This window comes from Winogradskyella sp. MH6, assembly GCF_022810765.1.
Taxonomy (GTDB): Bacteria; Bacteroidota; Bacteroidia; order Flavobacteriales; family Flavobacteriaceae; genus Winogradskyella.
This window is the reverse complement of sequence record NZ_CP094494.1, coordinates 1211102-1268772: the sequence shown is the minus strand read 5'-3', so window position 1 is coordinate 1268772 and position 57671 is coordinate 1211102. Positions and strand designations below refer to the sequence as shown.

The 57671-nt window shown below is 33.1% G+C and carries 55 protein-coding genes and 1 tRNA gene (1 of these 56 cut by a window edge); 42 read left to right on the top strand and 14 right to left on the bottom strand.

Translation table 11 applies throughout. The features are described 5' to 3' along the window. Positions 1–5 precede the first annotated feature (5 nt). Positions 6–689, top strand: a complete 684-nt coding sequence (locus tag MST30_RS05705) for a LysE family translocator (RefSeq protein WP_243473421.1) — start codon at positions 6–8, stop codon at positions 687–689. Positions 690–731: 42 nt separating this feature from the next. Here the strand turns inward: MST30_RS05705 and MST30_RS05700 are convergent. The 3 genes from MST30_RS05700 to MST30_RS05690 form a co-directional block, all read right to left on the bottom strand. Further along, positions 732–802, bottom strand: a tRNA-Cys gene (locus tag MST30_RS05700). A 50-nt stretch (positions 803–852) separates the two neighbouring features. Continuing rightward, positions 853–1215 carry a dihydroneopterin aldolase gene (gene folB, locus MST30_RS05695; RefSeq protein WP_243473420.1) on the bottom strand — a complete coding sequence of 121 codons (363 nt, stop codon included), beginning with the start codon at positions 1213–1215 and terminating at the stop codon, positions 853–855. 45 nt (positions 1216–1260) lie between these two features. After that, the gene (locus MST30_RS05690) at positions 1261–1461 is read right to left on the bottom strand and encodes a zinc ribbon domain-containing protein (RefSeq protein WP_076619245.1); all 201 of its coding nucleotides are present in this window, start codon (positions 1459–1461) and stop codon (positions 1261–1263) included. 88 nt (positions 1462–1549) lie between these two features. Here MST30_RS05690 and MST30_RS05685 point away from each other — a divergent pair, with 88 nt between their 5' ends. Both MST30_RS05685 and MST30_RS05680 read left to right on the top strand, forming a co-directional pair. Then, positions 1550–3559, top strand: coding sequence for a glutamine--tRNA ligase/YqeY domain fusion protein (locus MST30_RS05685; protein ID WP_243473419.1), 2010 nt, complete (start codon positions 1550–1552; stop codon positions 3557–3559). Positions 3560–3662: 103 nt separating this feature from the next. Next, the gene (locus tag MST30_RS05680) at positions 3663–4139 is read left to right on the top strand and encodes a DUF1761 domain-containing protein (protein WP_243473418.1); all 477 of its coding nucleotides are present in this window, start codon (positions 3663–3665) and stop codon (positions 4137–4139) included. 60 nt (positions 4140–4199) lie between these two features. Here the strand turns inward: MST30_RS05680 and MST30_RS05675 are convergent, their stop codons facing one another. Beyond that, positions 4200–5135: an SPFH domain-containing protein gene (locus tag MST30_RS05675; RefSeq protein ID WP_243473417.1), complete on the bottom strand. Its 936-nt coding sequence runs from the start codon at positions 5133–5135 to the stop codon at positions 4200–4202. Between the two features lie 80 nt (positions 5136–5215). On the opposite strand from MST30_RS05675, the gene MST30_RS05670 reads away from it, so the two are divergent. Then, positions 5216–5896, top strand: a complete 681-nt coding sequence (locus MST30_RS05670; RefSeq protein WP_243473416.1) for a hypothetical protein — start codon at positions 5216–5218, stop codon at positions 5894–5896. A gap of 101 nt (positions 5897–5997) precedes the next feature. Here the strand turns inward: MST30_RS05670 and gltX are convergent, their stop codons facing one another. Together gltX and MST30_RS05660 are read right to left on the bottom strand one after the other, a co-directional pair. After that, a complete protein-coding gene (gene gltX, locus MST30_RS05665) occupies positions 5998–7515 on the bottom strand; it encodes a glutamate--tRNA ligase (protein WP_243473415.1) in 1518 nt (505 codons plus the stop codon). Positions 7516–7651: 136 nt separating this feature from the next. Then, on the bottom strand, positions 7652–8695 hold the full coding sequence (locus MST30_RS05660; protein WP_243473414.1) for an alkane 1-monooxygenase: 1044 nt from the start codon (positions 8693–8695) through the stop codon (positions 7652–7654). Positions 8696–8805: 110 nt separating this feature from the next. On the opposite strand from MST30_RS05660, the gene MST30_RS05655 reads away from it, so the two are divergent. The 7 genes from MST30_RS05655 (at position 8806) to MST30_RS05625 (ending at position 19983) form a co-directional block, all read left to right on the top strand. After that, entirely contained in the window at positions 8806–12435 is a 3630-nt protein-coding gene (locus tag MST30_RS05655; RefSeq protein WP_243473413.1) for a succinate dehydrogenase/fumarate reductase transmembrane subunit, read from the top strand. Next, on the top strand, positions 12428–12838 hold the full coding sequence (gene ybeY / locus MST30_RS05650) for an rRNA maturation RNase YbeY (RefSeq protein WP_243473412.1): 411 nt from the start codon (positions 12428–12430) through the stop codon (positions 12836–12838). The genes MST30_RS05655 and ybeY overlap by 8 nt, the downstream gene beginning before the upstream one ends. 83 nt (positions 12839–12921) lie before the next feature. Then, on the top strand, positions 12922–14793 hold the full coding sequence (gene mnmG / locus MST30_RS05645) for a tRNA uridine-5-carboxymethylaminomethyl(34) synthesis enzyme MnmG (protein WP_243473411.1): 1872 nt from the start codon (positions 12922–12924) through the stop codon (positions 14791–14793). A 102-nt stretch (positions 14794–14895) separates the two neighbouring features. Then, positions 14896–15768 (top strand): class I SAM-dependent methyltransferase, encoded by an 873-nt coding sequence (locus tag MST30_RS05640; protein ID WP_243473410.1) that lies wholly within the window; start codon positions 14896–14898, stop codon positions 15766–15768. 196 nt (positions 15769–15964) lie between these two features. Next, positions 15965–16498: an OmpH/Skp family outer membrane protein gene (locus MST30_RS05635; RefSeq protein ID WP_243473409.1), complete on the top strand. Its 534-nt coding sequence runs from the start codon at positions 15965–15967 to the stop codon at positions 16496–16498. A 259-nt stretch (positions 16499–16757) separates the two neighbouring features. Next, entirely contained in the window at positions 16758–19133 is a 2376-nt protein-coding gene (locus tag MST30_RS05630; RefSeq protein WP_243473408.1) for a TonB-dependent receptor, read from the top strand. A gap of 4 nt (positions 19134–19137) precedes the next feature. Then, positions 19138–19983 (top strand): DUF4249 domain-containing protein, encoded by an 846-nt coding sequence (locus MST30_RS05625; protein ID WP_243473407.1) that lies wholly within the window; start codon positions 19138–19140, stop codon positions 19981–19983. 16 nt (positions 19984–19999) lie between these two features. Here MST30_RS05625 and MST30_RS05620 read toward each other — a convergent pair whose 3' ends face one another. Beyond that, complete coding sequence (locus tag MST30_RS05620; RefSeq protein ID WP_243473406.1) at positions 20000–21154, bottom strand: DNA polymerase III subunit; 1155 nt, start codon at positions 21152–21154, stop codon at positions 20000–20002. Between the two features lie 86 nt (positions 21155–21240). On the opposite strand from MST30_RS05620, the gene MST30_RS05615 reads away from it, so the two are divergent. From MST30_RS05615 to MST30_RS05605, 3 genes are all read left to right on the top strand, one after another. Beyond that, positions 21241–22428: a phosphoglycerate kinase gene (locus MST30_RS05615; RefSeq protein WP_243473405.1), complete on the top strand. Its 1188-nt coding sequence runs from the start codon at positions 21241–21243 to the stop codon at positions 22426–22428. 103 nt (positions 22429–22531) lie between these two features. After that, positions 22532–24079: a LysM peptidoglycan-binding domain-containing protein gene (locus tag MST30_RS05610; protein ID WP_243473404.1), complete on the top strand. Its 1548-nt coding sequence runs from the start codon at positions 22532–22534 to the stop codon at positions 24077–24079. Positions 24080–24103: 24 nt separating this feature from the next. Continuing rightward, entirely contained in the window at positions 24104–25087 is a 984-nt protein-coding gene (locus MST30_RS05605; protein WP_243473403.1) for a DUF4837 family protein, read from the top strand. A 53-nt stretch (positions 25088–25140) separates the two neighbouring features. Here MST30_RS05605 and MST30_RS05600 read toward each other — a convergent pair whose 3' ends face one another. After that, positions 25141–25326, bottom strand: coding sequence for a Sec-independent protein translocase subunit TatA/TatB (locus tag MST30_RS05600; RefSeq protein WP_243473402.1), 186 nt, complete (start codon positions 25324–25326; stop codon positions 25141–25143). 112 nt (positions 25327–25438) lie between these two features. On the opposite strand from MST30_RS05600, the gene MST30_RS05595 reads away from it, so the two are divergent. From MST30_RS05595 to MST30_RS05500, 20 genes are all read left to right on the top strand, one after another. Further along, positions 25439–26308, top strand: a complete 870-nt coding sequence (locus tag MST30_RS05595) for a M23 family metallopeptidase (protein WP_243473401.1) — start codon at positions 25439–25441, stop codon at positions 26306–26308. After that, the gene (locus MST30_RS05590; protein ID WP_243473400.1) at positions 26308–27810 is read left to right on the top strand and encodes a GH3 auxin-responsive promoter family protein; all 1503 of its coding nucleotides are present in this window, start codon (positions 26308–26310) and stop codon (positions 27808–27810) included. Before MST30_RS05595 ends, MST30_RS05590 begins: the two co-directional genes overlap by 1 nt. 27 nt (positions 27811–27837) lie before the next feature. Further along, positions 27838–29529, top strand: a complete 1692-nt coding sequence (locus MST30_RS05585) for a DUF6909 family protein (RefSeq protein ID WP_243473399.1) — start codon at positions 27838–27840, stop codon at positions 29527–29529. Between the two features lie 5 nt (positions 29530–29534). Further along, the gene (locus tag MST30_RS05580; RefSeq protein WP_243473398.1) at positions 29535–30590 is read left to right on the top strand and encodes a hypothetical protein; all 1056 of its coding nucleotides are present in this window, start codon (positions 29535–29537) and stop codon (positions 30588–30590) included. Further along, a complete protein-coding gene (gene rfbB, locus MST30_RS05575; RefSeq protein WP_243473397.1) occupies positions 30580–31635 on the top strand; it encodes a dTDP-glucose 4,6-dehydratase in 1056 nt (351 codons plus the stop codon). Before MST30_RS05580 ends, rfbB begins: the two co-directional genes overlap by 11 nt. Continuing rightward, on the top strand, positions 31632–32501 hold the full coding sequence (gene rfbA / locus MST30_RS05570; protein WP_243473396.1) for a glucose-1-phosphate thymidylyltransferase RfbA: 870 nt from the start codon (positions 31632–31634) through the stop codon (positions 32499–32501). The genes rfbB and rfbA overlap by 4 nt, the downstream gene beginning before the upstream one ends. Beyond that, positions 32498–33043 carry a dTDP-4-dehydrorhamnose 3,5-epimerase gene (gene rfbC, locus MST30_RS05565; RefSeq protein WP_243473395.1) on the top strand — a complete coding sequence of 182 codons (546 nt, stop codon included), beginning with the start codon at positions 32498–32500 and terminating at the stop codon, positions 33041–33043. The genes rfbA and rfbC overlap by 4 nt, the downstream gene beginning before the upstream one ends. Next, positions 33040–33897, top strand: coding sequence for a dTDP-4-dehydrorhamnose reductase (gene rfbD, locus MST30_RS05560; protein WP_243473394.1), 858 nt, complete (start codon positions 33040–33042; stop codon positions 33895–33897). The genes rfbC and rfbD overlap by 4 nt, the downstream gene beginning before the upstream one ends. Then, positions 33890–34684 carry a 3'(2'),5'-bisphosphate nucleotidase CysQ gene (gene cysQ / locus MST30_RS05555; RefSeq protein WP_243473393.1) on the top strand — a complete coding sequence of 265 codons (795 nt, stop codon included), beginning with the start codon at positions 33890–33892 and terminating at the stop codon, positions 34682–34684. Before rfbD ends, cysQ begins: the two co-directional genes overlap by 8 nt. Next, positions 34685–35113, top strand: a complete 429-nt coding sequence (locus MST30_RS05550) for a DUF2061 domain-containing protein (protein ID WP_243473392.1) — start codon at positions 34685–34687, stop codon at positions 35111–35113. 1 nt (position 35114) lies between these two features. Next, entirely contained in the window at positions 35115–35714 is a 600-nt protein-coding gene (gene cysC / locus MST30_RS05545; protein ID WP_243473391.1) for an adenylyl-sulfate kinase, read from the top strand. After that, on the top strand, positions 35711–36616 hold the full coding sequence (gene cysD / locus MST30_RS05540) for a sulfate adenylyltransferase subunit CysD (protein WP_243473390.1): 906 nt from the start codon (positions 35711–35713) through the stop codon (positions 36614–36616). Before cysC ends, cysD begins: the two co-directional genes overlap by 4 nt. 63 nt (positions 36617–36679) lie before the next feature. Continuing rightward, on the top strand, positions 36680–37933 hold the full coding sequence (cysN, locus tag MST30_RS05535; protein WP_243473389.1) for a sulfate adenylyltransferase subunit CysN: 1254 nt from the start codon (positions 36680–36682) through the stop codon (positions 37931–37933). A gap of 15 nt (positions 37934–37948) precedes the next feature. Next, positions 37949–38506 (top strand): hypothetical protein, encoded by a 558-nt coding sequence (locus tag MST30_RS05530; RefSeq protein WP_243473388.1) that lies wholly within the window; start codon positions 37949–37951, stop codon positions 38504–38506. 45 nt (positions 38507–38551) lie between these two features. Then, positions 38552–39886 carry a flippase gene (locus MST30_RS05525; RefSeq protein WP_243473387.1) on the top strand — a complete coding sequence of 445 codons (1335 nt, stop codon included), beginning with the start codon at positions 38552–38554 and terminating at the stop codon, positions 39884–39886. A 3-nt stretch (positions 39887–39889) separates the two neighbouring features. Then, positions 39890–40786: a sulfotransferase gene (locus tag MST30_RS05520; protein WP_243473386.1), complete on the top strand. Its 897-nt coding sequence runs from the start codon at positions 39890–39892 to the stop codon at positions 40784–40786. Between the two features lie 49 nt (positions 40787–40835). Then, on the top strand, positions 40836–42098 hold the full coding sequence (locus MST30_RS05515) for an O-antigen ligase family protein (RefSeq protein WP_243473385.1): 1263 nt from the start codon (positions 40836–40838) through the stop codon (positions 42096–42098). Continuing rightward, complete coding sequence (locus MST30_RS05510) at positions 42095–43198, top strand: DUF1972 domain-containing protein (RefSeq protein WP_243473384.1); 1104 nt, start codon at positions 42095–42097, stop codon at positions 43196–43198. Before MST30_RS05515 ends, MST30_RS05510 begins: the two co-directional genes overlap by 4 nt. Then, positions 43182–44405, top strand: coding sequence for an O-antigen ligase family protein (locus MST30_RS05505; RefSeq protein WP_243473383.1), 1224 nt, complete (start codon positions 43182–43184; stop codon positions 44403–44405). The genes MST30_RS05510 and MST30_RS05505 overlap by 17 nt, the downstream gene beginning before the upstream one ends. Then, complete coding sequence (locus MST30_RS05500; RefSeq protein WP_243473382.1) at positions 44380–45207, top strand: sulfotransferase domain-containing protein; 828 nt, start codon at positions 44380–44382, stop codon at positions 45205–45207. The genes MST30_RS05505 and MST30_RS05500 overlap by 26 nt, the downstream gene beginning before the upstream one ends. Before the next feature lie 123 nt (positions 45208–45330). Here the strand turns inward: MST30_RS05500 and MST30_RS05495 are convergent, their stop codons facing one another. Both MST30_RS05495 and MST30_RS05490 read right to left on the bottom strand, forming a co-directional pair. Beyond that, positions 45331–46134 (bottom strand): glycosyltransferase family 2 protein, encoded by an 804-nt coding sequence (locus MST30_RS05495; RefSeq protein WP_243473381.1) that lies wholly within the window; start codon positions 46132–46134, stop codon positions 45331–45333. A 6-nt stretch (positions 46135–46140) separates the two neighbouring features. Then, positions 46141–47226, bottom strand: a complete 1086-nt coding sequence (locus tag MST30_RS05490) for a glycosyltransferase family 4 protein (protein ID WP_243473380.1) — start codon at positions 47224–47226, stop codon at positions 46141–46143. A gap of 190 nt (positions 47227–47416) precedes the next feature. On the opposite strand from MST30_RS05490, the gene MST30_RS05485 reads away from it, so the two are divergent. From MST30_RS05485 to MST30_RS05475, 3 genes are all read left to right on the top strand, one after another. Further along, positions 47417–47821 carry a hypothetical protein gene (locus tag MST30_RS05485; protein ID WP_243473379.1) on the top strand — a complete coding sequence of 135 codons (405 nt, stop codon included), beginning with the start codon at positions 47417–47419 and terminating at the stop codon, positions 47819–47821. A gap of 112 nt (positions 47822–47933) precedes the next feature. Then, positions 47934–49289 (top strand): undecaprenyl-phosphate glucose phosphotransferase, encoded by a 1356-nt coding sequence (locus tag MST30_RS05480; RefSeq protein ID WP_243473378.1) that lies wholly within the window; start codon positions 47934–47936, stop codon positions 49287–49289. A gap of 11 nt (positions 49290–49300) precedes the next feature. Beyond that, positions 49301–50074, top strand: a complete 774-nt coding sequence (locus MST30_RS05475; RefSeq protein WP_243473377.1) for a glycosyltransferase family 2 protein — start codon at positions 49301–49303, stop codon at positions 50072–50074. Here the strand turns inward: MST30_RS05475 and MST30_RS05470 are convergent. Continuing rightward, positions 50058–51371: a phenylacetate--CoA ligase family protein gene (locus MST30_RS05470; protein ID WP_243473376.1), complete on the bottom strand. Its 1314-nt coding sequence runs from the start codon at positions 51369–51371 to the stop codon at positions 50058–50060. The genes MST30_RS05475 and MST30_RS05470 overlap by 17 nt on opposite strands. A gap of 84 nt (positions 51372–51455) precedes the next feature. Here MST30_RS05470 and purD point away from each other — a divergent pair, with 84 nt between their 5' ends. Then, positions 51456–52727 (top strand): phosphoribosylamine--glycine ligase, encoded by a 1272-nt coding sequence (gene purD / locus MST30_RS05465; protein WP_243473375.1) that lies wholly within the window; start codon positions 51456–51458, stop codon positions 52725–52727. Here the strand turns inward: purD and MST30_RS05460 are convergent. Beyond that, complete coding sequence (locus MST30_RS05460) at positions 52722–52949, bottom strand: DUF6341 family protein (protein ID WP_243473374.1); 228 nt, start codon at positions 52947–52949, stop codon at positions 52722–52724. The genes purD and MST30_RS05460 overlap by 6 nt on opposite strands. A gap of 116 nt (positions 52950–53065) precedes the next feature. Here MST30_RS05460 and MST30_RS05455 point away from each other — a divergent pair, with 116 nt between their 5' ends. Then, a complete protein-coding gene (locus tag MST30_RS05455) occupies positions 53066–53983 on the top strand; it encodes a DUF6427 family protein (protein WP_243473373.1) in 918 nt (305 codons plus the stop codon). Here the strand turns inward: MST30_RS05455 and upp are convergent. Beyond that, positions 53972–54631, bottom strand: coding sequence for a uracil phosphoribosyltransferase (gene upp, locus MST30_RS05450; protein ID WP_243473372.1), 660 nt, complete (start codon positions 54629–54631; stop codon positions 53972–53974). The genes MST30_RS05455 and upp overlap by 12 nt on opposite strands. A gap of 74 nt (positions 54632–54705) precedes the next feature. Here upp and MST30_RS05445 point away from each other — a divergent pair, with 74 nt between their 5' ends. Together MST30_RS05445 and MST30_RS05440 are read left to right on the top strand one after the other, a co-directional pair. Beyond that, positions 54706–55314: a DUF4254 domain-containing protein gene (locus MST30_RS05445; protein WP_243473371.1), complete on the top strand. Its 609-nt coding sequence runs from the start codon at positions 54706–54708 to the stop codon at positions 55312–55314. A 25-nt stretch (positions 55315–55339) separates the two neighbouring features. After that, positions 55340–56392, top strand: a complete 1053-nt coding sequence (locus MST30_RS05440; RefSeq protein WP_243473370.1) for a glycosyltransferase family 9 protein — start codon at positions 55340–55342, stop codon at positions 56390–56392. Between the two features lie 32 nt (positions 56393–56424). On the opposite strand, the gene MST30_RS05435 is transcribed toward MST30_RS05440, so the two are convergent. After that, a complete protein-coding gene (locus tag MST30_RS05435; RefSeq protein WP_243473369.1) occupies positions 56425–57483 on the bottom strand; it encodes a ferredoxin--NADP reductase in 1059 nt (352 codons plus the stop codon). Between the two features lie 103 nt (positions 57484–57586). On the opposite strand from MST30_RS05435, the gene MST30_RS05430 reads away from it, so the two are divergent. Continuing rightward, positions 57587–57671: the 5' portion of a DUF5687 family protein gene (locus MST30_RS05430; RefSeq protein ID WP_243473368.1), read on the top strand. Its footprint extends 1394 nt past the window's final position; only the first 85 of its 1479 coding nucleotides appear in the window; it begins with the start codon at positions 57587–57589; its stop codon lies off the right edge, out of view.

Genomic DNA, 57671 nt, shown 5'->3' with positions numbered 1-57671 from the left:
TTTACATGTTAGACGATATCTTAACAGCCATTCCTTTTGGTGTAATTTTAGCTTTTACTATTGGTCCTGTTTTCTTTGTGTTATTAGAAACCAGCGCAACTAAGGGGTTCACTAGTGCACTTGCATTTGATATTGGTGTAATTTTAGCAGATATTGTTTTTATACTACTCATTTTTATGAGTACAGATACACTTTTAGACAAGATTAAAGACGACCCTAAATTACTAGTGTTTGGAGGTGTTTTGCTTGTAGTTTATGGATTAATCTCATTTATAAAAGTATCTAAATCCTTTCGGTCTATAGTTAGGGAACATCATAGAATTGAACTTCCAAAAAAGGACTACGGAAAACTATTTATTAAAGGATTTTTACTCAATTTTATCAATATTGGAGTGCTTTTAGGTTGGCTAGGTTTTATTGTTATTGGTACCTCAATAACAAAATCTGAAAATGGTGTGACCGTTTTTATAATCACGATGTTAGTGTCTTATTTTGTGTGCGATTTGTTTAAAATTGCAGCTGCAAAACGTTTAAAAAACAAGCTTACTCCAAGACGTATTTTTAAAACCAAGAAAATAGTTGCTTTAGTTATTTTAGGCTTTGGTATTTTATTGCTTTCCCAAGGACTATTTCCTGAACTTTATGAAAAAGGGAAAGAGCAAATAGATAAAGTAAATCCTTTGGATTAAATTATAGAAATAAAAAACCTCTGATAATTCAGAGGTTTTTTGAGGTGTCGAGCGGATTCGAACCGCTGTAGATGGTGTTGCAGACCACTGCCTAGCCACTCGGCCACGACACCTTATTGCGAGGGCAAATATATAAATTATTAATGTTTTACCCTATACTGGTTTACTTTTTTCGTTTTTCTGAAAGTTTAATCGTAACCATTTCTACGTCACCACCAATCGGAGGATTAATTTTACTCACAGAAACAGAAACTTTTGTAACAAGCCTATCTTCATACAGTATCCTATCTATGATGCGTTGAGCAACGGTTTCAAGAAGCTTTGAAGGTTTTGCCATTTCTTCGCGTACAACCTTATTTAAAAACACATAATCTACTGTATCACTTAAATCATCGGTTTGTGCAGACCTTGATAAATCTGCATTAACCACAACATCTACACGATAGTCGCTACCAATAGCGGTTTCTTCTTTTAAACAACCATGATTGGCAAAAACACGAATATTTTCAACTTTTATTATTCCCATATTGCAAAGATAAACCTTCTATCATTCTTGAGAAGGCAGGAATCTTTAATTCGTAAAAAAGTCAAAGATATTACTCATCGCACTGGTTTTTGCTTTAAAAAATTCTGTGTATGTGCATTTTTTACAAGTTACAGAAGTAAATTTTTTGTTCTGTACATCAAAGATTTTAGAGAGTGTACCACCTGTTGCTCTCATTTCTCCTAATTCATAAGTTGTATTATCACATTTCGGACATTTGTAATTCATTCTATTTAAGTTTTTTGGTTCATTCTATAAGTAGAGAATACTATTTTAATGTTACAATTTATGTAATTTTGCACTTTAATTTTTTGCAATGTCAGAAGAAACAAAATCACTCAATTTTATTGAGCATATTATAGAAGAAGATTTAGCAAACGGTTTACCAAAAGATAAGCTACGTTTTCGTTTTCCACCAGAACCAAATGGTTACTTGCATATTGGCCATACAAAAGCCATTGGCATTAGTTTTGGATTAGGTGAAAAATACAATGCACCTGTAAATCTAAGATTTGATGATACAAATCCTGCAAAAGAAGAACAGGAATATGTAGATGCCATTAAGCGCGATATAGCTTGGTTAGGATATAAATGGGAAAATGAACTCTATTCGTCAGACTATTTTGATAAACTATATAACTGGGCTGTACAACTAATTAAAGATGGTAAGGCTTATGTAGATAGCCAAACCTCTGAAGCTATGGCAGAGCAAAAAGGTACTCCAACACAACCAGGAACCAATAGTCCATACAGAGATAGAAGTGTAGAGGAAAACTTAGATTTATTCCAACGTATGAAAGCTGGAGAATTTCCTGCTGGTACACATGTGTTGCGTGCCAAAATAGACATGCAAGACCCAAACATGCTAATGCGAGATCCTATAATGTATCGTATTATGTATGCACATCATCACAGAACAGGTGATGAGTGGTGTATTTATCCAATGTACGATTGGACGCACGGAGAAAGCGATTATATAGAGCAAATATCACATTCCTTGTGTTCTTTAGAATTTAAGCCACACAGAAAGCTGTACGATTGGTTTAAAGATAACGTTTATGAGTATGCTAAGGACAAGTTACCATTACCACCAAAACAACGCGAATTTGCACGTTTAAACCTATCGTATACCATTATGAGTAAACGTAAGTTACTTAAGTTGGTAGAAGAGAAGGTGGTTTCTGGTTGGGATGATCCAAGGATGCCTACTATTTCTGGATTACGCAGAAGAGGTTACACACCAAATTCTATTAGAGAATTTATTAAAAAAGTTGGTGTTGCTAAACGTGAAAATGTGATAGACGTTTCTCTTCTTGAATTTTGTATTCGTGAGGATTTAAACAAAACAGCTAACCGCGTCATGGCGGTTTTAGATCCTGTAAAAGTAGTAATCACCAATTATCCAGAGGATAAAGAAGAATGGTTAGAGGCAGAAAATAATCAAGAAGATGATAGTGCTGGATTCAGAAAAGTGCCGTTTTCAAGAGAAATTTATATTGAAAAGGAAGACTTTAAAGAAGAAGCTAGTAGTAAGTTTTTCAGATTAAAGCTTGGAGGTGAAGTACGTTTGAAAAATGCTTATATCATTAAAGCAAATGATGTAGTAAAAGATGAAAATGGTAAGATCACCGAAATTCACTGTACATACGATATAGACACGTCTAAAAAAGTAAAAGGAACACTACATTGGGTATCTATAAAACATGCTGTAACTGCTGAGGTTAGAGAGTACGATAGATTGTTTATGGATGAAGCACCAGACAGTCATGATGGCAAAGATTTTATGGAATTTTTAAACCCAAATTCTTTAAATATTATTGAAGCTTATGTTGAACCAAGTTTAGCAGAAGCTAAAGTAGGAGAGCAGTTTCAGTTTCAACGTTTAGGGTATTTTAATGTCGATGACGATTCTACCTCAGATAAATTGGTGTTCAATAAAACGGTTGGTTTACGTGATAGTTGGGCAAAGCAAAAGCCAAAACTACAAGCAGCTACTCAAGCAAAACCACAACCACAACAGCAAAAGCGTTCCGCAATAAGCGTCATTCAGCAATTAGGTAAAAAGTACACGAATTATCCTGAAGATAAACAAGCAAAAGCTAAAGCAGAAATTATTGATTTAGCTAAGGAGGTATCTTACGACGATTTAGAGCCTTTATTTGGTACTGCTGTAAAAAAGGCTGGCACACGCATCGCTGTAATGATTGCGTTAAAAGAAATGCTTAAAAACGGCTTAGAGCGTAATGATGCAGTTAATGAGTTTATTGAAAAAGCCTTAGAAGATAAAAATGAAATTTTGGTTAAAGAAGCTTCTGAAATAAGTTAAAAATTGTAACACTGAATTTATTTCAGCATCTCATAAAAACCTCTAAAGTAAAACCTTAGAGGTTTTTTTGTACATTTAAAATACTAACTAAAACAACATCAGTATGGAATTAAATTATTTAGCTATTGTGGTTTCAGCCGTTGTACCTTTATTAATTGGTGCTATTTGGTACAACCCAAATGTATTAGGAACTGCTTGGATGAAAGCTTCAGGAATGACTGAAGAGAAAATAAAAACAGGCAATATTGCTGTAATTTTTGGAGTGACATTAGTATTGTCATTTATGTTAGCATTTAGTGTAAATGGGATGGTTATTCATCAAGTTGCGGCAACACAACTAGCATTTACAAATCCAGATGCTGAATCATTTAAAACTTTTATGGCAGAATTTGGCAATATGCATCGTAATTATGGTCATGGAGCCTTACATGGTGCAATAGGAGCCCTGTTTTTTGTATTGCCTGTTTTAGGAATTAATGCCCTTTTTGAAAGAAAAGGATGGAAGTATATCCTAATCAATGTTGGCTATTGGGTACTAACTTTAGCTATTATGGGAGCTATACTTTGTGGTTGGAAATAAAAAATTTAAACATAAAAAAACCCGAAGTGAAAACTTCGGGTTTTTGATTTATAAACACGATTATTCGTCTTTTTTCTTCTTGTTATTGCTGGCTTTCATAGCTTCTCCAATTTGGTTACTTGCTGTAAAAGATGCTACCATGTTATTTAACATATCACTACCAGCTTGTGGTGAATTTGGTAACAAGATTAAGTTACTATTGGTTTCTTCACCAATAGATTGAAGCGTATCGTAATGTTGTGTTACAACGATTAATGCAGATGCTTCTTGAGAGTTAATACCAACTCCATTCAACACTTCTACAGACTCCTCTAAACCACGAGCAATTTCGCGTCTTTGGTCTGCGATACCTTGTCCTTGTAGTCGTTTGCTTTCAGCTTCAGCTTTTGCCTTTTCAACAATTAAAATACGTTGTGCATCACCTTCAAATTGTGCAGCGATTTTTTCACGCTCAGCAGCATTAATACGGTTCATTGCAGCTTTTACTTGTGCATCAGGATCTATGTCTGTTACTAAAGTTTTAATGATGTCGTAACCATACTCAACCATAGCGTCATTTAATTCAGCTTTTACAGCAATAGCGATATCATCTTTACGCACAAAAACGTCATCTAATTTCATTTTTGGTACTTCAGCACGCACCACATCAAATACATAACTTGTAATTTGCTCATGCGGATAGTCTAGTTTATAAAAGGCTTCATATACTTTTTCTTTTATAACCATATATTGCACAGAAATCTTTAAACGAACAAATACATCATCTAAAGTTTTGGTTTCTACAATAACATCGAGCTGTTGAATTTTTAAACTCAACTTACCAGCAATACGATCTACTAACGGAATCTTAATCTGTAAACCAGAGTGTCTAATACTTTGATAACGTCCAAAACGTTCTATGACCGCTGCGGTTTGTTGCTTTACAATAAAGAATGAAGAAATTAAAATAACGAGTCCAAAAAAGATAATTGGAATCAAAAAAACAGGAAAATCCATAAATAATTATTTAAGTAATAGTTAGAAATAAATGTTCGTACTAAATTAAACTATATTTGTTTGCAATTCATCTGTAAATTATGAAAAAACTCAAATACACTCTATTAGTAGTCATTAGTATGGCTTTTGTTACACTTAGTTTTGCACAACATAAACGCTATGCCATAAAAAATGGAATAGGTATACAAGGAGGAGTGACTCAGTTTGATATCATTACAGATAATTTTGTAACCAAAAAGAACAATGGTTTTATAGGAGGATTATCGGCTTCTGTAGATATTCCGCACAAATGGTATAATGTAAGTTACAACATTCTTCTGTCTGAAAATAACATTGATATTGCTGCCTTTTCATTAACTAATCCTAATGAAGAATTTGTAGAATACAAGTTACTTACAGCGCAATTATCGTTTTTGTTTCATGCCAAATTAATAGGTAGTAATTTAACTTTAGATCTTGGACCAATGTTGCAATACAATGGAGATTTAGAGCTTAAAGACGACTCAAAAGAAGGGTTAATTATTGCTAATTACGATACACTTTTAACCGAAGATATTTCTAAAATATCAAACTTTAATGTAAATGGTGCAGTAGGTTTGTCGGCTGGTTTTGGTGCGTTTAGACTGCGAGCGCAATACATTTATGGATTTACCAACATGCTGAACAAACTAAATGATGAAGACCTTAACGTTGGTACAAATGATAACAAATTTAAAGGCAACCAGTCTATGATTGCCTTTACTGCTATTATTACGTTTTAGTAATTGTTTGTCATTGCGAATCACACCAAAAGCGTGATGTGGCAATCTCAAAATAAAAAGATTACCACGTCATTCGTACCTCATTCCTCGTAATGACAGAACTAAATCATCTTTACCAAAGCGGCAATACGCTTAACCGTTTCGGCTTTACCAATCATATACATAATATCGAACACATCTGGTCCTTGTAAAGCACCTACTAGAGCCAAACGTAATGGCATCATCACTTTTCCGAAGCCAATCTCGTTATCAGTTATCCAGCCTTTTATATTGTTTTGAAGGTTTTCTACCGTATAATCTTCGGTTGAATTCACCAATTCAATAACTTTATTTAAAATCTCATCAGTACCCTCTTTTAAAGCCTTTTTAGATGCTTTCTCGTCATAATCAGTAGGCGACACAAAGAAGAAGTGGCTCAATTCCCAAAAATCGCTTACAAACGTTGCGCGTTCTTTAATTAAGCCCACAACCAAAGCAATGTAATTCACATCAATATCTTTCAACAAGATATTTTTTGATTGAAATTCTGTTGCCAGTTCCAAGTCTAATTGCTGTTGCATATAATGATGGTTAAACCATTTGGTTTTATCAGGATCAAAACGTGCACCAGCTTTGTTAACTCTTGCTAAATCAAAATCATTCACCAATTGTTCTAAACTGAAAATCTCTTGCTCTGTACCAGGATTCCAACCTAAAAAGGCTAAGAAATTCACAACAGCTTCAGGGAAATACCCATCCTCTTTATAACCTCTGGAAACTTCGTTGGTTTTTGCGTCTGTCCAAGCTAATGGAAATACAGGAAACCCTAATTTATCACCATCACGTTTGCTTAATTTTCCTTTTCCTGTTGGTTTTAAGATTAAAGGTAAATGTGCAAATTCTGGTGCTTCCCAACCGAAAGCATCATATAATAATTTGTGTAATGCTAAAGAAGGTAACCATTCTTCACCACGAATAACGTGAGTAATTTCCATCAAATGATCATCTACAATATTAGCAAGATGATAGGTTGGCATTCCGTCACTTTTAAACAAAATCTTATCATCAAGTATGTTGGTATCTATAGAAATATCGCCACGAATAATATCCTTTAGTTGCAAAGTTTCATCTTGTGGCGATTTAAAACGTACTACATAATCATCGCCAGCATCAATCTTTGCTAGGGTTTCTTCTTCAGAAAGTACTAAAGAATTTACCAAACGTCCTTTCTCACGATTGTGCCAGTTGTAGATAAAGGTTTTACCTTCAGCTTCATGTTGTTTTCTATGAGCATCAAGCTCTTCAGAAGTATCAAAAGCATAGTAAGCTTTACCTTCAGCAATCAATTGATCAGCATATTGCTTATACAAATGCTTACGCTCACTTTGTCTGTAAGGACCAAATTTTTCGTTTTTACCTGGACCTTCATCAAACGGAATACCACACCAGTTTAAAGATTTTACAATGTAATCTTCCGCACCTTCTACATAACGGTTTTGGTCTGTATCTTCGATACGCAACACAAAATCACCATTGTGTTTTTTGGCAAATAAATAATTGAATAAAGCAGTTCTTACACCACCAATATGTAAAGGTCCTGTTGGACTAGGCGCAAAGCGCACACGTACTTTTTTTGACATAGTTGATAAACGCTCAATAGTTTGTCATCCTGAACTTGTTTCAGGATCTCGCGCAAAGATAGTTTGATAACTTTCAAGATACAAGATTAGAGAACCAAGAATCAAGACTTAGTTTTATAACATCTTGTTCTCGAGTCTAAGAAACAACCATCTCTCTCGGCACACGCTTATTCATAATCTTAAACCAAAGTGGTGGTACCATTGCCAATACCATTGAAGTTGGATAGCCAAATGGCATTTGCGGACTATCATCGTGGCAATCTAAGATTTGATATTTTTTTGAAGACTTAAAATGATGGTCGCTATGTCGTGTTAATTCATATAACACAATGCGACCGATAACGTGATTAGAGTTCCACGAGTGTATTTCTTTTACACGCTCGTAACGACCAGACTTAGTTTTTAAACGCAGTAATCCATAATGTTCAATATAGTTGACAGTTTCTAGAAGAATGAAGCCAACTACACCTGTGCAAACAGCAAATAATAAGGCTGTAGTTCCTAAAAGTAGTATAACTGAAGCCAAATACAACAGTTGAAAAACAGTGTACCACAACATATCATTTTTGAAAGAAAAGAAAGATTGTTTATTGTTCTTCAATAGTTTTTTTTGAATGTTCCACGCATTAAAATATTGTCTAATCGTAGACGTCAACCAAAACGAATACACACTTTGATTGTATTTTGCGGTTGCAGGATCTTCTGGTGTTGCAGCGTGAAGATGATGTCCAAAATTATGTTCAATATAAAAATGCATATAAAAAGAGGGTAGAAGCAAGGCCTTACCCAAAAAGCGTTCGTTGGTTTGTTGTCTGTGGCCTAACTCGTGACCAACATTAATGCCGTTAACGCCTAAAACAATACCAACAGAAAAAATGAGTCCAACAAACTCATAAATTTCCAAAGGTTGATGAGCAACTAAAATCAAAGCATAAACCACAATACCATAAACAATGGGTAAGTTGAGGTAAAGTAACCAATCGAAAATCTTACGTTTTAGTCTGCTATCTACATCTTCAGATTGAAGATTAGTAGTATCTACGGGAAAAATAAGCTCTAAAACGGGAATACAAACAAAAGCAAAAACAGGTGTAGCCCAAACCCAATAGCCTTGGAAACTAAGTCCCAAAACAGCCATAATTGGTATTGAAAATGCCGCTAAATATTTAAGGTCTTTCATTTATAGGCTGATTATTAACAGTTAATCCCTCTAAATTAACACAATCTTACCAAATTTAGGAAATCATCAATTAAAATAAAATTGTAGTTTAGTAAGTTAGAATAGTATTGATGAGCAATTTTGAAACCATAAAAAACAAACTACAGCAATTCATTAAAAAATATTACACTAATGAACTGCTAAAAGGCGCAATTTTATTTTTCGCCATTGGTTTGTTATACCTCATTATTACGCTGTTTGTAGAATATGTGTTTTGGCTCAACCCAACAGCAAGAACCATTTTGTTTTGGGTGTTTGTAGCCGTTGAGGTCGCGTTGTTTGTAAAGTTTATTGCCATTCCGTTATCCCATTTATTTAATCTAAGGCAAGGTATTGATTATGAAACCGCTTCAAAATTAATAGGCAATCATTTTCCTGAAGTCAATGATAAACTATTGAATGTACTTCAGCTCAACCAAAGTCCACAGCAATCCGATTTATTATTGGCAAGCATAGAGCAGAAGTCTCAAGAGTTGCAACCCATTCCGTTTAAATCGGCAATCAATTTTAAGACCAACACCAAGTATTTAAAGTATGCGGCTATTCCTGTAGTCATTATTTTGTTGTCTTATATCACAGGAAAGATCGATTGGTTTAGTGATAGTTACGAGCGTGTAGTCAATTACAAAACAGCTTATGAGCCACCAGCACCTTTTCAATTTTTTGTTCTGAATGAAAACTTACAAGCTATTGAAGGTAAGGACTTTAAGTTAAAAGTAAAAACCGCAGGAGATGTCATTCCAGAGAATGCGCAGATTCAATTCAACGGTCAATCGTATTATTTGCAACAGGTTACGCCAGGTGAATTTCAATACACGTTCAATCTTCCGAAAAACAATATAGAATTTAGTTTATCAGCTAACGACGTCAATTCAAAATCGTATGAGTTACAGGTTGTAAACACACCAAACTTGGTCAATTTTGAAATGCTGTTAGACTATCCATCGTACACACAAAAACAAGATGAGGTATTAAAAAGCACAGGTTCTGCGGTTGTTCCAGAAGGGACAAAAGTCACTTGGAAAGCAATGACTAAAGCCACAAATGCGGTTCATATTTATGCCGAAGATACCTTAGCGTTTTTAAAAAATGACAATAACAATTTTGAAGCCACTAAGCGATTATTCAGAAATTATAATTATAGCATTTCAACCAGTAACGAGAATTTAAAGGATTACGAAAATCTGGCTTATAATATTTCTGTGGTTAAGGATTTGCATCCTGAGCTCAACATTAAAATGCAAATCGATTCCTTAGACCAACAAAGTATGTATTTCTATGGTCAGGCGAGTGATGATTTTGGCTTGTCAAAACTGAATTTGGTGTATTATCCAACAGAGGATGAAACTCAGAAAGAGGTAGAGCCGATTAGCGTTTCCAAATCTAATTTTAGTGAGTTTGTGAGTGCGTTTCCAAATCAATTCAATTTAGAAGAAGGAGTCAGCTACCAATTGTATTTTGAGGTTTATGATAACGATGCTATTCACAATTACAAACGCACAAAAAGTAGTGTGTTTAGCTACCGAAAATTAACTAAGGACGAAGAAGAGCAGAAGCAGTTACAAGAGCAGAATGAAACGATAAAGGATATTGGCAAAACGTTTGAAAAATTAGAAGAGCAAGACAAAAAGCTTGAAGAATTTTCTAAAACCCAAAAGGAAAAGCAAGAACTTAATTTCAACGATAAAAAGAAATTTGAAGATTTCTTAAAACGTCAAAAACAGCAAGAGCAGTTGATGAAGAATTTCAACAAAAAGCTACAGGATAATTTAGAAGAATTTCAGGAAGAAAAGAAAGAAGATCAATTTAAAGAAGATTTAAAAGAGCGTCTTAAAGAGAACGAAGAAAAGCTAAAGCAAGATGAAAAGTTGCTTGAAGAATTAGAAAAGCTGAAGGATAAAATCAACAAAGAAGAGTTTACCCAAAAGCTTGAAGAATTAGCCAAACAAAACAAAAACAAAAAACGCAGTATGAAACAACTCTTAGAGTTGACCAAGCGTTTTTATGTAATGAAAAAGGCTGAAAAAATTGCCAATCAGTTAGACGATTTAGCGAAGAAGCAGGAAGCACTTTCCAACAAAGACAAAGAGAACACCAAAGAAAAGCAAGACGAATTAAATAAAGAATTCGAAAAGCTTCAAAAAGATATAGAAGATTTAAAACAAGAGGACAGACGTTTGCAAAAACCGATGAATGTTCCTGTAGATGAGTTTTTAGAAGATGGTGTAAAGTTTGACCAAAAGGAAGCTAAAGAAGCGCTTGAGAAGAAGGAAGAGAAAGAAAGCGAGGGTAAACCTAGCGAAGCACAAGAACAGCAGCAAAACGCTCAGGAAAAGCAGAAAAAAGCTGCTAAAAAGATGAAGCAGATGAGTGAGCAGATGATGCAAATGATGTCAGGTGGTGGCGGAGGTGGAGGCGACCAAGCTTCTGAAGATGCTGATGCTTTGCGTCAAATTCTTGAGAATCTTTTATTGTTTTCTTTCGATCAAGAAGAACTGATGAATACTTTTGAGAGTATTGATATCAACAACAACAAATACGGTAAATACATCATCAGCCAAAGTAATTTAAGAGAGCACTTTGAGCATATTGATGATAGTTTGTTTGCCTTGTCATTACGTCAGCCAAAGATTTCTGAGAAGGTAAATGAGCAAATCACAGAAGTGTATTTCAATATAGATAAAGCACTCGGTCAATTGACTGAAAACCGTTTATATCAAGGAGTGTCTTCTCAGCAATATGTCGTTACAGCGAGTAATGAATTGGCGAGCTTTCTGAGTGATGTTTTAGATAATATGGAGATGCAAATGAATTCCGCTATGGGTTCTGGAGGTGGAGGAGGCCAACAACTTCCAGATATTATTATGAGTCAAGAAGAGCTCAATAAGCAAATGGAAGAAGGAGTAAAAAAGAACGAGCAAGGAAAACAGGGTGAAGAAGGGCAAAAAGGCGAAGGTGAAAAGCCAGGACAAGAAGGTAGCGAAGGCAAAGAAGGAGAGGGAAAACAACAAGGAGAACAAGGCCAACAAGGTGAGCAAGGACAGAGTGGTAATCAAGGTCAAAGTGGGCAAAGTGGTGAGAATGGACAGTCTGGAGAACAACAAGGCAAAGGTGGAGAGAACGGCAAGAATGGCCAACAGAATGGAGAGGGTAATAAAGAAGGTGGTGAAGGTCAAAAAGGAAAATACGGCAAAGGTGAAAATGGAAAGGGTGGAAAAAACGGAAATGGTTCTAATGGTGATGGTAATGGTGAAGAACAAAATGATGGTTATGGTGAAGGTGGAAGAGAAGAACAAAATGAAGAATTATTTAAAATATATCAGCAACAACAACAATTACGTCAGGCACTAGAAGACCGTTTATCTAAAGAGGGAAAGATTGAATCTGCTGGAGAGTTGATAAAGCAAATGGAAGATATAGAGTTGGATTTATTGAACTACGGTTTCACAAATCAAACGCTTCAAAAGATGATGGACGTACAACATCAATTATTAAAATTAGAAAATGCCACCTTTATGCAAGGTCAGGATACGAAGCGTGAATCTGAAACCAATAAGAAGGATTTCAATAATAATAATCCCAGTCAAATCCCAACCGCAAAACAATACTTTAACACTACTGAAATATTAAACAGACAAGCACTACCTTTGCAGAATCATTTTAAGAAAAAGATTCAAGAATATTTCAAAAGCAATGATTAGTTTTAATTACGAAACCGATTTTAAATTAGAGAATGAAACCAAGATTTCCGAGTGGATTTCTAAAGCCATCAATTCAGAAAATTGTAAAGAAGGAGAATTGAGTTACATCTTTTGTTCTGATGATTATTTGCATAAAATCAATGTCGATTTTTTAAATCACGACACGTTAACAGACATTATCAGCTTTGATTATTCAGTAGGAAAAGAACTACACGGGGATATTTACATTTCTGTAGAACGCGTAGAAGATAATGCTAAAGATTTTGATGTTTCTTTTGAAGATGAATTAGCTCGCGTTATGATTCACGGCATTCTACATTACTGTGGATATAAAGACAAGAGTGATGAAGATGCTAAGTTGATGCGTACTAAAGAAGACTACTATTTGAGTACGCGTTCTTAGTCTTGTGTTTTCGATGTATCTTTGCACGTTTAATTTTAATGAAATTCTAATTGTTCCACGTGGAACATTAAAAATATTCAACAATGTTTAATGAAGTTTACGATGTGATTGTAGTTGGTGCAGGTCACGCAGGAAGTGAAGCTGCTGCTGCTGCTGCCAATATGGGAAGTAAGACGTTGTTAATTACAATGAATCTTCAAAATATAGCACAGATGTCTTGTAATCCTGCTATGGGTGGAATTGCAAAAGGACAAATTGTGCGAGAAATTGATGCGCTTGGTGGTTATAGTGGAATTGTATCCGATACCTCTGCAATTCAATTCAAGATGCTTAACAAGTCTAAAGGGCCTGCAATGTGGAGTCCTAGAGTGCAATCCGACAGAATGCGTTTTGCTGAAGATTGGAGGTTGTTGTTAGAGCAAACACCAAATCTCGATTTTTATCAAGAAATGGTGTCTGGTTTAATTATAGAAAACCACAAAATAGTTGGTGTAAAAACTTCTCTAGGAATTGAAGTAAAAGCCAAAACTGTTGTGCTTACAAATGGTACTTTTTTAAATGGTTTAATTCATATCGGAGATAAAAACTTTGGTGGAGGTAGAGCAGGAGAAAGAGCTGCTACAGGAATCACAGAAGACCTTATTAAACTTGGTTTCGATTCCGGTAGAATGAAAACAGGAACACCACCAAGGGTAGATGGCAGGTCATTAGATTATTCTAAAATGATTGAACAACCTGGTGATGAAAATCCAGAGAAGTTTTCATATTTAGATGTTACAAAACCTTTGGCTGAACAACGCTCTTGTCATATGACCTACACAAGTCCTGAAGTGCACGATTTACTTCGTGAAGGGTTTGATAGGTCACCAATGTTTAATGGTAGAATTAAAAGTGTTGGACCTCGTTATTGTCCATCAATAGAAGATAAGATTAATCGATTTGCAGATAAGGACAGACATCAATTGTTTGTCGAGCCAGAAGGATGGAATACAGTTGAAGTTTATGTGAATGGCTTCTCAACATCCTTACCAGAAGATGTTCAGTTTAATGCTTTGCGTTCCGTAGCTGGTTTTGAAAATGTGAAGTTTTTTAGGCCTGGTTATGCTATAGAATACGATTATTTTCCACCTACACAGTTAAAGCATACTCTGGAAACAAAGTTGGTTGACGGATTATTCTTTGCTGGTCAGATTAACGGAACAACAGGTTATGAAGAAGCAGCATCTCAAGGATTAATGGCAGGTATAAATGCGAGCTTAAAAGTACAAGAACGCGATCCATTTACCTTGAAAAGAGACGAAGCTTATATCGGTGTTTTAATAGACGATTTAATTACAAAAGGTACAGAAGAGCCATACAGAATGTTTACGTCTCGAGCAGAATATAGAACGCTTTTAAGACAAGATAATGCAGATTTTAGATTAACACCAAAAGGTTACGAACTTGGTTTAGCTTCCGAAAAGCGATTAAAACGAATGGAAGAGAAGCAATCTAAAGCTTCAAATTTTGTTCAGTTTTTTAAAGATACTAGTGTAACACCAGATGAAATAAATCCGATTTTGGAATCAAAAGATTCTGCAAAAGTGAAGCAACAAGACAAGATGTTTAAGTTGTATGCGCGACCAAATATAACTATTGAAGATATGCGAAAAGTAGCTTCTGTAGATGCTTATATTTCTGAGAACAATTTGGATTCTGAGATTATAGAGCAAACCGAAATCCAAGTAAAGTATGCTGGTTATATAGAAAAGGAAAAGAATAATGCTGATAAGCTAAACCGTCTTGAAAACGTAAAAATCCCATCGAACTTCGATTACTCAAAACTGAAATCTATGAGTATGGAAGCAAGGCAAAAGTTAACCGAAATTCAGCCAGTAACCATTTCACAAGCGTCACGAATTAGCGGAGTATCACCTAATGATATTTCAGTTTTATTGGTGTATTTAGGCAGGTAAAATTCCTGCTAAAAAAGTAGTCTCAAAAATTAAAAATATATATGTTCCACGTGGAACGTTATTAATAATTTGTCATTCTGGACTTGTTTCAGAATCTATTTAATGAATATCAAACCAACATATCTAACCGTAAAAGACCATTCCGTTTCAGGAGAAGAATTTCAATTATTGCATAATGAAGCATTGGATATGTTAGAAACATTTCCGCAACCTCAAGACGAAAAACTTTCAGAATATTACAAAAGCGAAGACTACATTTCACACACAGATGCCAAGCGAAATCTGTTTGAAAAAGTATATCATTTAGTCAGAACGATCTCTTTAAAGCGAAAATTGAAGTTGATTAATTCTTTTCAATCTGAAGAAAAAACACTTTTAGATATTGGATGTGGTACAGGAGATTTTTTAGAAACCGCAAAAAAAAATAAATGGAATGTTGTTGGAGTAGAGCCTGATGAAAAGGCTAGAAAAATTGCAAATTCTAAAACCAATGATTCAGTTTTCGATATTCAACATTTAGAAACTTTACAAGAAAATAGTTTCGATGTGATTACGCTTTGGCATGTTTTAGAACATTTACCAAATTTAGAAATGCATATTAAACTTTTTAAACATTTATTAAAACCGAACGGAACATTGGTAATAGCAGTGCCAAACTTTAAAAGTTACGATGCGCAACATTATAAAAACTTTTGGGCTGCTTTTGATGTACCGAGACACCTTTGGCATTTTTCAAAAACGGCAATTGAAAAATTGTTTCACGAGGAACAATTAAAATTGGTAAAAATCTTACCAATGAAATTTGATGCTTATTATGTGAGCTTACTTTCAGAAAAATACAAATCTGGTTTTATGAATCCCATTAAAGCATTTTGGATTGGATGGCGCTCAAATCTCAAAGGAAAGCGCACTAAGGAGTATTCTTCTCATATTTATGTCTTAAAAAGTAGTATTTCTTTAAATAAAAACCCTTAATAAGGTTTTGTGCCGCTAAACACTAAATGACAAGCAAGAAAATAAAAAGTCTCTTAGAGCGCTTTATTTAGGCTTGTTTTCAATAGGTTTTGATAATCCTAATTAAAATAAATTATAGAATTTATCAATATTAAAAAATTAAAGAAAATCACACACTAACTTTTATACATTTGCAAAAAATAAAATAGAAATTATAATGAAGAAAATAATAGTTGCCCTAACGACATTATTTGCGTTTTCATCTTGTCAAGAACAAGACAAAATAGCTTTTGTAGATAATGCCAAGGTTGTAAAAGAATTTAACAAGAAAAAAGATTTTGAGGCCAAGTTTCAAACTAAAATAGATGCTTTTAATAAGAAAGCAGACAGTTTAGATAAAGCTATTCAAATTGAAGCTCAAGATTTTCAAGCTAGGGCTCAAAAAATGAATCAATCTAAAGCAGAGCAAGAGTATCAGGCTTTACGTCAGAAAAAGCAAATGCAAGACTACCAATTAGGGAATGAAGAAAAAATGCTTCAAGTTGAAGGACAAAAAGAAATAGATACTTTAGTTAAACAAGTAAAAGCTTTTGTAAAGGATTACGGTAAAAAGAATGGATACACATTTATTCTTGGTGCTAACGAAGCGGGTAGTGTAATGTATGGTTCAGAAGATAATGACATAACTGATGCTGTGATTAAGGCTCTTAATGGAGACACAAAAACAGAAGAAAGTAAAGCAAAAGAATAATTCTTTGCAATACCAATGAAATTTAAAGCCAGATGTCTACTGTATCATCTGGCTTTTTTTGTAATACACTGTTTGTTAGGTCATTAAAGTAATAAAATTTCATTAAAAAGATGTAACAATTCACACCACATAAGCGTCTCCATAGCGTAATTCGCAAATATTTGGAATTTATTAGCGTTAACAAAGACATAAAGTAAAAGTCAATTTTTATACCATTTCAAACCTTAATTTTATCAATCAAAAAAAAGAACAATCACTAATGAAACATTTATGTTTAGTCATTTTCCTATTTACGGGCTTTTTGTGTCAGGCACAAGAACAATACAGTATAAGCGGAACCATTAAAGACCTTAATAATGGTGAAACGCTTTTGGGCGCAACCGTTTACTTAAAAGACACCAATTATGGCGCAACTACAAACGAATACGGTTTTTTCTCTCTAACAGCTCCAGAAGGTACTTATACTTTGGTTATTTCTTACGTGGGTTTTACTTCTATAAAACAAGAAATAACCTTAAACAAAGATCAAAAACTAAATTTTGAACTCGAAGAATCCACAACATCACTTGATGAAATTGTCATCGTCGCAGAAGAATCTGAAGTTGTAAGCATCAGAAAACCGCAGATGAGTGTTTCTAAGCTCAATTCGCAAACAATAAAAGAAATACCTGCGGTTTTAGGCGAGGTAGATGTTGTTAAATCCATTCAGTTACTACCTGGAGTTACTAACAATGGCGAAGGTTCTGCTGGTTTTCATGTTAGAGGAGGAGCTGCAGACCAAAACTTGGTGCTTTTGGATGAAGCTATAATTTATAACACATCACATTTCTTTGGGTTTTTCTCAGTATTCAATGCAGATGCTATTAAAAACATTAAGTTGTATAAAGGAGATATTCCGGCAAAATATGGAGGTAGAGTGTCTTCTGTGCTCGATGTTAGACAAAAAGATGGTAACAGTAAGCAATTTGGATTGACTGGTGGTGTTGGTTTAATTTCAAGTAGATTGACTGCAGAATCACCAATTTTTAATGATAAGGGTTCTTTTTTAATAGCTGGTAGAGCCTCTTATGCACATTTGTTTATGCCGCTTATTGAAGATGTTAAAGACGATAAAATTTCTTTTTACGATCTTAACCTGAAGACCAATTACGAAATCAATAAAAATAACCGTTTGTATTTGTCAGGTTATTTTGGTCGAGATATTTTCAACCTATCTAAAATAATAGAAAACAACTACGGAAATGCGACAGGAAACTTACGCTGGAACCATGTGTTTAACGACAAGTTATTTTCCAATCTATCTTTCATCTACAGCAAATACGATTATCGAATTTTACTAGATTTTATTGAATTAGATTGGAATGCAGACATTACCAATTTCAATGTAAAATATGATTTAGGCTACTACGTAAACAATGATCTTACGCTAGATTTTGGAATTAGCGGTTTAACTTATAACCTTAATCCTGGTGAAGTAAGACCATCTTCTGAAACATCTGCAATTAACTATTTAAAGTTAGACGAAAAGCGGGCTTTTGAAGGAGCAGCTTACATAAGTGCAGAGCATCAAATTTCTGAAAAACTAGCTTTCAATTATGGTTTGCGTTACAGTGCATTTTCAAGATTGGGTGGGCAAAGCATGACGACATATGTCAACAACCAACCTGTAATTTATAATAGCGATTTAGGCATTTACGAGCGTGGAGAAGCAGAAAGCGAAACCTATTACAACAAAAGCGAAAGCATCAAAACCTTTGGAAATTTTGAACCAAGATTAGGCGTTTCTTATCAGCTTAATGAAGCCTCTTCAATAAAGGCTAGTTATACCAAATCCACACAATATTTGCATCTTTTGTCTAATACATCTTCGGTAACACCTTTAGATGTTTGGACACCAAGTGGACAGTATATAAAGCCTCAAATATCCAATCAATTTGCTTTAGGATATTACAGAAATCTTAAGGACAATGAATATACTTTAGAGCTCGAAACCTATTATAAAACAGTCGATAATCGTATAGATTACATTGATGGTTCAGATTTAATAGGAAATAACAATATTGAAACCGAAATATTAAACGGAGAAGCTAGAGCTTATGGTTTAGAGGTTTTATTTCGAAAAAACAAAGGTAATTTTACAGGTTGGTTAGCATATACCTTATCAAAGTCCGAGCAACGTGCTTTAGGAGGAAATGCTGGCGGACCAGGAATCAATAATGGCGATTGGTACAATACACCTTACGACCGCACACACGATATTTCCTTAACAGGATCTTACAAACTCAATGATAAGTGGAGGTTTGGTTCAAATTTTGTGTTCCAAACGGGTCGTCCTGTAACGTATCCTAACGGACAATATACTTACGAAGGCTTGTCTATTGCAACATATTCTAACCGAAACGAAGACCGATTGCCAGCATATCACAGATTAGATGTTTCGGCAACGTATTCGCCAAACAAAGACAATGACAAACGATGGAAAGGCGAGTGGGTTTTTGGTATTTATAACTTGTATAATCGAAGAAATGCTGCTTCGATAAGTTTCAACCAAAACAATCAAACAGGATTAAACGAAGCCACTCGAATTTCAATTTTCGGAATCATTCCTTCGGTAACCTATAACTTTAAATTTTAGCATCATGAAAAACTATATAAAAAGCTTACTAGTAATTGCATTAATTGTTTTCTCATCATGCGAAGATGTCATCGATGTTGATGTAAATAATGCCGAACCACGTTTGGTGATAGAAGCATCTTTAGATTGGGAAAAAGGAACAGCTGGCAATGCACAAACCATAAAATTGAGCATGTCATCTCCATATTTTAGTACAGAGGAAGACACTAGCGTTAGCGGAGCAACGGTTACAGTTACTAATACAAATACTGGTGCCATATTCAATTTTGTGGATGAAAATGATGGTAATTATACTATAGATAATTTTGTTCCAGTTATTGGAGACACCTACCGTTTAGACGTTAGCTATAATGGTGAAAATTATGAAGCTACCGAAACGTTAATGTCAGTTTCAGATATCAATAGTATTACGCAAAGTATTGAAGGAGGTTTTGATGATGAATTACTAGAAGTGAATGTCTATTTTGATGATCCTGTAGATGAAGAAAACTACTACCTTATTCGTTATTACGAAGACGGAGATTTGTTCCCCTATTTTGAAGATATTTCAGACGAATTTGTGAATGGCAATGAAATTCATGACTTTTTTGAAAAGGATGATGATGAAGATAATGGTGAAGCTGCGTTTCAACCTGGAGATGTGGTAGATATTGAACTTTATGGTATTTCTGAACAGTACTACAACTACATGAGGTTGTTGATAGAACAGTATTACAGTGGTGGTGATCCGTTTTCATCTAATTCTGCTTTAATTAGAGGAAATTGTATTAATCCTACCAACCCAGAACAATATGCTTTTGGCTATTTTAGGTTAACGCAAGTCAATGTAACGTCCTATACTTTTGAATAAAAAATAAAGCCAGCAATTAGCTGGCTTTTTTATGTAGTAAACGTGTAAGTTTTATACTTAAATCGGTTAGGATAATCTTAGAATTCCCATTCCTTTCAATATGATAAATAGCATCTTGAAGTTCATCACTAATTTCCAAAATGTTATTGCCATGCACAAAAGGAGCAAAATTTTCAAGCTTAAAACCTTCGGATTTTGGTTCTAAATACACCAAAGAATCAGCTTTGTAATTCATAAGCATGGCTTGTCTAAAATAATTGAGACAAAATGCTAAAAACTTCTTTTGTGTTTCTCTTCCAGTTTTTGCAATTTCTTCGCTCCAAGAAATTAAATCGTGAATAGCCGCTTTGTTTCCTCTGGCTTTAAAAGCCGAACGTACCCAAAGAATAAACCATTTTTCAAACTGAATATCTTCACTATCTTGATAAATAAGATCGCAAGCCTTGTTGTAATTGCCATTAGCTTGATGCGCAATTTTAGTGGCAACCGCATTTTCAATATGATAGTTTCTCACTAAAGCTTCAGTAATTGCTTCTTCAGCTAGAGGAGGAAATGTTAGTATTTGACAACGCGAACGAATGGTATTTATAATTTGCTCTTCGTCTTCTGCAATGAGAATGAAAATGGTTTTTTCAGGTGGTTCCTCAATAAGTTTTAAAAGCTTATTGGCAGCAGCAGTATTCATTTTTTCTGCCATCCAAATTAGCATCACTTTGTAACCGCCTTCATAAGATTTTAGTGAAAGGGACTTTACAATTTCAAAAGCTTCATCAACACCAATTTGCCCTTGCTTGTTGTCCACACCCAATAATTTGTACCAATCAAAAAGGTTGCCGTAAGGTTGCTGGTCTAACAGTTGTCTCCATTCTTCGAGATAAAAATTAGAAACAGGTTTACTTTTTACTTTATCACTTGTGGTAACAGGAAAGGCGAAGTGCAAATCGGGATGCGATACGTTCTTGAATTTTAGATTACAAGATTCATTTCCACCAGTGTTTTCACCACCAGTGTTGCTACACAAAATGTATTGTGCATAAGCTATGGCCATAGGTAAAGTACCAGAACCTTCTGGTCCAACAAAAAGTTGCGCGTGTGCAATTCTACCTTGATCAACACTTGTTGTAAGGTGATTTTTAATGTGTTCTTGCCCTAAAACTTCAGAAAATAACATAAAGCAAAACTATGTAATTTTTTTATGCTTTCTAATCTTTATATTTGTTATTCAAAACAGAGAAAGATATTCCTTATTTAAAACAGATGAAGACACTAAACGATTTTAATTTCAAAGATAAAAAAGCATTAATCCGCGTAGATTTTAATGTGCCTCTAAATGATAAATTTGAAGTGACTGACGACACTAGAATTATTTCTGCAAAACCAACGATTATAAAAATCTTAGAAGATGGAGGAAGCTGTGTTTTAATGTCGCATTTAGGACGACCAAAGGGAGTACAAGAAGAGTTTTCTTTAAAGCATATTATTCCAAAAATTGAAGATATTTTAGGGGTTGAAGTAAAATTTGCAAGCAACTGTGTTGGTGAAGAAGCAGAAGAAAAGGCAAATGCTTTACAACCAGGCGAAATTTTATTGCTCGAAAACTTGCGTTTTCATGACGAGGAAACAAAAGGTGATAAAGACTTTGCAAAACAACTATCTAAGCTAGGAGATATTTATGTAAATGATGCTTTTGGTACAGCACATAGAGCTCATGCTTCTACAACTATTGTTGCAGAATTTTTTCCTGATGCTAAATGCTTCGGAAGCTTATTGGCCAAAGAGATAGAGAGCATCAAAAAAGTATTAGAAGATGGTGAAAAGCCTGTGTTAGCAGTACTTGGTGGCGCTAAAGTATCTTCAAAAATCACGGTTATAGAAAATATTTTAGATAAAGTAGATCACCTTATTATTGGTGGAGGAATGACATTTACATTCATTAAAGCTAAAGGAGGATCTATTGGAGATTCTATCTGCGAAGATGATAAAATGGAATTAGCTTTAGATATTTTAAAACAAGCTGAGGCTAAAGGAGTACAAGTTCACTTACCTGTGGATGTTATTGCTGCAGATGCTTTTAGCAACGATGCCAATACACAACACGTAGATGTTTATCATATTCCTGATGGATGGCAAGGTTTGGATGCTGGTCCAAAATCTTTAGAGATTTTTGACGACGTAGTTAATAAATGTAACACCATTTTATGGAACGGTCCATTAGGCGTTTTTGAAATGGAAACTTTTTCTAAAGGCACTATAGCGCTTGGAAATTCTATTGCTAACGCTACTAAAAATGGAGCTTTTTCTTTAGTTGGAGGAGGAGATTCTGTAGCTGCTGTAAAAGAGTTTGGTTTTGAAGATAAAGTAAGTTACGTAAGTACAGGTGGTGGTGCTATGCTAGAAAGCTTAGAAGGGAAAACGCTTCCTGGAATTGCTGCGATTTTAGACTAATTAGTTCTTAAAAAATAGAGACTCAATTCTTTAAATTGAGTATAACTCACAAAAAATACTATTTTTAGACCTACTAACGTTACGTATAGTAGGTTTTTTATATATGCATTACAAGTTCAATACCCTAATAATAGTCTGTAGTTTGGTAACCCTTGGGTTTTCACAAACAAAAACAGACACAATTTCGTCAACTATAAAAGTTGGAGATACGCTTATTGATGGTAAAACTACCACTCTAGGAAAAGAGATTCCTGCTGAAAAGGATACTTTAAATATCAAAAACCTCAAAGATCATCCTGAAGCCGCCGAATTAGACCAAAAATGGTTAGAAGAATTATACAGTAACTCATTGTATGATACAATCTACAAATCCGTCACAGAATTAACTTATGAGCCTGTTGATTATCCTGAATTGTCTACTGATACTTTAAAAGCAAGATTAGCACGTCTTAATGCTAAAACACCTTTCAATATAGAATATAATCCTTCATTAGAAAGTGTTATAAAGCGTTACTTAAAACATAGAAGGACCTCTCTAGAGCGTTTAATGGGTTTGAGCCATTTTTATTTTCCGATGTTTGAGGCTGAATTTGATAATTACAATATTCCGCTGGAAATGAAGTATTTGTCTATTGTGGAGTCTGCATTAAAGCCAAAGGCCAGATCTAGAGTGGGAGCTACAGGTTTGTGGCAGTTTATGTTTACTACCGGAAAAGAGTACAATCTCGATGTAAGCAGTTATGTAGACGAGCGTAGTGATCCTATAAGTTCTACCTCTGCGGCTGCTAAATATTTATCAAGATTATATAAAATCTTTGGAGATTGGGACTTAGCGTTGGCTGCATATAATTCTGGTCCAGGAAACGTAAATAAAGCCATAAGACGTTCTGGAGGGTATAAAAACTATTGGAATATAAGACCAAATCTTCCACGAGAAACCGCAGGTTATGTGCCAGCATTTTTGGCAACCATGTATATTTTTGAATATGCTGAAGAACATGGTTTTAAACCAGAAAGACCACCATTTCAATTAATTCAAACCGACACAATACATGTAAAGCAAATGATTACCTTAGACCAGGTGGCTGAAACAACAGGTGTTAATATTGAAGAGCTTCAGTTTTTAAATCCATCGTACAAATTAGATATTATACCTAAAATCGAAGGAAAAACTTATGCTTTGCGTTTGCCAAGAGAAGCTGTCGGAATTTTTACATCTAATGAAGATAAAATTTATGCGTTTGCTAAAGCAGAATTTGACAAACGAGAGAAACCATTGCCAGAGCTCGTAAAAGTAGATACAAAAATAAGGTACAAAGTACGAAGTGGTGATTATTTGGGTAAAATTGCAAGACGTTACGGAGTTAGAGTAAGCCAGATAAAACGATGGAATGGACTAAGAAGTAACAATCTTAAAATAGGGCAACGCTTAACGATTTACCCAAGAAAACCAGTTACTAATTCTAAGCCGTCAACACCGAAAACAACGGTGAGTTCAAGTGGTAGAAAAACGTATAAAGTAAAATCTGGTGACTCACTTTGGAGCATCGCTCAAAAATTTTCTGGAGTTTCTGTTCAAAATCTTAAAGATTGGAACGATATTAGTGGTAATAAACTCAAAACAGGAATGACACTCATTGTGTCTGAGTAATAAACCAACAAAAAACACTAATTTATGAGAACGCTATATGCATTTTTATTCTGCTTGTTGCTCACAGCTTGTGGAGATAAAAAGGAAGGAGATAATAAACGATATCTTCCTGAATCTAATGGAAATCTTAATAGTATTTCTGTTGTAATAGACAATGATTTATGGGAAGGAAGTGTCGGAGAAAATATTAGAAAAATCTTTGCCGCTTCAATTTATGGTTTGCCTGTAGATGAACCAATGTTTAAGTTGCGCCAAATACCACCACAAGTATTTGACGGATTTGCTACGCGAAGTAGAATAATTCTTAAAATTGAAAAAGGGGACAATATAGAACCGACTACTAAAATAGCAAATGAAGCTTTTGCCAAACCGCAAACAATCGCTGTAGTTGGTGGTAAAACTAATGACGAAATAATCTACCAACTTACAGAAACCAAGGATAAAATTATTGACGCTTTTAATAAGGAAGAGGTTAAAGAAAAACAAAGACGCATTAAGTTAGATTTGTTAGATGTAAGCGCTATAGAGAAGAAAATGGGCTTTACAGTAAATATCCCTTCTGCATATAGAATTGCTAAAGCAGATGACGATTTCTTCTGGATTAGAAAAAACTTAAGCAATTCTAAGACTATTGAAGTAATGTTTTATGAGGTTCCGTTAGAAACCATTTCTCAAGGTGATAGTACTGTAGTGGATATTGTAAAAATGCGAGACCATATTACTAAAACAAAAATACCTGGAGAAGATGGTATTTATATGGCTGTAGACGATGCCTATGCACCCGGAATGTTTGATGCTATTGTAGATAATAAACCCGCTTATGAAGTAAGAGGTATATGGGAAATGAGAGGATTTACTATGGCTGGACCATTTATAACCTATGCCATTGAAGATAAAGTTAACAAACGCTATCTTATAGCAGATGGCTATGTTTATGCACCATCGTTAAGAAAAGCTGAATATGTCTTTGAGCTAGAATCGATTATAAAATCCATCAAAATCAAATAATTAAAAAAGCCAACTTTAAAGTTGGCTTTTTTAATGTTTCAAAAATAAAACGTTTATTCTTTTTCTTTCTTGTCAGAAGTCTCGTCTTTACTTGCGTCTTTAAATTCTTTGATGCCGCTTCCCAAACCTCTCATTAACTCAGGGATTTTTTTACCACCAAATAAAAGTAATATGGCCACAACAATTAATACTATTTGCCAAGGCCCAAAAGTTCCTAAAAATATACTACTAGAAATCATAACTTTAAAATTAGACTGCAAAGTTAATAATTAAACTTTAATAATAGCGTTGTTGTTTTAACTTTAGCAACTATTAACATGAGGTGTCAGTATTTTATTTAATTTTGTTTTAATGGCAAAAAAGAAAAAAAAAGAAAAAAAGTTCGCTAAAAAACTACTTCATAAGTATCGCCTTGTTATACTAAATGAAGACACTTTTGAAGAACGTTTTGCAATAAAGCTAACGCGTCTCAATGTGTTTGTACTAACATCGTTATCTGCCATTTTTTTGGTGTTTTTTACTATACTTTTAATAGCATTTACACCTTTAAGGGAATATATACCAGGTTATTCTTCGGCAAAGCTCAAAAAAGAAGCCTCTATGCTTAACTATAAAACAGATTCTTTAGTTCAAGAATTAGAATTGAATAAACGGTATTATGCTTCAATAAGAAAGGTGCTTACAGGAGATGTTTCAACATTAGACTTTAATAGAGATTCTGTAATAGAAGCTGCAAAAAATGATCCAGAAATTCTACAAACAACGACTAATAAGCAAGATTCGCTACTTAGGGAAAAAGTAGAAAAAGAAGATAAATATAACCTTTTTGAGGAGTCATCAGGGCAAAATAATTTTGTTCTTTTTCCGCCAGTAAATGGTGTAATTTCAGAAGGTTATAATATAGAAGACAAACACTATGCAGTAGATGTTGTGGTGGCAACTAATACGCCTGTAAAAGCCACAGCAGACGGAACAGTAATCTTTGCAGAATGGACAGTAGAAACGGGTTATGTAGTCATCATAGAGCATAACCAAGAACTAATATCTGTATACAAGCATAATGCAGCCATAACAAAGTCGCAAGGAGATTTGGTTAAGGCAGGAGAAGTTATAGCTATGTCTGGTAATACAGGCGAATTAAGCACAGGACCACACCTTCATTTCGAATTATGGAGTAAAGGTTATCCTGTAAATCCAACTAATTTTATTGATTTTCAGTAATGCCATCGGTTAAAGCAGCACTTTCAAAACTCTTTGCAAAACTCATAGCAAAGCGCATCAACAAATGGGCATCTCATCCAATTGAGACTCAAGATAAAGTATTTCAAAATTTAATAAAGAATGCTAAAAACACGGTTTTTGGCAAAGATCATGAATTTAGCACAATTACATCTTATAACGATTTTAAGAACAAGGTTCCGGTAAGAGATTATGAAGCTTTAAGACCTTATGTAGAACGCGTTGTAAAAGGTGAAGAAAATATACTTTGGAAAGGCAAGCCTATTTATTTTGCCAAAACCTCTGGAACAACCTCAGGTGCTAAATACATTCCAATTACCAAAGAAAGTATGCCCACACATGTTGAGGCGGCTAGAAATGCTATTTTGCTTTATATTAACGAAACTGGTAACGCAAAATTTGTAGATGGTAAAATGATTTTCCTTCAAGGAAGTCCAATTTTAGAAGAAAAAAACGGTATTAAACTAGGGCGGCTTTCAGGCATTGTTGCACACTATGTGCCAAAATATCTTCAAAAAAATAGAATGCCTAGCCTAAAAACCAATTGTATCGAAGATTGGGAAACAAAAGTTAATGCCATTGTAGACGAAACTATCAATGAAGATATGACTGTTATTTCTGGAATACCATCTTGGGTTCAGATGTATTTTGAAAAGTTGATAGAAACGAAAGGACAGAAAGTAGGTGAAATATTTAAAAACTTTAATCTGTTTATTTTTGGAGGAGTTAATTACGAACCATACAGAGCGAAATTTGAAAATTTAATAGGTCGTAAGGTTGATAGTATAGAGCTGTATCCTGCAAGCGAAGGTTTTTTTGCATTTCAAGACAAGCAAAACGAAAAAGGAATGCTATTACAGCTTAACTCAGGTATATTTTACGAATTTATAGAAGCAGAGTACTTTTTTGAAGAAAATCCAGAGCGTATTACCATTAAAGATGTTAAACTAGGCGTTAATTATGTGATGATAATTTCTACAACCGCAGGTCTTTGGGCTTACAATATTGGAGATACGGTAGAGTTCACATCCTTGTCTCCTTATAGAGTCATTGTAAGCGGAAGAATAAAGCATTTTATTTCTGCCTTTGGAGAACATGTTATTGGTAAGGAAGTAGAACAGGCGCTTAAAGAAGCAACAGCAAATACAGATATAACAGTAAACGAGTTTACGGTAGCGCCTCAAATTAACCCTTCAGAAGGTTTGCCTTATCACGAGTGGTTTATAGAGTTTGAAAACGAACCAAACGATGAGTTAAAGCTTGTTCAAAATTTAGAAGCATCACTTCAACAACAAAACAGTTATTATTTTGATTTAATTGACGGAAAAGTTTTAAGATCCTTGGTAATTACTAGAGTTAAAAAAGGTGGTTTTCAGACCTATATGAAGTCCATAGGAAAACTCGGCGGACAGAATAAAATACCAAGACTTTCTAACGATAGAACAATAGTAGATAGGCTAAATGAACTCAAATTAACTAAATAAAACTATATTTGCAGGCCAAATAAAGGTATGAGTACAACAAACCAAAAACACGAAAGAACGAGAGCTCAAGAGAGTTCTAGCGCTATAGAGCGCATGTATATTACAATGCGCCATCTATTTAATCGTGGATTTTACAAGCCAATGGGTGTTTCTGGAGAAACCTTAAGAGAAGCATTACTTCTTTTGAGACCAGAGATTTATGGTTCAATTGGTGAAGAAAAAGCAGAAATCGATGGTCTACTTTATGTAATAGACCGTTTGCCTCAAGGTATTGAGGAGTGTACATTTATTAACTTAACCAGTGACGAAGGTTATGCTAATTCTCACTTTAAGCCTATTATTCCACCTAAAAGAAGACGTAATTGCTATAGAATAGATGATGAGCAAATGAATATCGAAATTACGCGTGGACGCTCAGAAATCTACGATATTTTAACGCATCTTACATTTTTGTTTGTAGAGTCTCACAAAATCAGCAAACGTGTTCTTATAGATGAAGAGGGCTCGACAGTAAGAGATTGGCAAAAACTAGAAAATGCAGTTACTTCAACCAAAAAGCTAACCCAAAAGGAACGCGAAATAGCTATAACGCATACAGCAAATATTTTAGGCAGAACATTTAACGAGTTAACAGGTGCCTATTCAAAGTTTGCTACCGAAAGTCAACCTGAAAGATTATTGCATATTGTATATTGGTTGGGGAAACTTGCTATTGAAGAAGTTGTAAGGGGAAATAAAAGAACAATTACATTTAGCCCTGTATTGAGAGAGCGACTTGGGCATCACATTCATGGAGAAATTTGGGCAGATAATATTAAGTCTGTATTGCACAAAAACGGATTACTTCAAAGACCAATTCATATAATTAGTGCAAACATGCATAGTGTCATGAATTCATTATTTGCCAAAGGAACCTTAAAAGGTGCAGATACAAAGAAGAACATTTTTGAGATTTACGAGACACTCAGTGATCAAAAAAGTTTTGTGATGCGCAATAAAGTAGAAAAATCTGCGTTGCAAAACGGAATGATATACATTAAGGATACTTCTGGAACCAACATAGATGTTCAGATTTTTGACACAGATAAAATAGATTTTTCAAAAACAGATTTTGAATACTTAGAAACCAATACAGAAGACAAAGCAGTTATTTTTGTAATGGATTATGCCTTTGGTGAGCAAGCTTATGAAACCTTAGATGAATTTTTAAAGCCAATTAAAGTTGACGGCGAAAAAGTACACCTAGATGTTAAGTCTATCTCTATAATGGGTAAGGCAGGAATTCTTGAAGGAGGTAAAGGAGATGTAATGATACCTTCAGCTCATATTTTTGAAGGTACCGCAGACAATTACCCTTTTAAAAATGAGTTAAGCAAAGATGATTTACTAGATTGTGGAGTCGATGTTTACGAAGGAACCATGATAACGGTATTAGGAACATCTCTACAGAATAAAGAAATTTTAAAATTCTTTAAAAAATCCACTTGGAACGTGATTGGTTTAGAGATGGAGGGAGCACATTACCAAAAAGCAATACAAGCAGCATCAAAAGTACGAGGCAGTATAAATGAAGATGTTAAAGTAAGATATGCCTATTATGCAAGTGATAACCCTTTAGAAACTGGAAGTACCTTGGCCTCTGGCGGTCTAGGCACATCGGGAGTAAAACCTACATACGTAATTACAAAAAAAATACTAGAACAAATATTTAATTCTTAAAACACATGAGTCAAGAAGTACCACAAGGTTCTCAAAATGAGGAAGTCGATTTAATACAAATATTTAAATATATCGGAAAATTTTTCGATCGTATTTATAACTTTTTTAAATCTATTTTTAAAGGTGTTCTATCTGCTTTAGTTTATGTTTTAAAGGCAATAGTAGATAACTATATTGTCATTTTTGGTTCTATGATAATTGCTGCAGCTGTAGGGTACGGATTAGAAAAAACAAGAAAGGATGTTTATCTCTCAAAGATGTTGGTTAAACCATATTTTGATTCAAAATTTCAATTGGTTGCCAATATAGATTATTACAATGCTTTAATTGATGATAAAGATTATACACAGTTACAAAGTATTTTTAATATTTCTGAGACTGATGCTGAAAAAATCATTAATTTTGAAATACAGCCAGGGCCTGAGAATGAGAATGACCAAATAAAACAGTACGATGAATTTTTAAAGTCAATAGATAGTCTCAGAGCACAAGAGGTATCGTTTGAAGGCTTTCTTGAAAACCGAAGTATTTATTCAGGCGACATTTTTGAAATAAGTGTTAAGTCGCAGAAAAAGGATATTTTCAGATCTCTAGAGGAGGGGTTAAACTCAACCTTTTCTAATGCTTATTCCGCTAAAAAAATGAAAAAGCGAGATTCTATTTTAAAAATTGATAAAAATAGAATCATAGCTTCTCTTAAGGAGGTCGACTCCTTAAAAAAGGTATATATTGAGATTAAAAGAGAAGAGTCACTATCCGAAAGAAAGTCTTTTTCAACTCAAGACGGTTTTACATACATTGAACAACGTACTGAAACAAAGGAGTATGAATTAACTGAAAAACAAATAAAGCTTCAGCAAGACCTTAGTGAATTGGAGGCTCAAAAAGTGGAAGAAGATGAATTTTTTGATACTTTATCTAGCTTTCCAGAAGTTGGTGCTAAGCATATTGAAATAGTCCAGAGATACTCAATAATTTTCCCAATTATAATATTTGTTTTTTTAGCCCTCTTTTACTTTTCAAAGAAACTAATCCAATACGTAAAGAATTATGAAGGGTAAAATAACATTATTAATTACAGGAGGAGCAGGTTTTATAGGTTCTCACGTTGTAAGACTATTTGTAAATAAGTATCCTAATTACAGTATTTTTAATTTAGACAGTCTAACATACGCTGGGAATTTAGAGAATTTAAAAGACGTTGAGGATAAAGAGAATTATCATTTTATCAAAGCGGATATTAATGATGAAAAAGTTATAGATGGTCTTTTTCAAGAATATCAATTTGACACTGTTATACATTTGGCGGCAGAGTCACATGTAGATAGGTCGATAAAAGATCCTTTAGCATTTGTTAAAACAAACATTATTGGAACCCTAAACCTGTTAAATGCATTCAAGAATTTATGGAATAACAATTTTGAGGGTAAAAGATTTTATCATGTAAGCACAGATGAGGTCTATGGCACCCTTGGGGAATCGGGTTTATTTACGGAAACAACTAGTTACTCACCGAATTCGCCATATTCAGCGTCTAAAGCTAGTTCAGACCATTTTGTTAGAGCCTATGGTGAAACCTACAATTTGCCCTATGTCATTACAAATTGTTCTAATAATTATGGACAAAATCAATTTCCAGAAAAGCTTATACCGCTTTTTATAAATAACATAATAAATAATAAGCCACTCCCTGTTTACGGTGATGGTAATTATACAAGAGATTGGCTATATGTTTTAGACCATGCAAGAGCTATTGATTTAGTTTTTCATGAAGGTGATAACGAAGAGACATATAATATAGGAGGATTTAATGAATGGAAGAATATAGACTTGGTTAAACTGTTGTGTAAGCAAATGGATGAAAAACTAGGAAGAGAAAGAGGTTCTTCAGAGAGACTTATAACATATGTAAAAGACAGACCAGGACATGATTTAAGATACGCTATAGACGCTAATAAGATAAACAAAGAACTTGGTTGGGAACCGTCTGTTACATTTGAACAAGGTTTATCTATTACAATAGATTGGTACTTAAACAATCAAGAATGGTTGAACCATGTAACAAGTGGTGAATATCAATCCTATTATAATAAACAATACCAATGAAAGGAATTATACTAGCTGGTGGATCTGGTACTAGATTACACCCATTGACATTGTCTGTAAGTAAGCAGTTAATGCCTATTTATGATAAGCCAATGATTTATTATCCTTTATCAACGTTGATGTATTCTGGTATTAAAGAGGTTTTAATTATATCTACACCCAAAGATTTACCACTCTTTAAAGATTTATTAGGGGATGGAGAAAAGTATGGTTGTAGCTTCTCTTATGCAGTACAAGATGAACCAAATGGTTTAGCTGAAGCTTTCATTATTGGTGAAGATTTTATAGGGAATGATAAGGTGGCATTAATTTTAGGAGACAATATTTTTTATGGCTCTGGATTAGCATCATTATTACAAAGCAACAATGATCCGGAAGGAGGTATAATATACGCTTATCGTGTTCACGACCCGGAACGTTATGGTGTGGTTGAATTTGATAATAATGGTCAAGCAATTTCTATTGAAGAAAAACCCACTAAGCCAAAATCAAACTATGCTGTCCCTGGCATTTATTTTTATGATAATAAGGTTGTTAGTATTGCAAAAAACATAAAACCTAGTCATAGAGGTGAACTGGAAATCACTGATGTTAATAAAGAATACCTTAGTCAAGGAAAACTTAATGTAAGTATCCTAGACAGAGGTACTGCTTGGTTAGATACAGGTACTTTTGATTCTTTGATGCAAGCATCACAGTTTGTAGAGGTAATAGAGAATAGACAGGGCCTAAAGATTGGTTCTATTGAAGCCGCAGCATATGAAATGGGATATATATCAGAAGATAAATTTAGAGCTTTAGCAAAGCCATTAATGAAAAGTGGTTATGGTAAAAATCTTTTAGGTCTAATAAAAAACAAAAAATGACAGCCACCGAAACAAAACTAAAAGGTTGTTTTATTATTGAACCTCGAGTATTTCAGGATGATAGAGGTTATTTTTTTGAAAGTTATAATCAACAAACTTTCAATAACTTAATAGGCAAACCTGTTAACTTTGTACAAGATAATGAGTCTTTTTCATCTAGAGGAGTTATAAGAGGGTTACATTTTCAAGAAGGTGAGTTTGCCCAAGCAAAACTCGTTAGAGTTATTAAGGGTTCGGTTTTAGATGTTGCTGTAGATATAAGAAAAGATTCGCCAACTTTTGGGCAACATATAGCTGTTGAGTTAACTGAAGAGAACAAAAGGCAGTTGTTTGTACCAAGAGGATTTGCACATGGTTTTTCTGTATTGAGCGACACGGCCATCTTCTCTTATAAATGTGATAATTTTTATAATAAAAATGCTGAAGCAGGTATTTTATATAACGATCAGTCACTAAATATCGATTGGAAAATTAAACCTGAAGAAGCACAACTTTCAGAAAAAGATATTATTTTACCAACCTTAGAAGTGTACTTTAAATGATACCAAGAATATTGGTTACAGGAAGCAATGGACAGTTAGGAACATGTATCAAAGATTTAGACGATAATAAATTTGATATCAAATATGTAAGTTCCTCAGATCTCGATATAACAAATAACCAAGAGGTAAAAAACTTTTTTGAACATCAAAAAATAGATTGGTGTATAAATTGTGCTGCTTACACAGCCGTTGATAAAGCAGAGTCTGATTGTGATAGTGCTTTTAATGTTAATGTTTCTGGTGTGAAAAACTTAGCAGAAGCATGTAAAGCGTATAGTGTTAAGTTAATACATGTCTCTACAGACTTTGTTTTTGATGGTGAGCACAATAAACCATATAAAGAATCTGACTCAACTAATCCTATTGGTGTCTATGGTGAAACTAAATTAAAAGGAGAACAAGAGGTTTCAAGAGCTTTGAAAGAATATTTTATTTTAAGGACCTCGTGGTTGTACTCAGAACATTGTGGCAATTTTATGAAAACAATGCTTCACCTTTCTAAAGATAGAACCCAACTAGGGGTTGTTGGTGACCAAATAGGAACACCTACTTATGCTAAAGATTTGGCTAAGACAATATTTCATATTATAGCTAACGATATTTCTGACTATGGAATTTATCACTACAGTAATAATGGAGTAGCAAGTTGGTACGATTTTGCAAAAGCTATTTTTGATATTAGTAATTTAGACATTGAACTAAATAATATTTCTACAGTTCAATTCCCAACACCTGCAAAGCGACCTCATTTTAGTGTTTTAGATAAAACAAAAATAGAAACAACACTTAACCTAAAGGCACCATATTGGAGAGACAGTTTAATAACTGCAATACAAAACATGAAAAATGAATAAAGAATTACAAACAGCAATAAAAGCATCACTTGAGGCTGGAAAGGTGATAATGCAAGTTTATGATACAGCTTTTGATGTAGAAATAAAAGATGACAAATCACCTTTAACAGAGGCAGACAAGAAAGCCAATGATGTTATAAATTCATTTCTAATTCCAACAGGGATTCCAATTATTTCAGAAGAAAACAAACAAACGGACTACAATGTTAGAAAAACCTGGAAAACATGTTGGATTGTTGATCCTGTAGACGGCACAAAGGAGTTTATAAAACGTAACGGAGAGTTTACTGTAAATATAGCTTTGGTAACAAGCGGAAAACCGGTTTTAGGTGCTATTTATGTGCCAGCTGTAAGAACCATCTATTTTGCCGATGTAAATAAAAATGAAGCTTTTAAAGCTGATTTAGACGATCATGAAACTACTCTTGAAGTTTTAGAAAAACTAGCAGAACCATTAAAACCAAAGAATGATAATTCAGATCGAATAGAGGTGGTTGGCAGTCGCTCACATATGAATCAAGACACATTAGATTTTGTAGAAAGTTTAAAGAAGGATGGTAAAGAGGTTGAAATAGTGTCAAAAGGAAGTTCTTTAAAGTTTTGTTTGGTTGCAGAAGGCAATGCAGATGTATATCCACGTTATGCCCCTACAATGGAATGGGATACAGCTGCAGGACAAGCCATTTGCAATGCGGTTGGCTTACAGGTTATTTCAAAGGAGACAAATAAGCCATTAAAATACAATAAAGAGAACCTATTAAACAGCTATTTTTTAGTTAGTAAATAAATGGCAGACGTATCTTATAAAAGACATATTGCAAAAACCATAACCTGGAGAATTGTTGGAACAATAGATACAATAATTCTTTCGTGGTTGATTACTGGAGACCCTTTAGCTGGTCTAAAAATAGGTTTTGCAGAAGTAACTACTAAATCAGTATTATATTACTTGCATGAGCGTGTTTGGTACAAAATCAACTTATCAAAAGATGGTGTTCTTCTTGAAAGTAGAAAACGACATATTGCAAAAACAATTACCTGGCGTTTTATAGGTACTTTAGATACAATGACGTTAGCATGGATAATTTCAGGAAATCCACTCGCGGCATTGCAAATAGGTTTTGCTGAAGTGATTACCAAAATGATATTGTATTATTTACATGAGCGCGCTTGGTATAAAATTAATTTTGGTTTAAGTAAAAGAAATAACGAATAAGATGAAAGAGAACATTATTCCACACGATTATCAGATTTCTATTGATGATAGACGAGAGTTAAATGGACATAATTCTTTTTTATTATGGTTTACAGGGTTGTCAGGATCAGGTAAGTCTACCATCGCTAATGTGGTTGAACAGAAATTACACCAAAAAGGTATTAAAACCTTTACATTAGATGGTGATAATATTAGAAAAGGAATTAATAAAGACTTAACCTTTGCCCCAGAAGATAGAACTGAAAATATCCGTAGAATTGCTGAAGTGGCTAATTTAATGGTTGATGCTGGTTTAGTGACACTTGCAGCTTTTGTTTCGCCTTACAAAAAAGACCGAGAGAACATTAGAAGTATCGTTAAAGATGTTAACTTTGTTGAGATATTTGTGAATACTAGCGTGGAAGAGTGTGAAAGACGTGATGTAAAAGGGCTCTATAAAAAAGCACGTGCTGGAGAAATAAAAAACATGACAGGGATTTCAGCGCCTTATGAAGCACCAGAAAACCCTAATATTGAGATAAAAACAGAGAGCGAATCGGTTGAAGCTGCAGCACAACGAATCGTAGATTATATTACACCAAAATTGTCAAAGCAACAATGAGTAAGTACTATTTAAATTATTTAGATGAATTAGAGAGTGAAGCAATTTTTGTTTTACGTGAAGTTTGGGCACAATTTGAAAACCCAGTAATTTTATTTTCAGGAGGAAAAGATTCTATCTTGGTAACGCATTTAGCGAAAAAAGCATTTTACCCTGCTAAAATACCATTTCCATTAATGCATGTTGATACTGGTCACAATTTCCCAGAAACCATTCAGTTTAGAGACGATATTATTAAAGAATTAGGCGCGCAGCTTATAGTTGGTTCGGTACAAGAATCTATAGATGAAGGTCGTGTTGCTGAAGAAAAAGGGAAAAATGCTACGCGTAATGCGCTTCAAATTACAACACTTCTTGATGCTATTGAGGCAAATAAGATTGATTGTGCTATTGGTGGTGGACGTCGTGACGAAGAAAAAGCGAGAGCCAAAGAGCGTTTCTTCTCTCATAGAGATGATTTTGGACAATGGGATCCTAAAAACCAACGTCCAGAATTGTGGAATATCTTCAACGGAAAGCATTTTGAAGGTGAACATTTTAGAGCATTCCCAATAAGTAACTGGACAGAAATGGACGTTTGGAACTACATAAAACGAGAGAATATAGATATTCCATCATTATACTTTGCTCATGAGCGTGAAGTTGTATGGCGACAAGACTCTTGGATTCCAAATTCTGAGTTTTTAGTATTAGAAGATCATGAAGAAGTGGTGACTAAAAAGATACGTTTTAGAACTTTAGGTGATATTACTATTACTGGTGGTGTAGAATCTGACGCAGATACATTAGAAAAGATAGCTGCTGAAGTTGCTGGTATGAGAAATACTGAACGTGGTAACAGAAGTGACGATAAGCGATCAGAATCTGCAATGGAAGACCGTAAGCGTCAAGGATACTTTTAATCAAATTAAATAAAAATTAACTGTCATGCCGAATACAATTCGGCTTCTCATATAAAGAATAACATGTTAGACAACAATCAATTATTACGTTTTACAACTGCAGGAAGTGTAGATGATGGAAAAAGTACATTAATAGGGCGTTTGCTATACGATTCTAAATCTATTTTTGAAGACCAACTTGAAGCTATCGAAAACACAAGTAAGAAAAAGGGTCATGAAGGTGTAGATTTAGCGCTATTTACAGACGGTTTAAGAGACGAAAGAGAACAAGGTATTACCATTGATGTTGCATACAGATATTTTACAACACCAAAGCGTAAATTTATTATAGCAGATACACCAGGACATATTCAATATACACGTAATATGGTTACAGGTGCATCAACAGCTAATGTAGCGACTATTCTAATTGATGCAAGGCATGGTGTAATAGAGCAAACAAAACGTCACGCATTTATAGCGTCGTTATTGCAAATACCGCACATTATTGTCTGTGTAAACAAAATGGATTTGGTTGATTTTTCTGAAGAGATATTTAACAATATTGTTTCAGAATTTGAAGAGATTTCTTCAAAAATGCTTGTTAAAGACGTTCGTTTTATACCAATGTCAGCGCTTTTAGGAGATAATGTTGTAAACAAATCAGAAAACATGCCTTGGTATCAAGGAGCACCAATGCTACATACTTTAGAAACAATGCACATTAGTAGTGATATTAATAAAGTAGATGCACGTTTTCCTGTACAAACTGTAATAAGACCACAACGTGAAGGATTTATAGATTACAGAGGTTATGCTGGTCGTGTAGCAAGTGGTATTTTAAGAAAGGGAGATGAAGTTACTGTAATGCCTTCAGGTTTTACTTCAAAAATAAAAAGCATCAACCTTCATGATAAAGAGTTAGAAGAAGCTTACGCACCAATGTCAGTTTCTATAACTTTAGAAGACGATATAGACATTAGTCGTGGTGATATGATTGTGCGTTCTAATAATAAGCCAGAGCCTTCTCAAGATGTTGAAGTAATGTTATGCTGGTTAAACAATAGTGCAGCTAAGCCTAGGGCTAAATACACAATTAAGCACACTTCTAACGATCAAAAAGCAATGATTAAAGAAGTGGTTTACAAATACGATATTAACACGTTAGAGCGTAATAGTGAAGACACTGATTTAGCAATGAATGATATTGCTAAAGTTAAAATACGCACAACAAAACCTTTAATGATTGATCCTTATAGGGAAAATCGTACCACAGGTAGCATTATTTTAGTAGATGATGCTACTAATGAAACGGTTGCTGCTGGGATGATTGTTTAATAAATTAAAAATTTTATGAAAAGTGTTTTTTATGTTTTAATTTTTGTAATTACTTTTTCTTGTAAAAACGAACAAAGTAATACTAAAAATAAGGAAGTAAGAGTAAATGAACCAAAAACAGAAAGTTCAAATAAAAATGTAGCTAAATTAGGTTTGGAGGTAAAGTTTAATTTAAGCACCAAAACAGATACAGATATTTTTTTGAGGTTTACTGAAGAAGGGAACATGGACTATAGTCCCAAAGACTTTATCAAGAAGAGTATAAAAGGAGTTAATGACTCAAAAGAAGTAACGTTTAATTTACCTCATGACGTATTTCCTTCTGGGATGCGCCTTAATTTTGACTCAAAAGAGAATAAGGAGGTTATTATAAACGATGCTTATTTTGAATTTGAAGGAAGATCTTACAGTGTATCAAAAGAGAATATTTGGAGTTTTTTCGTTCCAACAAAAATCACCTCTTATAATAAGGATACCAATGGGTTTTATCTAAACAAAGCAGAATCAAAAACTTTACCAGGGTTCATATTTAGGGAAGCTTTATTGGATAAACTGGAAGAGAAAATTTATTAAAAAAGGCGGTTCTTCAAGAAATCATATATTAATAAAAGTCCTGAATTGATTCAAAAACTAAAACAAACACTCGTTTCTGACCATAATTTAAAAGAGTTATTGACAGGGAGTTCAATAACATTTGTGCTTAAAGTTTTGGGTATGATTTTGAGCTACCTGGTTGTTATACTAATCTCAACTAGGTATGGGGCAGAAGGAGTAGGACTCTATAGTTTATCTTTAAAAACCCTTACATCAATAAGTGTTTTTTGTGCCTTAGGTTTTAATGTGTCCGTGTTAAGGTACGTCGGGCAATTTAACCTTAACGCTCAAGCTAATCATTATCTCAGGAAAATTTTCAAGTATTTTATTCAGTTAACTTTTCCTGTCACGGTAATTATGAGTTTATTAATTTTTATTTTATCAGAACATATTGCATTAAAAGTTTTTGGAAATGAAAATTATATAAAGGCTTTAAAATTAATAGCATTTGGCCTTCCTTTTTTTACTTTAAACTTAATAAATGTAGAGTTTATCAGAGGATTAAAATTACTTAAAGTTTCAGAGTTTTTGAGGAGTGCTAATATTTATTTAGTTATAGGTGTTGTTATGTTGATTTCTTTTTTGAATTATAATGAATTAAACTCCGTTTATGCTTTAGTAATAGCTGTTGTTGTTACATTCTGCTTTTCTATAAGCTTTATAATTTTTAAGCTAAGTAGCCTTAACTCTTCAATAATGCGAGCTGAAAGTTTTACGAGAAAAGATTTTTTAAAAACATCTATTCCAATGATGGTCACTACTGTTTCATCCTTAATTTTAGCTTTTTCTGGATTATTTTTCTTAGAGGCTTATGATTCAACAGCTACCGTAGGTGTTTATAATGTGTGTGTAATGTTGTCACAAATGGTTAGTTTACCATTAACTGTCGTAAATACTATATCAGCTCCTAAGTTTTCTGAATTGTATTGGAATGATAAATATGAATCACTTAAAAGAGTTTTGAGACAGTCCTCTAAACTAATATTTTGGATATCGATTGTTGTGGCTTTAATCCTTATCATGTTTTCTGGCTTTATCCTTAGAATTTTTGGCGAAGAATTTGTCTTAGGTAAAGAGATATTGTGGATATTGGTTTTAGGTCAAATTATAAACGCAATAACAGGTTCTGTTGGTATATTTTTAAACATGACAGGGCATCAGAAGGTTTTGAAAAACATCATACTTTTTACCGTGATTTTAGTGGTTTTAAGCTATTATTTTTTAATACCGGTTTATGGTATGTTAGGAGCTGCATTGGTCTCTGTTTTTGGTATAGCAGTTTTAAACATAGTTTCTGCTTTCTATGTTTATAAGAAGCTTAATTATGTGACTTTTTATATTCCATTTTTAAAAGTTTAATAAATGACTAAGGATTTACCAAATTTCTTGATTGTTGGTGCTGCTAAAGCTGCAACTACGACTATCCATGAATATCTAAAACAGCATCCTGAGGTTTTTATGACAGAATGGAAAGAACCTAGTTTTTTTAAGTTTAAAAACAAAGAAAGGATTAAATACACAACAGATAAGCCAGTTAAGTTTATCACAAAAATTGAGGATTATAAAAATCTTTTTAAAGCTGCAAGTGGTGAAAAAATCAGAGGAGAATCTTCAACACCTTATTTGTACTTTTATGAAGAGACTATACAAAATATAAAAGAGACAATAACAGATTATGAGAATATAAAAATACTTATAGTTTTGAGAAATCCAATTGAAAGAGCATTTTCTCAATATATGATGAAAATTAGAGATGTAGTTGAAGATCTTGACTTTATGACTGCTATTAAAAGTGAGCCATCTAGAATGAAAAACAATGCTCACTTTGACTTTTTTTATGTAGATAGAGGGATGTATTATAGGCAGGTTAAAGCATATTTATCTATATTTAAAGACGTAAAAGTTTTATTATATGATGACTTTAAGCAAAATCCAGACAAAACATTAAACGACATTTTGAATTTCTTAGAATTAAAGAATTTTGAATTCAAAAAAATAAAAAACCAAAACATTTCTGGAAAACCTAAGAGCAAAGAGTTAGCTATTTTACTTAAAAAAGATTTTTTTATAAAAAGGCATTTAAAAAATTTATTGCCAGTAAAATTTAGAAAATCTATAAAGTCTGAAATAATGAGAAACAATCTACAAAAGGAAACAATCAGTTTAGAGGCTAAAATATATTTACAAGAATATTATAAATCAGATATTCAAAAACTTCAAGAGTTGATAAATCGAGATTTAAGTAACTGGTTGTTATAAGCAAGTATTTCATTAAAAAAACAATATACATTCTATATATACAAAATCAATGAGCATCGGTATAACCCAAAAAGATATTTATACTTCCATATATGCACTTGTTTTGTTTATGCCAATTTTTTATCCAGTCTTAGAGATTAATTTTATTGTATCATCTTTTTTTCTCTCATTAGTATTAATAGAAAAACACTTCAAATACTCTCTCAAACTTGTTTCTCTTTCAACTTTACTCATTTTAATATTTATTGTTGGTTTTATTTCTCATTTTTTTTATGGCCCTAAAATTTATGATGTTATTAAAGATAGTGTCTACCTTTTTAAGCCAATTGTCTATTTGTTTCTAGGCTATTTTTTAGCTTCAAAGATTAAAGACAAGAACTCTGTTTTTAAAATTATAGTATATCTAGGTATAGTATTTGCTATTATACATCTTTCAAAAGTTTTAGTTTTTATTCTTAATAATGATGTATACCAAATCTCTAAAATTAGATATCATGGAGGAAAAGATAATTATATGGAGCTTGTTGCCTGCTCTTTACTCGTCTTAAATGTAAAAAACAGGTTTTTTAGCATTAAAGTAAAGTTTAAAAAATTATTTTATTTCATTCTTACCATATCGTTTATTTTTTATTTTTCTAGAACCATGGTGGTTGCTTTTGTTATTCTTTGGGTTGCAGGGAATGGATACGCTAAGTTAACGAAGAATGGAATAGTAATATTAACGTCAGTGTCATTAGGTGTAATATTATTTTATATCGCCTTAAATTCATTAAATATAGATCGAGGAGCAACCGGCTTTGAAGGTTTTTTATATAAACTAAAAATAGCACCAGAAGAAATATTTAATGCAGAGATTGATTTTGATGACCCTGTAGATAGATGGGATCATTGGCGTGCCTATGAGGCCTCTAAAGCTTTAGAGCAACTTCAACACACACCATATAATATGGGTGTTTTTTTTGGTAAAGGCCTAGGTTCATTGATAGATTTGGGCTTTGAGGCAGAATTAGGTAATGAAAAAATGCAATATATCCCTAAAATACATAATGGATATATTTATGTGTTATTCAAGTCGGGTGTAATAGGGCTGGTTATGTATGTAACTTTTCTTTTCTTTCTTTATCTTCAAACTTACAACAAATTTAAAAGTGTAAACCAGATATTTATTAACAACCTTATAAGTGCATTAGGGTTTTTTTATATTTTTTCAAGTTTCATAATTTCAGGTATTTATAATCCAACAGATGTAATTACTGTTATTTTGGGAGCACTCCTCTTTTTACAGTACCAATATAAAAAAGCAATCAAATGAGGATAGGAATAATAGGAACAAGGGGTATACCTAACCATCATGGTGGTTTTGAACAATTTGCAGATTTTTTTGCAGTTTATGCAAAAGAAAAAGGACATGATGTGTATGTCTACAACTCTCATCTACATCCATTTAAAGATAATAATTATAAAGGGGTAAATATCATTCATGCATACGATCCAGAATCTAGGATAGGTACAGCCGGCCAATTTATTTATGATCTCAATTGTATAAGAGATTCTCGAAAAAGAAATTATGACATTATCTTACAGCTAGGCTATACAAGTAGTTCTATTTGGGGCTGGTTATTACCTTCAAAACCTACGGTTATTACAAATATGGATGGTTTAGAGTGGAAAAGAAGTAAGTACTCTAAAAAAGTACAAAAGTTTTTATTATATGCTGAAAAACTTGCCATTAAAACAAGTGATTATCTAATTTCAGATTCCATAGGGATTCAATCATATATTAAAAAGAAGTATAATAAAAACTCAGCATACATTGCCTATGGTGCCAATGTTTTTGTACCAAACGAAAATACTGATTTCTTATATGAGGATTTAGTAACCAATGAATACTTCTTACTCATTGCAAGAATGGAACCCGAGAATAATATTGAAATGATTTTAGATGGTTATGTAAGAAGCAATTCAGAACACCTATTTTGCGTAATAGGAAATATAGAGTCGACATCCTTTGGAAATTATTTAAAAAAGAAATTTGGCAAACATAAAGGCATAAGATTTTTGGGTGCAATTTATGATTTAGAAACTTTAGACAACTTAAGGTTTAACTCTAGACTATATTTTCATGGACATTCTGTTGGAGGTACCAATCCTTCATTATTAGAAGCAATGGGTTCTCATTCACTCATTGCGGCTCATCACAATGATTTTAATTATGCTATACTTGAAGACGATGCTTTTTATTTTAAGTCAGCCGATGATGTATCAGAGCTCATTAATAATGAAAATAAAAAGGACAGACTTGATTTAATTAAAAGAAATATTGATAAGATTGAAACAAAATTTAGTTGGGAATATATAAATGAAAGCTATTTAAAGTTTTTTAATACCTGTTTTAATGAGAAGAACAAATGATATATGGGAAACTACATTTGGTTACCTAACATTACTTCTATTATGTTCTATTCTGTTAGACTATTTTTTTAGTAGTCTTGCATTTGGAATTTGGTTTGCTTTCTCCATTATTTGGATTGTTAAGACAAAACATTTCAATATTCGAAAATCAATCACTCCTTTTTTGTGTTTTAGTTTGTTTTCTTTTGTTTCAGTAATTTGGTCTGTAGATAAGCCGCAAACAATGCATGGTATAGGAAGGCAAATTCCACTATTTCTTTTTGCAATTTCAGGCATGTTTTTGCCAAAAATATCTTACATAGAAGAAAGAAAGATATTTAATCGATTTTCAATTTTTATATGTTGCTTAGCCCTTGTTTTAGTCATCCAAGCTGTTTTTAGATATTGTAAGTATGAGTTTGAAGGATTTTTGTACTATCATGAACTGGTATCTCCTTTAGAATTAAACGCAATATATGTGTCTTATTTGGTTTCATTTTGTTTTTTATATACGCTTCAGGATAATGAGGGTAAGGTAACTCTTAAGACGATAAAGCTTTTAGTTCTAGGGTTTTTTTTAATTCTACTATCTTCTAAAATGATACTAACCATAACGGTTTTTACATCTGCCATAATGATTTTTTTCAGAATTAAAAGAAATTTACATAGACTGATTTTACTTGGTTTTATTTTTTTAACCTCGGTATTAATTTTAGTTTTTGCAAACCCGATAAAAAATAGATTTGTTTCTGAATTTAATACGTCTTATAAACAGGTTCTTAATGAAAAAAGTTTTGAAAAAGGACGAGTTTATACTGGCATAGAGGCCCGATTATTACAGGTAAGAGTTTTTAACGAAATAATGAACTCACCAAAAAAATATTTATTAGGTGTTGGTTTAGATGCTTCAAAAAAGGAAATAAAAAGAATACATACAAGATTAAATACTCCTGTAAGGTTCCATACTTATAATTTTCATAATCAATATTTACAGATTTTTGTAGAACTCGGTATAGTTGGACTATTAATGTTTATTATAAGTCTTATGTTGGCTTTAAAACGAGCATTTAAAATTAAAGACTTGTTACCCTTTATAATTATAAGTATATCGCTATTTATAACCGAGTCGGTTATATGGAGACAAAGAGGGATACTCTTTTTTGGTATACTTTATATTATACTTTTTACATTAGATAATCAAAATGAAAGCAAAGAACAGCTTAGATAAATATAGATATTATTTCTCCAAACGAATAGAGATTTTTTTCCATAGCCTTAAAAAGTCCCAGATTAAAGGAAGAAAGCATGGTCCTAAAGTAGTCCTAAATTCTTTACCTAAATCTGGCACACACCTTTTAGAGAGTCTCTTTTTGCAGTTACCATTTATGAGGCATTGTGGAAAAAAAACACTTAGGTTAGAGACTCAAAACCCTGTTGAACCAAAACTTAAAATATTATCTTCAATTAAGAACGGACAATTTCTGCTTAGCCACATGCAATATCATGAAAAGGCTTTAGAAACTATAAATACTAACAACACAAAAATCATCCATTTAGTAAGAGATCCTAGAGATGTACTATTGTCTCACTTAAATTATATTGAGAAAATGGATACAACCCAAAAATCTCATGGATTCATTGCTTCTTATGGCTCAAGATTTGAAAAACTAAAAGCAATGATTGAGGGAAAAAAAGATGTATTAGAGCCATTCCCAGAAGTTTTAGATAAATTTTTAGCTTGGACAGAGTCTAATGATGTTTTGTGTGTAAAATTTGAACATTTAATTGGCCCAAATGGAGGAGGAGATAAGCATAAACAAGAGGAAGCTGTAAAAAGTATTTGTAATCATATATCTATTGAGCTAAATCAGGATCAACTGGAAGACGTCTGTAATAAAATTTATTCTGTTAAAAGCTCTACATTTAATAAAGGGAAAATTGGTAATTGGAACAGGATTTTGAGTGAAGAAGAAAAGAAGTGGTTAAACAAGACCATTGAAAATCAAATAATAAACTATGGTTATAAATAGCTAATAGGTCAACCTAGGTTATTAGTGGTGTTTAAGTATTATTATTTTTTAGGACAAGATAAAAACACTACCTAGCTGTTGAGCATAGTTAGAAGCAAAATGTGAACAAAAAACAATGAATCTTCAATAATTTCCTTTTATCTTTTTTACAAATTCATTAGCACTTAAACATAAATTAGCAATTACTTTACTAATGCCTTTAAAGTGCTTTGCTATATAAATACGATACCCTTTCACAAGCAAGTTGTTTTTTGCACCATTAAAGCCAACAAAATGTATATATTCCAAAGAAGGCACAAATACTCTTTTATACCCTCGTTTTGCCACTTCTTTATTATAGTCAACATCTTCAACATACATAAAAAAGGATTCGTCAAGACCACCTATTTCGTCCCATAAATTTTTCGGAGTTACTAAAAAAGAACCTGATAACCAACCGACTTCTAAAGGGTGATTGCTTAAAAAATTTCCCGAAGCAAACTCTTTGTTAATTATTGAAAACCATTTAAAATAAAATAAATGATAAGGCTTGGGTAATAAACCCGTAGAAATAGTATACTCCTTATTTCCGTTTAACATCTTTATTCCTAAAACCCCTATTTTAGAGTCTCTATCCATTAAATCTAAAATAGATTTTAAAGGATTTAGTAAAATAGTATCATTATTTAATAATAACAGATAGTCTCCTTTTGCGTGTTTTGCGGCAGCATTATTTCCGCCCGCAAATCCTAAATTATCATTAGAAGCAAAAAGCTTAATTTTATCACTATAATTATCTTGTAAAAATGTTATAGAATTATCATTAGAAGCATTATCCCAAATTATAATTTCATATAAAAAACCACAACACTGCTTTTCAATTGAGTCTAAACAGTCAGCTAAATATTTTTCGCCGTTATAGTTAACAATTATTATAGATAGTTTCATTAATTGTTATATTGTTTTTAAAATGTTTAAAATCTCGCTAGAGGCTTTTCCCCAGCTAAACTCAGAAGATCTTTGTTTTCCCTTTTTAATAAGTTTATTCCTGAGGTTTTCGTTTTTTAATAAAAGATTAATTTGAGTAGCTATTTCAATTGGTTTATTTGGGTCAATATAAAGTGCAGAATCTCTACACACTTCAGGTAAAGAAGTTTTATTAGAAACAACAACAGGCGTCCCATAATGCATCGCTTCTAATGGAGGTAACCCAAATCCCTCAGCAAAAGAAGGGAAGCAAAAAATCAAGGCATTTTTATAGAAAAACTCGATATCTTCAAATTCAATATACCCAACTTTAAAGACTCGTCCTTTTATGTCTAGGCTCTCGGTTAATTGGTCTAAATCAAATGTCTTATGGTCAGATTTGCCAACGATAACGAGGGAAATTTCTTCAGAGACCAGAGGCAATGCTTTAATAAGATTTTGAATGTTTTTTCTCACATTCAATCTTCCTAAATAGAGTATAAATTTATTAGGCAAATTATATTTCTTAAAGATGTTTACCTCATTTAAGGACTGCTTTTTATTTACCAAACCCAAACCATGATATACAACACTAATGTTCTCATCTTTACAGAATCCGTGCTTCAGCATTCTTTCCTTTTCCGAATAGGATATAGTAATAACATGGTCTGCACGTTTAGAGAGATATTTCATTGGATAAAAGTAAATTCTTTCTTTTAAAGAGAAGAATTCAGGAAAATCCATAAATAGAGCGTCATGAACGTAATTTACAATTTTTTTTGCACCAAATAGAGGAGCGTAGTTTTGATACATGCACACATCTAAATTGTATTTAGATGTGTAAAATGGCATAATAAAAATGTTTGTTAAAGCATTTAAAACGTTGGGTATGTATACAAGGTGTATGTTGGGTTGTTCAATAGGGAATTTTAAATGACAGTCTTTTTTGCTTAAAAATATATAAAAGTCTACCATGGAATCTTGTTTAACAATATGGTTTACAATATTTTCTACAACGACTTTGCCGCTTGGGTGTCCATTAAAATACCATTTAGCATCAATCCCTATTCTCATTTGTTTAACATATAATTTGGTGGCTAAATTACTAAAGTTTAATTTTAGAACACTAAAGGATATCAATTTATAATAGGCTCAATTTTATTAAATGAAACATCAACATTATGTATTTATAATATTCTTCTTCACGTTATTTACGTTCAGTTCATGTGTTGAAAACTGTATAGATCGTGAATCAAAGTTTAGAATGAGACTAGAGTTAGAAAGCTCAAAAAGTGGGTTGTTGACAGTTAAGTATAATTCTAAAAACGAAAAAAACTTAGTTGCTAAATCTGAGATAGTCAATACTGAAGGTTCTCAATTTGTAGAGTTTTGCTTAGAGGAAGAGCCATTAAATTTTAAAGTTTATGTTACTGAAAGTGTTGAGAAAGTTGATTTAAAGGTTATGAGTTTATTATTAGAAAACACAAACAGGCAAATGTTTATTAAGCAAGAAATGTTTTATCTGTACTTCAAAAATAGTGAGGACGTTCAGTATAATAAAAAAACAAACACCTATATTTTTAATCCACATAAAGTTGGCAAAAAAGAATCTTATATAAGTTCAAGAGAGAGTTTGCAAAAGAGATTGGCAAAGAGATTGCTGCTTTAGTTCTAAGAGTTAGAATAATACAAATATTGATTATCTAAATTCGGGTATCTTTTTTATTTTTATCATATTTGCTGATTAAAAAATAATTACAGTTTCAACAAACATTAGTAATTTGAGTTTATTTAAACACGGAAGGTATTCAGGATACTTAAGACCTATTTCCTATTTAATAGATTTAGCTATTATAAATGGTGTTGCGGTATTATACCTTTTAAAAACCGAAGACTCATTTGTTTTCATTACTTTCATTACTGTAGGGTGGATTTTGCTATCTGTTTATTCTAAATTCTATGAGGTTTATAGATACACAAGACCAGTTAATATATTGTCCTTAATTGTTAAACAATTAATACTTTTCACACTTCTCGTTTTTGCTTTTTCTGGATTATACCATAATCTGAAAATTTATCCTAGACCTATTGTAAAATATTCTTTACTATGTTTTACGTTAATAACAGGCTTTAAATTTGCAATCTATTATTTACTACAAAAATATAGGGTTTCATTTGGTGGTAATTACAGGTCTACTGTGATTGTTGGCCTTAACAAGAAAACACTAGCTTTAGAGAATTTCTTCAATAAGAATCCGGAGTATGGATACTTGCATAAAAAAACTTATAGCTTTAAGAATAAAGAACAATCTCTAAATGAATGTTTTGAATACATAATTAGCGAAAAAATAGACGAAATTTATTGCTCCATATCAGAGCTTACAAACGCTCAAATTGCCGACATAGTGGATTTTGCGGATAACAATCTTAAAATCTTAAAGTTTATACCAGACAGCAAGGAGATTTATTCCAAAAAACTTAGGTACGAATATTACGATTACATACCAGTTTTAACACTAAGAAACATTCCATTGGAAGACTATGTAAACACAGTCATTAAGCGTGCGTTTGATATATTATTTTCAAGTTTTGTAATTGTATTTATATTATCATGGCTTACACCAATTATTGCTATCCTTATAAAATTAGAATCCAAAGGCCCAGTTTTCTTTAAGCAATCTAGAAATGGATTTAATTACAAAGAGTTTGATTGTTATAAATTTAGATCAATGATGCCCAATAAAGATGCACATCTACATCAGGCAACTAGAGGTGATCAACGAGTGACCAAGATTGGAAAATTTATTAGAAAGACAAGTATAGACGAACTCCCTCAGTTCTTTAATGTCTTATTTGGGGACATGTCGGTTGTTGGTCCACGACCTCATATGGTGAGCCATACCAATATGTACGCCAAGAAGATAGATAAATTTATGGTAAGACATTTTGTAAAACCTGGTATTACAGGCCTTGCTCAGGTTAGTGGGTTTAGAGGTGAGGTAGAGTCAGACAAAGATATTATTGGGAGGGTGAAATATGATATATTTTATATAGAAAACTGGTCTTTGCTTCTTGATGTGAAGATTATTGCCCAAACATTTATCAATGCCGTAAGGGGAGATGATAAAGCGTATTAATAAATGACTATATGGATGCTTTAGTTTCTATTATAACACCAATGTACAATAACGAAAGTGTTATAGAAAAAACAATACAAAGTGTCATAAATCAAACTTATACTAATTGGGAGCTTATATTAATTGACGATTGCTCTTATGACAAAACAACAACAATTGTTAATACTTTTATAAAAAAGGACTCCAGAATAAAAGTTTATAAGCATTCTACTAATAAAGGTGCTGCACAAGCAAGAAATCTTGGAACCAAAAAAGCGCGTGGTAATTATATTGCCTTTTTAGATGCTGATGATTTATGGCAAATAGACAAACTTCAACTCCAAATAGATTTACTGAATAGAACCCAATCTGATGTCTGCTTTGGTAGTTATGAATGGATCAATGAAAAAGGAATCCCTTTAAATGTAAAAGTAAACGCATTAGAATCATTAACCTATAAAAAGTTGTTAAGGGCCAACTATATAGGTAACTTAACAGGAATATACAATTGTGACTCTTTAGGAAAAATTTACACCAAAGATTTAAAAAAGAGACAAGATTGGCTACTTTGGTTAGAAGCTTTAAAGAGAAGCAATAAACCAGCAGTTGGACTTTCTGAAACCATTGCGTACTACAGAATTACACAAGGCTCATTATCTTCAAACAAGTTGAATCTTATAAAACACAATTTTAACGCTTATAGGAAAGGTTTGGGCTTCTCTGTTATAAAATCGTCATATTATCTAATCATGTTTCTTTATGAGCATCTATTTGTAAAAAAACGACTCATTAAGAATTTAATTTAGATACAAACTGTTTTAGTTTTCCGGCTTTTGTTCGTTTTAAAATCTTAACACGCTCAAAATCAATAGAGATATTAGGTTCTAAATACCGTTCCATTTCTTGCTTTACTACTGTTTCCTCATTAAGTGTCAGTATCCTTCTACTAACATATTTAATTTTAAAGGTGTCTATAGCCAATTGCTCAATCACAAATTCGGATACATTGCCATCATTTTCTATTACACTTTTGGTAATGTAATAAAATGTAAGCCCAGCTGCAGTCTTGCCACTAGGAAGGATTGCTATGTCATTAGTTCTTCCAATTAATTTTTTCAGAATAGGTTTCTGTAACATGCTTTCTTTACTTAAAACCCCAACATCTCCTATGTCATAACGGATAAAGGGATGCGCTTTATTATATAGTGAAGTAATGACTATTCGGCCTTCTTGTCCATACGGAAGTACATTATCGTCATCATCTAATATTTCAACATAAAGTGTTTCATGGTTAACTAGCCATTGGTCATCAGGATTTTGAAAAGCGATGAGGTCTAACTCGGAAGCGCCATATTCATTAACTACTGGAACACCAAATTGAGTTTCCAAAAGTGTTTTATCTTCATCAAACAACATTTCAGAAGTGACAATGCATACTTTTAAAGTTGGGCACACCGATTTTAAAATGACCCTTTCTCTCTTGAGATACTTGGCAAATTGCACTATTGGACTTGTATAACCATTAATATAGTCAAAAGACGTAGATTTAAACTTTGCTAATACACGTTCAAAAGCATTATCACTTAAATCAAAAACCGAAAACCGAAAACGATTACTAAACCAGTCCTTTAAACGTTCTTTATAATACCCTTTTTTATCTAGAGGAATACCATAAAAACGAGCTTGCTTTGAGGTGTTAAAATCAATACCATACCAAGAAAACCGATTCATTATTTCTGCCCAAGTAAGCGCATGGCACCATTTATCTTTAGCAAAAATAAAAGGGTCTCCAGAACTTCCAGAGGTTTTGTTTACATAAACAGCATCTTTAGTATAACCATTGCTTAATCGTTGTTCTAAGGGTTGTTGTAAATGGCGTTTGGTCATAACAGGAACCGAATCCCAATCGTTAAGGGAGATATTTTTGCCAAGCGATTTATAGAAGGAATTGTATTGTAGATGAAAGGCAACAATCTCTTGACGTTTGTTATTTAAATAATCCTCAAACTCATCACCATGTAGTGCCTGAATGTCGTCCAAAGCTAGTTTAGCCTTGTTAATATCAAAGCCGTTGAATTTTAATGAAAAATCGAATAGTTGCAAGATGTGTTAAGGCAAAAAGGTTTCTGTAAATTAATTGTTTTTTCATCGTAAAACCAATTATTTTTGCGCAAACAAAATACAATCATGAATATTTTAGTCTTAGGATCTGGCGGAAGAGAACATACATTTGCATGGAAAATTGCAAAAAGTAGCCACTGTGAAAACCTATTTGTTGCACCAGGAAACTCTGGTACTAAATCTATTGCTACTAATTTAGATATTTCAGTAACCGATTTTGAGGCTATTAAAGAGGCAGTACTAGAGAATAACATAGACCTAGTTGTTGTTGGTCCAGAAGACCCTTTGGTACAAGGAGTTCACGATTTCTTTTTAGAAGACCAAGACCTTAAAAATGTTGCGGTTATTGGTCCGCAGAAAGCAGCAGCTGAGTTAGAAGGTAGTAAAGAGTTCGCAAAAGAATTTATGATGCGCCACAATATACCAACAGCAGCTTATCAAAGTTTTACCAAAGACAATGTAGAAGAAGGGTATAAATTTCTTGAAACCTTAAATGCTCCTTACGTGTTAAAAGCTGACGGATTGGCGGCTGGAAAAGGGGTTTTAATTTTAAACGACCTAGAAGAAGCTAAAACCGAATTAAAAAATATGCTCGTTGACGCCAAGTTTGGTGATGCAAGTACCAAAGTGGTAATCGAAGAATTTTTAGATGGTATTGAGTTGAGTTGTTTTGTTTTAACAGACGGAAAAGATTATAAGATTCTTCCAACAGCAAAAGATTATAAACGAATAGGTGAAGGAGATACAGGCTTAAATACAGGTGGAATGGGAGCTGTGTCTCCTGTACCATTTGCAACAGACGATTTTTTAAGTAAAATTGAAAATCAAATTGTTAAGCCAACAGTTGATGGTTTACAAAAAGACAATTTACCGTATGTAGGATTCATTTTCATAGGACTGATTAAAGTTGGTGACGATCCAAAAGTTATTGAGTATAATGTAAGAATGGGAGATCCTGAAACCGAAGTCGTTTTACCTAGATTAAAAACCGACTTGGTAGCTGTTTTTAAGGCTATGGCAAACGGTACGTTAGCAAATGTTGCTATAGATATAGATGAGCGTGCTGCAACAACAATAATGTTAGTATCTGGCGGCTATCCTGAAGCTTACGAAAAAGGTAAAGAAGTTACAGGACTAGAAAAGGTTGAAGATTCTATTGTATTTCATGCAGGAGCAAATGACACAGATGGGAAAGTAGTAACTTCTGGAGGTCGTGTTATGGCTGTAACGTCGTACGGAGACACGTACCAAGAAGCCATAAAAAAATCTTATCAAAACATAGAAAAACTACATTTTGATAAGATGTATTATCGTAAAGATATTGGTTTCGACTTATAAATAAGAGTGCGAAGAAATACTTTTGTCTTCTTCGTTATTTGCATTAAATGTAGCAAGTTGTTTCATCCAATAAACAAATGCAACAAAGCCAATAGCCATAAAAATCCATGACATAGTGTTTGCAGCAAACCAAGAAGAAAGTTCAAGCTCTCTTAAATAGTCTAATGGTGCAAATAATACGTTGACAAATAAATCTTGTATTGCGTAAAAGAAATCCTTCATAACTTTATAAATTTACTCGGCTAGCGAGAATTAAATTATATTTATACTCACATCTAAATCAGCTTTACCAATTAGATGAAAGGCTCGATTGGATAGCAAAAATACAAAAACAGTAAATGATTACAAGCATTTTTAGTAAATCTAAGCCTATAAACTTTATAATGGTTGCTGGTTTTGTTATTATACTATTTGTAATTTCAAATTTCAGCCAGCTATTTACGGATGTAAATACGGCTTTAAAAACCTCTATAAAGCTAGTGGTAGCTGTCTTTTTTGTTTTTCTTTTAGACTTTATTATTTCAAAAAATAACCTTACCAAAAAGAATGGTTATGCCATAATGACGTTTGGATTGTTATTTGGATTGTTTCCTGAAGCTTTAAAACATTCAGATTTATTGATTGCTAATTTGTTTGTGCTTTTTGCATTAAGACGTCTCATTAGTTTGCAAACCAACCTTCACATTAAGAAAAAATTCTTTGATGCAGGTTTTTGGGTTATGATGGCAACCCTTTTTTATTTCTGGGCTATATTATTTTTTGCAGTTGTAATTGTGGCATTAATCTACCATTCAAAGAATAACTTAAAGAATGTTATTATTCCTTTTGTAGGTGTTGCTACGGTTATCTTGTTACTTATCGCTTACAACATTAGTGTTTATGATACTTATATAAAACCAACTAATTTTAGTCGTTATGCAAGTGTAGATTATTCCGTTTATAACAGTGGCGAATTTATTTTAAAGTTTACCGTTTTATTTACATCGTTTATTTGGACACTCATCTACTTTTTTAGAAGTATACAAGACAAAAACAAAAAACTAAAACCATCTTTTTTTCTTATAGCTTGGTCTTCGGTTATAGCTATCTTAATAGCAATTATTGCGCCTGTAAAAAATGGAAGTGAGTTTATCTTCCTATTTGCACCATTTTCTATAATTATGGCAAATTATATCGAAGTGGTTTCAGAAAAATGGTTTAAAGAAGTCTTTATTTCATTACTAATAATAGTACCCATTGTTAGCTTATTGCTGTAGTTTATTGCCAAAAGCTAAGTCACCTGCATCACCTAAACCTGGTACAATGTAGCCTTTTTCGTTTAGTGTACCATCAATATCTGCTATCCATAAATGAGCATTTTTGTCAAAATGCTTAGAAACAAAATCAACACCTTCTTTTGCTCCAATAACACTTACTAAGTGAATATCTTTTGGAGTGCCAAAAGGTTTAAGTGCTTCGTAGGTTGCTACCATAGATTGTCCTGTTGCCAACATAGGGTCTGCAAGAATTAAAGTTTTACCTTCTAGACTTGGACAGGCTAAATATTCAACAATAATTTCAAAACTTTCAGGATTGTGTTTATGATGTCTGTAAGCTGAAATGAATGCGTTTTCTGCTGCATCAAAATAGTTCAATAAGCCATTATGTAAAGGCACACCAGCTCTTAAAATAGAACATAGCACAATATCATTTTTATACAAAGTAGTGTTGTGATTTCCGAGAGGTGTTTTGGTTTTGTGTGCTTGAAAATAAAGCGATTTGCTTAACTCATAACCTAAAACTTCACCAATACGTTCAATATTTCGTCTAAAACGCATACGGTCATTTTGAATGTTCACATCTCTAATTTCAGACATAAAAGTATTTAAAATTGAAGGCGTTTCAGAAAGGTTATGAATTTGCATAATGATGTGTTTTTCTTGAATGGCTAAGTTAATAATTCAAAGTATATTTGCATATTCAAACTAAATAATTCGATATGTTTTCAGATAAAGCAAACAGTATATTTCAAGATGTTATTAAAACCTATAAAGTTTTAAATACGGTAGAACAACCTTTCACAAACAAGTATGATAAAAATGAAGATCTAATCGCTCATTTGTTATACAGAAAATGTTGGATAGATACAGTGCAGTGGGCTTACGAAGACATTATTAGAGACCCAAATATAGATCCTGTTGCAGCATTAAAACTAAAACGTATGATTGATGCATCTAACCAAGACAGAACTGATACGGTTGAATATATTGACAGTTACTTCTTAGATAAATACAAAGATGTTGCCGTAAAGGCTGATGCTAAAATTAACTCTGAAAGTCCTGCTTGGGCTATAGACAGACTATCTATTTTGGCATTAAAAATCTATCACATGCATTTAGAAACAGTGAGAGAAGATGCTACTGAAAATCATAAAGCAGCTTGCCAAAAGAAATTAGACGTTTTATTAGAACAACGTAAAGATTTGAGCACTGCAATTGATGATTTATTGACAGATATAGCGAACGGAGATAAGTACATGAAAGTTTACAAACAAATGAAAATGTACAACGACGATGAGCTTAATCCTGTTTTAAGAGGACAAAAATAAATTTTCATCCTGAACTTGTTTCAGGATGTCTATTCTGAAATTAATGTCAGCAGCCAAGCACATACTCGTCATAAGATTTTCGGCAATGGGAGACGTTGCTATGACAGTGCCTGTGTTGATTGCATTAACCTCACAACATCCGCAATTAAAAGTAACCGTTGTTACCAGAACGTTTTTTAAACCTTTTTTTGAAGACATTCCAAATGTTGAGGTTTATGTCGCTGATTTAAAAGGCAAACACAAAGGTGTTTTGGGGCTTTATAAACTATCAAAAGAACTTAGAAAGTTAGGCTTTGATGTTGTCGCAGATTTGCACAACGTTTTACGAAGTAAGGTTTTGAAGTTATTTTTTTTCGGGAAAAAAGTAATTCAGATTGATAAAGGCAGAGCAGAGAAGAAGGCTCTAGTTTCTGCTGAAGCAGTAAAACAACTAAAAACCACGCATCAACGCTATGCAGATGTGTTTAATACATTAGGATTTCCAGTTGATTTATCTCAGCCAAAATTTCCAAAAACAAAACCTTTAACCAAAGCTGTTTTAGGTTTAGGAATTAATACTAATGAAACTTTAGTTGGTATTGCTCCATTTGCAGCTTACGAAAGTAAAATGTATCCGCTTGAAAACATGGAGGCAGTTATTTCAGAATTGTCTAAAGATTATAAGGTTATCTTATTTGGAGGTGGTAAAAAAGAAATAGAGGTACTTAATGTCTTTGAAGCGAAATATGATAATGTGGTTTCTGTTGCAGGAAAATTATCGTTTAAAGAGGAATTGGAGTTAATTTCAAATTTAAAATTGATGCTTGCCATGGATTCGGGTAATGGTCATTTAGCAGCAATGTTTGGTGTAAAAGTGATTACGATTTGGGGCGTAACACATCCTTTTGCTGGTTTTGTACCCTTTAATCAACCTGAAGATTTTCAACTTACAGCAGATAGAAGCCAATACCCAAAGATTCCAACCTCGATTTACGGCAACAACTATCCTGAAGGCTACGAAAACGCAGCAGGAAGCATTGCTGTAGAGACTATTGTCTCAAAAGTAAAGTCTGTTATTCCTGCAAAGACGGGAATCTAATAGTCTAAAGGTCTAAAATCTAAGCATCTAGATTACACATCATCATAATCTACAGTAACCGCAGCTGTTGTAGGATGCGCTTGGCAAGTTAACACTAAGCCTTCAGCAACTTCATTATCTGTAAGAATATTGTTTTGTCTCATCTTGGCTTCACCTTCGGTTAAGCGTGCAATACAGCTACTGCAAATTCCACCTTGGCAAGAGTATGGTGCATCAATATCTTGTTTTAAAGTCGCTTCTAGAATAGATTGCTCTTTAGACATTTCAAACTCAAACTCTTCATCATCTACTAATACTTTTATTTTGGTGTTACCAGATAAATCTTCAACCGAATTTTCGTTTTCTGCGACAACAGGTGCTGTAAATAACTCGAAGAAAATAGCCTTTTCTTTAATGCCGTTTTCAACTAATGTGTCTTTTACAGTATGAATCATGGCTTCTGGTCCGCATAAATAAAAAGCTTCAATGTTTACACCTTGGTACTTATTTTTAACCATAAGGTTAACAGTGCTTTTTTCTATTCGTCCTAATAAAGCACCTTCTTCACGAGATTGGCTATATATAAAATGTACATGAAAACGATTACCGTACTTGGCTTGCATTTCTACCAAATCGGCAAAAAACATCGTGTCTTCAGAAGACTTATTTCCATAAACCAAAATAAAATTGCTAAACTGTTCTTCCTCCAAAAGTGTTTTGGCAATGCTTAAAACTGGAGTAATACCACTACCAGCAGCAAAAGCAGCAACGGTTCTGGTTTTAGCTTCGTTTGGTTCAAAAACAAAGCGACCATTAGGCTCAGCAACTTCAATAGTATCTCCTGTTTTTAGCTCTGTATTGGCATAAACTGAAAATGTACCACCATCAACCGATTTTACAGCAACGGTTAAATCACCACTATTTTTTGACGCGCAAATAGAGTAGTCGCGACGTATTTCTTCACCATTAATTGTGGTTTTTAGTGTGATGTATTGTCCTGCGTTGAAAGCAAAATTAGCCTTTAAGGAATCAGGAATTTCAAAAGAGATCGCTACAGCATGTTCTGTAACTTTTTTTACGGACTTTATTTTTAGGGTATGAAATTGTGCCATTACTATTATTTTCTGCAAAAATAAGGAAGGATGATTGTATAGTTAAATTTGTTTGTAACAAATTAACGTTTAAGTTTACTAATAGAAAAAACTAACCACAGATATGATAAAGCACTTTCTTAATTTAGAGTGGAAACAGTATTTCCGTTCGTCATATTGGCAAAAGAGTATGGCATTAAATATTCTTC

What these genes read in the sequence shown, in the direction of transcription:
- MST30_RS05705 (WP_243473421.1), top strand. Translation starts at nt 6, where the DNA reads ATGTTAGACGATATCTTAACAGCCATTCCTTTTGGTGTAATTTTAGCT.
- folB (WP_243473420.1), bottom strand. Translation starts at nt 1,215, where the DNA reads ATGGGAATAATAAAAGTTGAAAATATTCGTGTTTTTGCCAATCATGGT.
- MST30_RS05690 (WP_076619245.1), bottom strand. Translation starts at nt 1,461, where the DNA reads ATGAATTACAAATGTCCGAAATGTGATAATACAACTTATGAATTAGGA.
- MST30_RS05685 (WP_243473419.1), top strand. Translation starts at nt 1,550, where the DNA reads ATGTCAGAAGAAACAAAATCACTCAATTTTATTGAGCATATTATAGAA.
- MST30_RS05680 (WP_243473418.1), top strand. Translation starts at nt 3,663, where the DNA reads ATGGAATTAAATTATTTAGCTATTGTGGTTTCAGCCGTTGTACCTTTA.
- MST30_RS05675 (WP_243473417.1), bottom strand. Translation starts at nt 5,135, where the DNA reads ATGGATTTTCCTGTTTTTTTGATTCCAATTATCTTTTTTGGACTCGTT.
- MST30_RS05670 (WP_243473416.1), top strand. Translation starts at nt 5,216, where the DNA reads ATGAAAAAACTCAAATACACTCTATTAGTAGTCATTAGTATGGCTTTT.
- gltX (WP_243473415.1), bottom strand. Translation starts at nt 7,515, where the DNA reads ATGTCAAAAAAAGTACGTGTGCGCTTTGCGCCTAGTCCAACAGGACCT.
- MST30_RS05660 (WP_243473414.1), bottom strand. Translation starts at nt 8,695, where the DNA reads ATGAAAGACCTTAAATATTTAGCGGCATTTTCAATACCAATTATGGCT.
- MST30_RS05655 (WP_243473413.1), top strand. Translation starts at nt 8,806, where the DNA reads ATGAGCAATTTTGAAACCATAAAAAACAAACTACAGCAATTCATTAAA.
- ybeY (WP_243473412.1), top strand. Translation starts at nt 12,428, where the DNA reads ATGATTAGTTTTAATTACGAAACCGATTTTAAATTAGAGAATGAAACC.
- mnmG (WP_243473411.1), top strand. Translation starts at nt 12,922, where the DNA reads ATGTTTAATGAAGTTTACGATGTGATTGTAGTTGGTGCAGGTCACGCA.
- MST30_RS05640 (WP_243473410.1), top strand. Translation starts at nt 14,896, where the DNA reads ATGAATATCAAACCAACATATCTAACCGTAAAAGACCATTCCGTTTCA.
- MST30_RS05635 (WP_243473409.1), top strand. Translation starts at nt 15,965, where the DNA reads ATGAAGAAAATAATAGTTGCCCTAACGACATTATTTGCGTTTTCATCT.
- MST30_RS05630 (WP_243473408.1), top strand. Translation starts at nt 16,758, where the DNA reads ATGAAACATTTATGTTTAGTCATTTTCCTATTTACGGGCTTTTTGTGT.
- MST30_RS05625 (WP_243473407.1), top strand. Translation starts at nt 19,138, where the DNA reads ATGAAAAACTATATAAAAAGCTTACTAGTAATTGCATTAATTGTTTTC.
- MST30_RS05620 (WP_243473406.1), bottom strand. Translation starts at nt 21,154, where the DNA reads ATGTTATTTTCTGAAGTTTTAGGGCAAGAACACATTAAAAATCACCTT.
- MST30_RS05615 (WP_243473405.1), top strand. Translation starts at nt 21,241, where the DNA reads ATGAAGACACTAAACGATTTTAATTTCAAAGATAAAAAAGCATTAATC.
- MST30_RS05610 (WP_243473404.1), top strand. Translation starts at nt 22,532, where the DNA reads ATGCATTACAAGTTCAATACCCTAATAATAGTCTGTAGTTTGGTAACC.
- MST30_RS05605 (WP_243473403.1), top strand. Translation starts at nt 24,104, where the DNA reads ATGAGAACGCTATATGCATTTTTATTCTGCTTGTTGCTCACAGCTTGT.
- MST30_RS05600 (WP_243473402.1), bottom strand. Translation starts at nt 25,326, where the DNA reads ATGATTTCTAGTAGTATATTTTTAGGAACTTTTGGGCCTTGGCAAATA.
- MST30_RS05595 (WP_243473401.1), top strand. Translation starts at nt 25,439, where the DNA reads ATGGCAAAAAAGAAAAAAAAAGAAAAAAAGTTCGCTAAAAAACTACTT.
- MST30_RS05590 (WP_243473400.1), top strand. Translation starts at nt 26,308, where the DNA reads ATGCCATCGGTTAAAGCAGCACTTTCAAAACTCTTTGCAAAACTCATA.
- MST30_RS05585 (WP_243473399.1), top strand. Translation starts at nt 27,838, where the DNA reads ATGAGTACAACAAACCAAAAACACGAAAGAACGAGAGCTCAAGAGAGT.
- MST30_RS05580 (WP_243473398.1), top strand. Translation starts at nt 29,535, where the DNA reads ATGAGTCAAGAAGTACCACAAGGTTCTCAAAATGAGGAAGTCGATTTA.
- rfbB (WP_243473397.1), top strand. Translation starts at nt 30,580, where the DNA reads ATGAAGGGTAAAATAACATTATTAATTACAGGAGGAGCAGGTTTTATA.
- rfbA (WP_243473396.1), top strand. Translation starts at nt 31,632, where the DNA reads ATGAAAGGAATTATACTAGCTGGTGGATCTGGTACTAGATTACACCCA.
- rfbC (WP_243473395.1), top strand. Translation starts at nt 32,498, where the DNA reads ATGACAGCCACCGAAACAAAACTAAAAGGTTGTTTTATTATTGAACCT.
- rfbD (WP_243473394.1), top strand. Translation starts at nt 33,040, where the DNA reads ATGATACCAAGAATATTGGTTACAGGAAGCAATGGACAGTTAGGAACA.
- cysQ (WP_243473393.1), top strand. Translation starts at nt 33,890, where the DNA reads ATGAATAAAGAATTACAAACAGCAATAAAAGCATCACTTGAGGCTGGA.
- MST30_RS05550 (WP_243473392.1), top strand. Translation starts at nt 34,685, where the DNA reads ATGGCAGACGTATCTTATAAAAGACATATTGCAAAAACCATAACCTGG.
- cysC (WP_243473391.1), top strand. Translation starts at nt 35,115, where the DNA reads ATGAAAGAGAACATTATTCCACACGATTATCAGATTTCTATTGATGAT.
- cysD (WP_243473390.1), top strand. Translation starts at nt 35,711, where the DNA reads ATGAGTAAGTACTATTTAAATTATTTAGATGAATTAGAGAGTGAAGCA.
- cysN (WP_243473389.1), top strand. Translation starts at nt 36,680, where the DNA reads ATGTTAGACAACAATCAATTATTACGTTTTACAACTGCAGGAAGTGTA.
- MST30_RS05530 (WP_243473388.1), top strand. Translation starts at nt 37,949, where the DNA reads ATGAAAAGTGTTTTTTATGTTTTAATTTTTGTAATTACTTTTTCTTGT.
- MST30_RS05520 (WP_243473386.1), top strand. Translation starts at nt 39,890, where the DNA reads ATGACTAAGGATTTACCAAATTTCTTGATTGTTGGTGCTGCTAAAGCT.
- MST30_RS05515 (WP_243473385.1), top strand. Translation starts at nt 40,836, where the DNA reads ATGAGCATCGGTATAACCCAAAAAGATATTTATACTTCCATATATGCA.
- MST30_RS05510 (WP_243473384.1), top strand. Translation starts at nt 42,095, where the DNA reads ATGAGGATAGGAATAATAGGAACAAGGGGTATACCTAACCATCATGGT.
- MST30_RS05505 (WP_243473383.1), top strand. Translation starts at nt 43,182, where the DNA reads ATGAGAAGAACAAATGATATATGGGAAACTACATTTGGTTACCTAACA.
- MST30_RS05500 (WP_243473382.1), top strand. Translation starts at nt 44,380, where the DNA reads ATGAAAGCAAAGAACAGCTTAGATAAATATAGATATTATTTCTCCAAA.
- MST30_RS05495 (WP_243473381.1), bottom strand. Translation starts at nt 46,134, where the DNA reads ATGAAACTATCTATAATAATTGTTAACTATAACGGCGAAAAATATTTA.
- MST30_RS05490 (WP_243473380.1), bottom strand. Translation starts at nt 47,226, where the DNA reads ATGAGAATAGGGATTGATGCTAAATGGTATTTTAATGGACACCCAAGC.
- MST30_RS05485 (WP_243473379.1), top strand. Translation starts at nt 47,417, where the DNA reads ATGAGACTAGAGTTAGAAAGCTCAAAAAGTGGGTTGTTGACAGTTAAG.
- MST30_RS05475 (WP_243473377.1), top strand. Translation starts at nt 49,301, where the DNA reads ATGGATGCTTTAGTTTCTATTATAACACCAATGTACAATAACGAAAGT.
- purD (WP_243473375.1), top strand. Translation starts at nt 51,456, where the DNA reads ATGAATATTTTAGTCTTAGGATCTGGCGGAAGAGAACATACATTTGCA.
- MST30_RS05460 (WP_243473374.1), bottom strand. Translation starts at nt 52,949, where the DNA reads ATGAAGGATTTCTTTTACGCAATACAAGATTTATTTGTCAACGTATTA.
- MST30_RS05455 (WP_243473373.1), top strand. Translation starts at nt 53,066, where the DNA reads ATGATTACAAGCATTTTTAGTAAATCTAAGCCTATAAACTTTATAATG.
- upp (WP_243473372.1), bottom strand. Translation starts at nt 54,631, where the DNA reads ATGCAAATTCATAACCTTTCTGAAACGCCTTCAATTTTAAATACTTTT.
- MST30_RS05445 (WP_243473371.1), top strand. Translation starts at nt 54,706, where the DNA reads ATGTTTTCAGATAAAGCAAACAGTATATTTCAAGATGTTATTAAAACC.
- MST30_RS05440 (WP_243473370.1), top strand. Translation starts at nt 55,340, where the DNA reads ATGTCTATTCTGAAATTAATGTCAGCAGCCAAGCACATACTCGTCATA.
- MST30_RS05435 (WP_243473369.1), bottom strand. Translation starts at nt 57,483, where the DNA reads ATGGCACAATTTCATACCCTAAAAATAAAGTCCGTAAAAAAAGTTACA.